Below are 55,665 nucleotides of genomic sequence, written 5' to 3'. Positions count from 1 at the left end.
ACCGCGTCGGCGCCGGGGCCAAGCGCCTGGGCCACCCGGTCGCCCGCGAGATGGGCAAGGCAGGGCAGCATGTCGAGCCCGCGGTTGCGGGTCGGCGTCTCGGCCAGATAGGCGTCGACGAAGTCGTCCCGCGACCAGCCGCGCCCGGCTGCGGCCAGCCGGTCGACGAAGCTGCGCGGATAGGGATCGACAAAGGGCAGAAGCCGCCGCGACGGGTCGATCGGGTCGGCCTTGCGCAGCCAGTCCTCGATCAGCGCGAAGGCCCGGACGACGGGCACCAGATCGGCGGCTTCGGGGCTGGCGATCTCGGGGTTCAGATGCAGCCCGAACCCGAGAAACATCCCCTCGCGGCTGCCCTGCGCACCCGCCGCGCGCAGCGCCCCGCGCAGCCGGTCCGCCTCGGGCAGCTGCTCGGGCGACAGGGGCGGGGTCACCACCTCGACCGGGACCACGGCGCGGCCAAGCTGCAACCCCAGATCGGCCAGGGCGCTGCCGGCCTTGTCGCGGAAGGCGGTGTCGAGGCAGATCGAGACCGCGCCCCAGCCGGTGGTGTCGACCTCGAGGTCATGGGCGGCGATCTCGCGCACCTTGCCGCCCAGCGTGCGCGAAACGACCTCGGCGGCCTCGGCCTCGGTCAGCCCGCCGAACTCGATCTCGATCCCGGCCCGCCGCGCCTGCCCGACGCGGGTCTCGCGCGGGCAGAGCGGCAGGAACCTGTCGCGCGGCACAAGTTGGGTGATGCCGTCCATATCCGCCTTTCGGTGTCGTCCCGACCTGCCGGGCGCCTCAAGTCAAGTCCCGGCCTGCCGGGCGCCCCAAGTCAAGTCCCGGCCTGCCGGGCGCCCCAAGTCAAGTCCCGGCCTGCCGGGCGCCCCAAGTCAAGTCCCGGCCTGCCGGGCGCCTCAAGTCAAGTCCCAGCCTGCCGGGCGCGCCGGATCAGACCCCGACGCGCGGGACGGGTCAGATCGAGAACGAGGTGCCGCAGCCGCAGGAGCTGGTGGCGTTCGGATTGTCGATCACGAATTTGGCGCCGATCAGCTCGCGGGTAAAGTCGATGGTCGCGTTCTGCAGAAACGGCAGCGATACCGAATCGACCACGACCTTTTCGCCCGCGCCCTCCAGCACCAGATCGTCCTCGGCGGGCGCATCCAGCGTGATTGAATATTGGAAACCCGAACAGCCGCCCCCCTCGACGGCGATCCGGAGCGCCTTGCCCTGTCTGGCGGCGCCGATTTCGGACAGGCGCGCATAGGCGCGCTCGGTAACCGTGGGCGGAAGCGTCAGGTCCATCTTGCGCGAATTCCCTCATGTCAATTCCGGTCCCCAGTGAATATATGACCCCACCTGACGGGAACAAGCGACGGAGCAGAGATGCTGGCGCCTTTTGCATGCAGACCTTCCGAAAGCCGCGGCCGGCTTTCCCCCGAGGAGGAAAGCGCCTTCCGGTCCTGCTTTCAGCGCGACCGCGACCGGATCATCCACTGTTCCGCGTTCCGGCGGCTGATGCACAAGACCCAGGTCTTCGTGGTCCATGAGGGCGACAGCTTCCGCACCCGGCTGACCCATACGATCGAGGTCGGGCAGGTGGCGCGGACCATGGCGAACGCGCTGGGGCTGAACGTGGAACTGGCCGAGGCGGTGGCGCTGGCCCACGATCTGGGCCACACCCCCTTCGGCCATACCGGCGAGGACGCGCTGGCCGCGCTGATGGCGCCCTATGGCGGCTTCGATCACAATGCGCAGGCGATCCGCATCGTCACCCGGCTGGAACGGCATTACGCCGATTTCGACGGGCTGAACCTGACCTGGGAGACGCTGGAAGGCATCGCCAAGCATAACGGGCCGGTGCCGCGCCCGCTGCCCTATGCGCTGGCCGAATACGACGCGCGCCACGACCTGGAACTTCACACCCATGCCAGCGCCGAGGCCCAGGTCGCGGCCATTGCCGACGACGTGGCCTACAACAATCACGACCTGCATGACGGGTTGCGGGCGGGGCTGTTCACCGACGAGGAACTCGCGGGGCTGCCGATCCTTGCCGACTGCTTCGCCGAGGTCGACGCGGCCTATCCCTCGCTCGATCCCAAGCGGCGGCGGCACGAGGCGCTGCGGCGGTTCTTCGGGGTGCTGGTCAGCGACGTGATCGACGGCGCGCGAGCCACGCTGGCCGGGGCCGCGCCCGGTTCGGCCGCCGAGGTGCGCGCGCTGGGGCGTCCGGTGATCGGCTTCTCGCCCGCGCTTTTCGCCGCGCTGCGCGAGATCCGCACCTTCCTGTTCCACCGCATGTATCGCGCGCCCCCGGTGGTGAAGATGCGGGCCGAGGTCACGAAGATCGTGCAGGACCTCTTTCCGCTTTATCTGGGCGATCCGGCGCTCTTGCCTGCCAAGTGGCGCGAGGATGTGGCGGCCGCGCCCGACGAGACGACGCTGGCGCGGATCGTGGCCGATTACATCGCGGGCATGACCGACCGCTTCGCGATGGAAGAACATGCGCGGCTGATCGGCCCGACCGTCAAGTCCGGTCCGGTCCCGCCCGGGCACGAGCACGCGTGAGCGGCCGCGCCCGTTGACCCCGCGCGCGTCCGTGATAAACCGCTCGCCAGCCGGAAAGGGACCGACCATGAACCTCTTCAACGATCTGCGCGCGCTGGTGATCGACTGTCTGGACGCGATGGCCGCCGCGGGCGAGCTGCCTGCGGGGCTCGACACCTCCAACGTCGCGGTCGAACCGCCGCGCGATGCCGCCCATGGCGACATGGCCACCAATGCCGCGATGGTGCTGGCCAAGCCCGCCGGACAGAAGCCGCGCGACATCGCCGAGAAACTGGCCGCGCGGCTGGCCGCCGATCCGCGCATCGCCACCGCCGAGGTGGCGGGCCCGGGGTTCCTGAACCTGCGGCTTGCACCTGCGGTCTGGCAGGGGCTGGTCGCGACGGTGCTGGGGCAGGGGGCCGGTTTCGGCCGTTCGGACATCGGTCAGGGCCAGAAGGTCAATGTCGAATTCGTCTCGGCCAACCCCACCGGCCCGATGCATGTGGGCCATGTCCGGGGCGCCGTGGTGGGCGATGCGCTGGCGAGCCTGCTCGACTTTGCCGGCTGGGATGTCACCCGCGAATATTACATCAACGACGGCGGCGCGCAGGTCGATGTGCTGGCGCGCTCGGCCTATGAGCGGTACCGCGAGGCCAACGGGCTTGAACCCGAGATCCGCGAGGGGCTGTATCCGGGCGATTACCTGATCCCGGTCGGCGCGGCGCTGAAGGAAAAATACGGGGCGAGCCTTCTCGACAAGGGAGAAGAGGACTGGCTGGCCGAGATCCGCGAGTTTGCCACCGGCATGATGATGGACATGATCCGCGAGGATCTGGCCGCCCTCGGCGTCACGATGGACGTCTTCTCGTCGGAAAAGGCACTGTACGGCACCGGCAAGATCGAGGCGGCGCTGGACCGGCTGAAGGGCATGGGCCTGATCTACGAGGGCGTTCTGGAACCGCCGAAGGGCAAGACCCCCGAAGACTGGGAACCGCGCGAACAGACGCTGTTCCGTTCGACCGCCCATGGCGACGACGTGGACCGGCCGGTGATGAAGTCGGACGGGTCCTGGACCTATTTCGCCCCCGACATCGCCTATCACTTCGACAAGGTCGAGCGCGGCTTCGACCAGCTGATCGACATCTTCGGCGCCGATCATGGCGGCTATGTCAAGCGGATGAAAGCGGCCGTCGCGGCGCTGTCCGGGGGCCGGGTGCCGCTCGACATCAAGCTGATCCAGCTGGTCAAGCTCTGGAAGAACGGCGAACCCTTCAAGATGTCCAAGCGCGCGGGCACCTATGTCACGCTGCGCGATGTGGTCGAGCAGGTGGGCCGCGACGTGACCCGCTTCGTCATGCTGACCCGCAAGAACGACGCGCCGCTGGATTTCGATTTCGACAAGGTGCTGGAACAGTCCAAGGACAACCCGGTCTTCTACGTGCAATACGCCCATGCCCGGGTGTGTTCGGTGCTGCGCAAGGCCGCCGGGGCGGGCATTGCCACAGACGACGCGACGCTGGCTGCCGCCGATCTGACGAAGCTCGACCACGAGGCCGAGATCGCGGTGGCGAAGAAGCTCGCGGAATGGCCGCGCCTGATCGAGATCGCCGCGCGCACCAACGAACCGCACCGGGTCGCGTTCTACCTGTACGAACTGGCCTCGGATCTGCACGCGCTCTGGAACCGCGGTAACGAACTGCCCGAATTGCGCTTCCTGCAGGAGGGCGACGCGGCCACAAGTCAAGCCAAAATCGCATTGGCCCGATCCGTGGCCGTTGTCATTTCCGCCGGTCTTGGTATTCTTGGCGTTACTCCGGTCGAGGAAATGCGCTGAAAAACAAGGCGCAATCCGTCCGGAGCGGCACAGGCAAGAACCAGAACCGGGCAGCCAAGCGCGCCTGGAAACGAGGCGGCAATGGCGGAAATCGATTTCAACGCAATGCGCGGGTCGGGGGGGCATGATGCCCCGCCCTCTCCGAAAACGATCCTGAACTGGGCCGGCGGTCTTGTCTCGCTGACCCTGATGGCGGGGCTTGTGACCTGGGGCTACCAGGTCGTCATGCGCGATGTCAGCGGGGTGCCGGTGATCCGCGCCCTCGAAGGGCCGATGCGGATCGCGCCCGACGATCCGGGCGGGCGGCAGGCCGAACATCAGGGGCTTGCGGTCAACCGCGTGGCCGCCCTGGGCGAGGCCGGACCGCCGGCCGACATGCTGCAACTGGCCCCGGCGCCGGTCGATCTGGCGGGCGACGACCGCCCGGTGATCGCGCCGCCGCCCGCCGAGGCGGCCGCCTATGCTGCGGCCGACGAGGCCGCGCCGATCCTCGCCTCGGTCGGGGGGGGCGCGACGCCGGTGCCCGATGCCGATGGCGGCGCGCTCTTTGAGGGCGACGACCTGTCCGCCGCGGCCGGTCCGGCCGCCGAAACGCTGGCTGCGGACGATGTCGAGGGGGCGACCGAGGCCGCTCTGCCGCTGCCCGCGGGGGCGTTGCGCCAGTCTCCGCGCCCGAGGACCCGCCCGCAGGAGGACTTTGCCGCCCGCGCCGCCATTGCCGCCGCCCGGGCCGCGATGACCGCGCCTGTCGCGACCGAGATCGCCGCCGAGAGCGTCGCGGTGGGGACAGCTCTGGTCCAGCTGGGTGCTTTCGACAGCGGCGACGAGGCGCGCGCGGTCTGGGACAGCCTCGCGAGCCAGCGCCGGTTCTCGGGCTTCTTCACCGACAAGACCCGGGTGATCCAGACCGTCGACCGCGGCGGCAAGACCTTCTTCCGGCTGCGCGCCTCTGGCTTTGCCGACATGGCGGCAGCCCGGCGGTTCTGCGCGGCGGTCTCGGCCGAGGGCGCGGATTGCATCCCGGTGGTGGCCCGGTGAATCACGGGGTCGGGGCCTTCATCGCCGGCTGTTCCGGCCCTTCTCTGACCCCGACCGAACGGGCCTTCTTTGCCCGGACCCGGCCCTTCGGGTTCATCCTCTTCGCCCGCAATATCGACGAGCCCGAGCAGGTCCGCAGCCTGACCCGCGATCTGCGGCAGGCGGTGGGCCGCAAGGCGCCGATCCTGATCGACCAGGAAGGCGGCCGGGTGCAGCGGCTGCGCCCGCCCCACTGGCGTCCCTGGGCGCCCGCGCTCGACCAGATCACCGTTGCGGGCCCGGCCCATGCGGCGCGGTCGATGTATCTGCGCGCGCGGCTGATTGCCTTCGAGCTGTCGATGCTGGGCATTGACGTCGACTGTGCCCCGGTTGCCGATATCGCCCGGCCCGAAACCCATGACATCCTGAAGAACCGCTGTTACGGGACCGAGCCCAAATCGGTGATCGCCTGTGCCAGGGCGACGGCAGAGGGGCTGCTGGAGGGCGGCGTGCTGCCCGTGATCAAGCATATCCCCGGCCATGGCCGCGCCACCGCCGACAGCCATCTGCGCCTGCCGCGGGTGAAGGCCAACTGGACCGCGCTGGAAGTGACCGACTTCGCCGTCTTCCAGGCGCTCGCGGGGATGCCGATGGCGATGACCGCGCATGTGGTCTATGACGCCATCGACCCCGATCTGCCTGCCACGATCTCGCCCAGGGCCATCGCGATGATCCGGCGCGGCATCGGCTTCGGCGGCTTCCTGATGTCGGACGACGTGTCGATGAAGGCGCTGAGCGGCACCATCGCCGAACGCTCCCGCGCCTCGATCCAGGCGGGTTGCGATGCGGTGCTGCACTGCAATGGCGACATGGCCGAAATGGAAGAGGTGGCCGAAGCCAGCGGCACGCTGACGGGCGCCGCCGCCGACCGCGCGGCCCGTGCGCTGGCCCGCCGCCGCCCGCCCCAGCCGATCGACGTGACGGCCGTCGCGACCGAGCTTTACGGACTTCTGGAGAAGGCCGCCCATGGCTGAGGGCCATGATCCCGAAACCGCCGACACGCCCGACGCCATCGCCGCGCGGCAGGCCGCCGAGGCGCTGATCGTCGATGTCGACGGCTTCGAGGGGCCGCTTGACATGCTGCTGATGCTGGCCCGGACCCAGAAGGTCGACCTTCGCAGGATTTCGGTGCTGCATCTGGCCGAACAGTATCTGGCCTTTGTCGAGACCGCGAAAAGCCTGCGGATCGAGCTTGCCGCCGATTATCTGGTGATGGCGGCCTGGCTGGCCTTCCTGAAATCGCGGCTGCTGCTGCCGCCCGACCCGACCGAGGACGGCCCCTCGGCCGAGGATCTGGCCGCGCACCTCGCCTTCCAGCTGGAACGGCTCGAGGCGATGCGGGGCGTTGCCGCCCGGCTGATGGCGCGCGACCGGAAGGGGCGCGACTTCTTCGGGCGCGGCATCCCCGAAGGGGTGGAACGGGTGCGGCGGGTGCAATACACTGCGACGCTGCTGGATCTGATGCAGGCCTATGCCCGGATCCGCACCAAGGACGACTTCCGGCCCTATGTGCTGGACCGGGACGCGATCTACACCATGGAAGAGGCGCTGGAGCGGATGCGGGGGCTGATCGGCTATGCGGGCGACTGGGTGGACCTTGTCACCTGGCTGCCGGAAGGCTGGCACGCCGATCCGGCCCGCCGCCGGTCCGCGACCGCCGCGCATTTCGCGGCCTCGCTCGAACTGGTCAAGCAGGGCCAGCTGGAACTGCGCCAGTCGGGCACCTTCGAGCCGATCCAGATCCGTCGGAAACCGCACTGATGCCCCAGCCCGACGGCCCGGAAGACGACGAAGAGGGCAGCCTCTTCGAGGCGCCGCCGCTCGGCGAGCAGGAACGCATGGTCGAGGCGATCCTCTTTGCCTCGGCCGAGCCGGTGCGGGTGGCCGACATGAACGCCCGGATGCCCCATGGCTGCGATGCCGCCCGGGCGCTCGAGGCGCTGCGCCGCCGCTACGAGGGGCGGGGGGTGCATCTGGTGCGGGTGGGCGAGTCCTGGGCCTTCCGCACCGCGCCGGATCTGGGCTTCCTGATGCAGAAGGAAACCGTCGAGCTGCGCAAGCTGTCGCGCGCGGCCATCGAGACGCTGGCGATCATCGCCTATCACCAGCCCGTCACCCGTGCCGAGATCGAAGAGATCCGGGGCGTTTCGGTCAGCCGGGGCACGGTCGACCAGTTGCTGGAGCTGGAATGGATCCGCTTCGGCCGTCGCCGGATGTCGCCCGGCCGCCCGGTGACCTATGTGGTGACCGAAACCTTCCTCGATCATTTCGGGCTGGAAAGCGCCCGCGACCTGCCGGGGCTGCGCGATCTGCGCGCCGCGGGCCTTCTGGACAGCCGCCCGATGCCCGGCACCGAGGAGGACGACACCGACGACGCGCAGGGCGACATGTTCGAGGACGAAAGCTGAGCCGCAGGTCGGCGCCCTGCGCCGGGTCGGGCTCGGCCCCCAGACCTGCTTGCGCCAGAGACGTGCCGCGCCAGTTGCCCTAGCGGTCGTGATCCCGGTCGCGATCCCGGCCCCGTTCGAGGGCGCGGCGGAAATGGGTCAGCACATGCACGCGCAGCGCCGAGGCCAGCCCGACATCGAGCCCCCGGCTTTCGTCGATCTCGGCGGCGAGCGCGTTGATGGCGATCCCGCGTTCGGCCGCGATCTCGCGCAGCGCGCGCCAGAATTCATCCTCCAGCGACACCGAGGTCCGGTGCCCCTTCAGCGTCAGCGACCGCTTGACCGGCCGCCCGCTCATGCCTCGTCGTCCGGGGTCCGCTTGTGGCCGTCAAGGGCGGCGCGGCCGCGGGCGGCATCACGCTCTTCCCGCGCCTTCTGCCCCTTGGTCCGGCCGAACCGGGCGGCGTTCTCGTCGGCCTCTGCCTTCTTCGCCGCCCGCTCGCGGGCCTTGCGCGCCTGACGCAGGTTGACCACGCCGCCCGTCATCGGGTCAGTCCTTCGGACCGATCATGTCTTCGGGCCGGACGATCCGGTCGAAGGTCTCGCCATCGACGAAGCCCAGCGCGATGGCCTCTTCGCGCAGCGTCGTGCCGTTCTTGTGCGCGGTCTTGGCGACCTTGGTGGCGTTGTCATAGCCGATGGTCGGTGCCAGCGCCGTCACCAGCATCAGGCTTTCCTTCATCAGCTTCTCGATCCGCGCGGTATTGGCCTTGGTGCCCACCACCATGTTGTCGGTGAAGGACCCCGCCGCGTCGCCCAGAAGCTGCATCGACTGCAACACGTTGTAGGACATCATCGGGTTGTAGACGTTCAGCTCGAAATGGCCCTGGCTGCCGGCAAAGCCCACCGCCGCGTCATTGCCCATGACATGGGCGCAGACCATGGTCAGCGCCTCGGCCTGGGTCGGGTTGACCTTGCCCGGCATGATCGAGGACCCGGGCTCGTTTTCCGGCAGGATCAGCTCGCCCAGACCGGACCGGGGGCCAGAGCCCAGAAGCCGCATGTCGTTGGCGATCTTGAAGAGCGACGCCGCCACCGTCTTCAGCGCGCCCGAGAACATCACCATGGCGTCATGCGCCGCCAGCGCCTCGAACTTGTTCTCGGCGGTGACGAAGGGCAGGCCGGTGATCTCGGCGATCTCGGCCGCGACGCGGGTGTCCCAGCCCTTCTTCGTGTTCAGCCCGGTGCCGACGGCGGTGCCGCCCTGGGCAAGTTCGTAGATGTCGGGCAGGCAGGCCTTGATCCGGGCGATGCCCTTCTCGACCTGCCGGGCATAGCCCGAGAATTCCTGGCCCAGCGTCAGCGGCGTCGCGTCCTGGGTGTGGGTGCGGCCGATCTTGATGATCGAGGCGAATTCGTCCGACTTGGCGGTCAGCGCCTCATGCAGCTTTTCCAGCCCCGGCAGCAGCACGTCGCGGGCGGTCATGCCGATGGCCACATGCATCGCGGTCGGGAAGGTATCGTTCGAGGACTGCCCCATGTTGCAGTGATCGTTCGGGTGCACCGGGTCTTTCGAGCCCTTGACGCCGCCCAGCATCTCGATCGCGCGGTTCGAGATCACCTCGTTGGCGTTCATGTTCGACTGGGTGCCGGACCCGGTCTGCCACACGACCAGCGGGAAGTTGTCGTCGAACCGGCCGTCGATCACCTCCTGCGCGGCGGCAACGATAGCCTCGCCCAGCTTGGGGTCGAGCCCGCCCTGGGCCATGTTGACCCGCGCGCAGGCCTTCTTGATGACGCCGAGCGCGCGAATGATCGCGACCGGCTGGCGTTCCCAGCCGATCGGGAAATTCTGGATCGAACGCTGGGTCTGGGCGCCCCAGTACTTGTCGGCGGGCACGTCGAGGGGGCCGAAGCTGTCGGTCTCGGTGCGGGTTTCGGTCATCGCAATCCTCCGGTCGAATTCGGTCCAGCTAATAGGCCGGGCCGGGCTCCGGAGCAATGCCCCCGACCCGGCAGGATCATCCGGGCGGGCCTATTTGCGGAACTTGTCGAGGCTGACCACCTGCGCCTCGCCCGGACCGGCAGTGCCGTCATGGGGTGCGGGGCTCGGCTGTTCGGGGCCGTCGTCGTCCTCGTCCTCATCCTCGTCGCTGTCCTGGGTCTCGAACCTCAGTCCGAACTCGACCGAGGGATCGACGAAGGTGCGGATCGCATCGAAGGGAATGTAAAGCGGCTCGGGGCTGTCGCCGAAATTCAGCGTGACCGAGAACCCGTCCTCGTCGACCGACAGATGGTCGTACCAGTGCTGCAGCACGACGGTGATTTCCGTCGGATAGCGCTGGCGCAGCCAGTCGGCCATCTGCGCCTCGGGATGAGTCGTGTCGAAGGTGATGAAGAAATGGTGGTCTCCGGGCAGACCGTCGGCAGCGACATCCGACAGCACCGTGCGGATCAGACCCCGCATGGCGGCATGCATCAGATTGCCATACTCGATCCGGTCGGACATCGCGGTGATACCTCTGGGTTGTGTTGCGCCCAGCATAGGGGATTCGACGGGCAGGGGAAGGGGGCGGATGCAATTGCCCTGGAACCCGCGCCCCGGAGAGCCCCGAAGAGCCCCGGAGAGTCGCAGAGCGGCGCGGGTGCGGCCCTGTCAGGTGGCCGGGACGTCCGGGCAAGACTGTCCCGGCGCAGGCCGTGCGGTGACCGGCCGGGGCGGGCCTCAGGCCAGCCGCTGACCGGTCATGCCCAGTTCCAGCGCGTCCTTCGGCAAAAGCCCGAGCTGCAGGAAAAGCCCGAGGAAATCCAAAGAGTTGTAGGCCTCGGCCACCTTGTCGCCCTCAAAGCGCAGCATGACCTGGCCGATCAGCCGGATCGGCTGCCCGTCACTCGGGCGCCGGGCCTCGAGCTCGATCAGCGCGGACAGCCAGTCGCCCGATTCGATCACCTTGGCCAGACGGAAGGACGGCTCGTCGACCAGATGCATCATCGCCTGGGCGAAGACGCTGAGATCGCCCGGGGTGACGGCAAGGCCCGGGAGCAGGCCCTGTTCCTGAAGATCGGGGGTGAACAGCGTCCCGACGGCGTCGAGGTCGCCTTCGAGATAGACCCTGCGATACCATTGTTCCAGACGTGCAGCCCGGTCCATGACGCCTCCTTCTGATGGCTCTTCGGGCCGGTCGGGGTGGGGGAACAGCCCGGCCTCGTGCCCCCGATTTCTGCGCCTGAAACCTTATCATGCCGTTAAGAGCAGCGGGCGGCGCGGGCAAGGGTTTGAAAAAGAGCGGTTTTGCGGCGCGGGTCGGGCTCAGCGGGTGCGCCGCCGCCGCCAGGCCTGCACCAGCGACAGGGCCAGCAGCCCGACCGTCGCCAGCACGAAGCCCGCGGCGATGGGGCGGTCGAGAAAGATCATCGGATCGCCCCGCCCGATCAGCAGGGCGCGGCGCAGGTTGGTCTCGATCAGCGGGCCGAGAACGAAGCCCAGCAGCAGAAGCGCCGGGCTGAAGCGCGCCAGCGCCAGCAGGTAGCCCGCAAGCCCGATGGCCGCCACCGCGAGGATGTCGAACGAGAGGCCCCGCACCGAATAGACCCCGAGGCACAGGAAGATCAGGATCGCCGGGTAAAGCCAGCGGAACGGGATGCGCAGCATCGCCACCCAGATCCCGATCAGGGGCAGGTTCAGCACCAGAAGCAGCAGATTGCCGATGCCGAAGCTCGCGACCAGCCCCCAGAACATCTCGGGGCGGGCCTCCAGCATCATCGGGCCGGGCTGCACCCCGTGAATGACCAGCGCCCCCAGCATCAGCGCCATGATCGGATCGCCCGGAATGCCCAGCGTCAGCGTCGGCACGAAGGCCGAGATCGCGGCGGCGTTATTGGCCGATTCAGGCGCCGAGACGCCCTCGATGGCGCCCTCGCCAAACCGTTCGGGGGTGCGCGACACCCGGCGTTCCAGCGCATAGGCCAGAAAGGACGACAGCGTCGAACCGGTGCCGGGCAGGGCGCCGAAGAAGCTGCCAAGCGCGCTGCCGCGCAGCATCGGCCCCGGCAGCCGTTTCAGGTCGTCGCGCCGGGGCAGAAGCTGGCGGCCGCCGATCTTTCCGGTCACGCCCTGCCGGTCCGGGTCGCGCACATTCGCGATCACCTCGGCCACGCCGAAAAGACCCATCGCCAGCGCCACCAGATTGATGCCGTCCAGAAGCTCGGTCCGGCCGAAGGTGAACCGCTGCACCCCCGAATTGACATCGGTGCCGACGCAGCCCAGCAGCAGGCCCAGCACCACCATGGCAAAGCCCTTGGCCGGGCTGGACGACCCGATGGTCGAGGCGGCGACCAGCCCGAGGATCATCATCGCGGCATAGTCCGCCGCGCCGAAAGCCGTGGCCGCGTGCGACAGCCACCCCGCCAGCGTCACCAGCACCGCGATGCCGATCATCGACCCCGCAAAGGACGAGGCCATGGCCGTGAACAGCGCGATGCCCGCCCGGCCCTGCCGCGCCAGCGGATAGCCGTCAAGCGAGGTCACCGCCGATTGCGGCGTGCCCGGAAGCCGCATCAGGATCGAGGCGACCGACCCGCCATATTGCGCGCCGTAATAGACCCCCGCCAGCATGATCAGCGCCGCTTCGGGGGTGATGTAATAGGTGATCGGCAGCAGCAGCGAAATCGCCGCCATCGCCCCGATGCCGGGCAGCACGCCGACGAAGGTGCCCAGCACCACGCCGATCACGCAATAGATCAGCACCGCGGGCTGCAACGCGAACCCGATGCCGTAAAGCAGCCCCTCCCAGGTCGTCATGGCAGGCGCGGCCAGAGGGGCAGGCTCATCCGAAGCCCGAGCCCGAAGACCAGCACCGTCAGCAGCGCGATGGCCGCCGCCAGCGCCAGCCGCCAGCCCCAGCCCGGACGCGGCGCCGGAAGCGAGGCGACCAGCACCGCCGCCGCCGTCGCGGCCACAAGACCGATCCGGAAAAGCCCGAGCCCGAAGACGAGGATCGCGGCCAGCACGGCAAGGGCTGCCAGCGGCTCGATGCCGGGCGCGTCCGACCGGCGCCGCAGCGCGGGCAGGGCCACGACGAGGCCAAGCACGGTCAGAAGCCCGCCGAGGACGGCGGGAAAGAACCCAGGCCCCATCCGGCGCAGGGTGCCGATGTCATATTGCGCAAGCGCCCAGCCCGCCGCCGCCGCGCCAATCGCGGCGAGGGCGAGCCCGCCCAGGATATCGGGCCAGTCCCTGTGCATCGGGTCCCTGTGCATCGGCGCGCGCGTCTCAGGGCTTGGCCGCGACCCGGTCGATCACCGCGCCCCACATGGCGGTGTCGGCCGCGATCCGGTCGGCCAGATCCCCGGGCGTGCCGGGCGCGGCCTGCCAGCCGATGGCCAGCAGCTTCTGTTGCACCTCGGGGTCGGCAAGGATCGCGCCAATCTCGGTGTTCAGCCGCGCGATGATGGCCGGGTCGGTCCCGGCGGGCGCGATGAAGGCGTTCCAGAGCTCGGCCCGGAAATCGTCGGACAGTCCGGCCCGGCCGGCCAGAACCGGCACGTCGGGGGCCTGCGGGAAGGGCTTGGCCGAGGTGATGCCCAGCATCCGCATCCGTCCCGCCTCGACCTGCGGCAGCGCGGCCGAGGGCGCCATGAAGCCCGCATCGATCTCGCCGCCGACGATCGAGGTGGTCACTTCGGCATAGCTGGTGAAGGGAATGTGAAGCAGGCTGACGCCCGCGGCATCGGCGAACAGCTCGGCCGTCAGATGCGCACCCGACCCCTGGCCAACCGACCCGTAGCTGAGAAACTCGGGCTCGGTCCCGGCCGCCGCGACGAAGCTTTCCACATCGGTGAAGTCCGACCCGGCCGAGACCGCCAGCACCAGCGGCGAGGTCGCGATCAGCGTGACCGGGGCGATGTCGGTGGCGACGTCATAACCCGTCGATTTCATCAGCCGCGCGGCCGTGGTCAGCGGGCCGTTGATGGTGGTGGCAAAGCTGAGGCCGTCGCCGGCATTGGCCAGCATCTGCTGGATGCCGATGACCCCGCCCGCGCCGGGCTTGTTCTCGACCACGACGGGCTGTCCCAGCCGCTGGGCCAGGGGCTCGGTGACGATCCGGGTCAGCGTGTCGGGCGAGGACCCGGCGGGGAAGCCCACATAGACATGAAGCGGCGCGGCGGGCCAGGCGTCCTCGGCGGCGGCAGCGGTGGGAAGGGCGGTCAGAGCCACGGCGCAGGCAAGCGCGGAACGGCGCGTCATCCGAAGGGTCACGGGGTCTCTCCTTTAGGGTCGGCGCCAAAGGACACGATCCGGCGGCGCATTTCAACCGCGTTCCTGCCGCGTTCTTCGGGGGCGGAGCGAGGGCCGCAACCGGCAGGGTGACGATGCGGCGGGGCCTGCGCCCGACCGGGGGCCAGGGCCGTTTGTCCGGGGCGGGGCGGGCAGGGCGGAACGGATCGTCCTGTGGCCCCGGGGCGGGCGGAATGGTCTTGGCCCGGGCAACGGCGCGTCGGGAGGCGGTTCTTATTCGGCCATTCGGGGCCGCTTTCTCGCGCGCCCGGGGCTCTGTGGGGTTGCGTCCGCTGCGGCTTTGGGGCACCCGACAGCCCGGACAGTGACAGCGGAACGGGACGGCATGACCGGGGCGACGATCAGCTTTGAAGGCGTGGGCAAATCCTATGCCGGTGGAGGGAAGGGGCAGGTCACGGCCCTGAGCGATGTCACGCTCAGCGTGGCGCCGGGCGAGATCTGCGGCATCATCGGCCGGTCGGGCGCGGGCAAGTCGACGCTTCTGCGCATGGTCAACGGGCTCGAACGCCCCAGCACGGGGACCGTCACCGTGGGCGGGCGCGATGTCGGCCGGGCGCGCGGCGCGGCCCTGCGGGCAATCCGCCGCGACGTGGGCATGATCTTCCAGCATTTCAACCTGCTGTCCTCGCGCACGGTGCATGGCAATATTGCCCTGCCGCTGGAAATCGCGGGCGTGCCCTCGGCCGAGATCGGCCCCCGGGTCCGCGACCTGATCGCCCGGGTCGGGCTCGAGGCGCAGGCCGACCGCTATCCGGCCGAGCTGTCGGGCGGGCAGAAACAGCGTGTGGGCATCGCCCGGGCGCTGGCCACGCAACCCAAGGTGCTGCTGTCGGACGAGGCGACCTCGGCGCTCGACCCCGAAACCACGCGGACGGTGCTGGAGCTTCTGCGCGACATCAACCGCGATCTGGGGCTGACGATCCTGCTGATCACCCATGAGATGGCCGTCGTCCGCGACATCGCGACCCATATGGCGGTGATCGACCAGGGCCGGATCGTCGAGGCGGGCGCGACCTATGACATCTTCGTCACGCCGCAGCATCCGACGACGCGGTCCTTCCTGTCGGGCGTGACCGGGATCACCCTGCCGGGCTTCATCGCGGGCCGCTTGACCGAGGCCCGGCCCCACGGCCCGGCCGAAGAGATCGTCCGCATCACCTTTGCCGGGGCGCATGCGACCGATCCGATGCTGGCGCGGATGACGGCCGAGCGGGGCATCGCCGTCAACATCCTGGCCGGTGCCATCGAAGAGATCGGCCCCCGGCCCTTCGGCAACCTGCTGGTCGCCATCGACGCCGGGCGGGCGGCCGAGGCGCGCGACTATCTCAACCGCCACGGGCTTTCGACGGAGGTGCTGGGCTATGTCGGCTAACCTGATCGGGCTGTTGGTCGAGGCCACGCTGCAGACGCTTTACATGGTGTCGGTGTCGGCGCTGCTGGGCACGGTTTTCGGCCTGCCGCTGGGCGTGTTCCTGGCCACCTCGCAACGCGGCGAGCTGCTGTCGGCACCGCTCGTCAACAAGGCGCTGGGGCTTGTCGTCAATGCCGCGCGCTCGGTGCCCTTCATCATCCTCGTCGTGGCCATCATCCCCTTCACCCGGGCGCTGGTCGGCACCTCGATCGGCACCGATGCCGCCATCGTGCCCCTGACCATCGCGGCGACGCCCTTCATCGCCCGGCTGGTCGAGAACGCGATCCGCGAGGTCGATGCGGGCCTGATCGAGGCCGCGCGTGCGATGGGCGCGACGCCCTTGCAGATCATCCGCAAGGTGCTCCTGCGCGAGGCGCTGCCGGGCATCGCGCTTGGGCTCACGCTCGCCGTGGTCAGCCTGATCGGCTATTCGGCCATGGTCGGCGCGGTCGGCGGCGAGGGGCTGGGCGATCTCGGCATCCGCTACGGCTATCAGCGATTCATGCCCGACGTGATGCTGGCCGTCGTCGTCATCCTGATCGTGCTGGTGCAGATCGTGCAATCGGCCGGCGAATGGATCGCCGCCCGGGTCGACCGCCGCGCGCCGCGCAACCGCGGCCACTGAATGTTCGCAGACAAGAAAGGAACCGTTCCATGCTGCGTCTGATCCCTCTCGTTTCCGCCCTGGCCCTGTCGGCCGCCGCGGCGATGGCCGATGATATCCGTGTCGGGGTCTCGCCCGGCGAACATGCCGAGATCATGGAAGAGGTGGCCAAGGTCGCCGCCGGTGCCGGGCTGACTATCGACGTGGTCGAGTTCTCCGACTATGTCGTGCCGAACCAGGCGCTGGCCGATGGCGATCTCGACGCCAACAGCTTCCAGCACCGCCCCTATCTGGAAAACCAGATCAAGGATCGCGGCTTCGATCTGGTCGAGATCGCGACCACCATCACCACGCCCATGGGGGTCTATTCCGACAAGATCGAGGATCTGGCCGCGCTGCCCGAAAAGGCCAAGGTCGCGATCCCGAACGATCCGACCAATGGCGGCCGGGCGCTGCTGCTGCTGCAGGATCTGGGGCTGATCAGCCTGGCCGAGGGGACCGGGCTGGTGCCCAGCCCGCTGGACGTTCAGGACAACCCCAAAGGGTTGAAATTCCTCGAACTGGACGCGGCCCAGCTGCCGCGCGCGCTGGCCGATGCCGATATCGCGGTGATCAACACCAACTACGCCATCGCCGCGGGTCTCAGCCCCAAGGACGATTCCATCGCGATGGAGAAGGCCGAAAGCCCCTATGTGAACATCATCGTCGTGCGCGACGGCGATCAGGACCAGCCCTGGGTCAAGACCCTGGTCGAGGCCTATCACAGCCCCGAAGTGAAAAGCTTCATCGACGAAAAATATCACGGCGCGGTGCTGACCAGCTGGTGATCCGCCCCGGCGGACCCGCCGCGCGGGTGCCGTGACGGCCGCCAGAGGACAGGACGGCGGCTCCCGGATCGCGGGGGCCGCCGTTGCTGTCTTCGGTCAGGGCGCTGTCGGGCAGATCGGCTTTGGCGCGCGGCACAGGCCGGTCGGGCTGGCGGCGGACCGCGTCCCTCATGCCGGGATTTCGGCGCTCTCCTGGATGTCCTCCGACGCGAGACTGACGCGGTCCGTTCAGGACGTCGCCGCTGGCCCGAGGCGAAAACCGCGCCGTTTTGCAAGTGCAGGGCCTGCGAAGGGTTTTCCCGCAGCGCGGCGCAATGCGATTGCGGCTGACGCTTGCCGGGCCGGGCGGCGATGAGGGGACCCTCGAAACCGGTCTCGGGCCGACAGGGCGCGGCGCAACGAAAAGGCCGCCCGTGCGGGGGCGGCCTTCGATCCTGTTCCATGTTCCGGGGCATCGGACCCGACGCGTTCGGGACGATCTGCGGAGATCAAGACCCCACCCGCCCGTTTGTCCGGTCGGTGCGGGGTCTTGTGGCCTCCCCCCCGGAGCTCGTGGTTCGTCTCAGGCCTTGGGCGCGCCCTCGCCGGGCTTGCCGGGGGCAGTCCCCTGCGGGCGGGCCTGCGGTTGCGCGGCTTGCCCGGCCGGGGCGGATTGCACCCGCTTGCCGGTGTTCAGCGGATCGTCCTGGCGCTGCACCGAGCCTTCGAAATGCGCGCCGCTCTCGATCGCGATGGTCTTGTGGATGATGTCGCCCTCGACCCGGGCGGTCGAGGTCAGGCGGACCTTCAGCCCGCGCACCCGGCCGATCACCCGGCCGTTGATGACGACGTCATCGGCGACGACCTCGCCGCGCACGGTGGCGTTCTCGCCGACGGTCAGCAGATGGGCCGAGATGTCGCCGTCGATGGTACCTTCGATCTGGATATCGCCGGTGGTCTTGAGATTGCCGGTGACGACAAGATCGGAAGACAGCATCGAGGCGGGCGGCTTGGCGCGCGGCGGCGTGGGGAGGGGGCTGTCGCCGGGGCGGGGAGCGGCGGGCGCCTCGAACGCCTTTGCCTTCTCGGCCTCGCCGGCCTTGGGCCCGGGCTCGTTGATCCTGCTCTTAGAAAACATTTCTGGCTGCCTTGATATAGGTCATCGGGTTCACGGGTTTCCCGTCGACGCGCACCTCATAGTGAACATGGGTGCCGGTCGACCGTCCGGAACTTCCCATATCACCGATCCGGTCCCCGCGCGAGACCCTTTGGCCGGCCTCGACGCGGATCTTCGACATGTGAGCGTAGCGGGTGACGATCCCGAATTCGTGACGGATCTCGACCATCCGGCCATAGCCCGACATCCATTGCGCCCGGACCACCACCCCGTCGGCGGTGGCATGGATCGGCGTGCCATAGGCCGAGGCCATGTCGACGCCTTCATGCATCCGCCGGCCGCCCAGCGTCGGATGCTCGCGCACGCCGAACGGGCTGGTCAGCCGGTAGCCCGCCTTGACGGGCTGGGCAAAGGGCAGCTTTTCGGCCGCGATACGGTACATGTTGATTTCGTCGAGCCGCCCCATGATCGCCCGGGCGCGGATCTCGTCGGGGGTCAGGTCGGCCGCGGCGCCCTTGGTCGAGACCGACAGCGGCGTCAGCGGGCCGCCGATGCCGGAATAGCCCTGGCGGACGCGGTTGATGATGGACTTGGTGTTCAGCCCGGCCGCCTTGAACATCTTGTCGAGCGGCGCCATCGAGACCGTCAGCGCCTCTTCGAGCGAGGTGAAGATCTGGTCGTTGCGTTCGGCGTCGAGCTCGCGCTCGTAGGACATGGTGCGGACCATGTCATAGGCCGAGGCCGCGTCGGCGGCGATCCGGTCGCGTTCCTCGGCGGTCTGGTCGAGCGCGCCGGTCAGGAAGGCCAGCGTCTGCTGGACATCGGCCGGGCGCGGCCCTTCGGCGGGCGCCGTCTCGCCGGCCAGTTGCGCGGCCAGCTCCTGGCTGCGGCCTTGGGCGGCGTCGCGTTCGGCAAGCGTGCGGCGCAGCGTCTTCTGGATCACGGCCATCCCGGTTTCCAGCTCGCGGCGCCGTTCCTCCGAGGCCAGAAGCGTCGATTGCATCTTCGAGACCTCGTCGAGCGCGAGGTTGAACCGGTCCTGGGCCTCGCGCACATCCTGGGCGCGGCGGTCGCGCTCGGCGGCGATGGCATTCAGGCGGGTGTCGTAAAGCGCCTGTTCGCGGCGGGCCTGATCGCGCAGATTGCCCGAACCGACCTGGTCGATCAGCAGGATCGAGCTAGCTACCATGGTCCAGGCGACAAGCGCCGTCGTGCCCGAGAGGGCCGCCGCCTGGGTCAGAGGCGACAACCGGACGAAACGCGTACTGTCGTCGGACCGGAGGAACAGTCGTTTTTCGGGAAGGTAGCGCCCGAGCGCCACATCGATGCGGTGAAGGAATCGCGCCGTCAATGTCTGCCTCATCTGCCCGTTTCAGGTCCGGTTCAGACGCTCCGCAGCCGGGACGCCTTTGTCCCGTGACTACTGAGAGCCCTGTGCCGTCGCAAGGTTCTTAAGCCCTTTTCAGGCATTTGGGTGAAACTTAGGCGGAAGGTGGCGAAATTCTGCCGATAGACACGCAAGAGTTGCATTGCTCCCGCAGGTTCGATCCGGATAATCCGGACCTGTCGCCGCGGTGCCACAGGGGCTGACAAGCTCAGGCCAGCGGGCCGAAAGCGAGGGTCGGCGGTCCGGCCGGCCGGACGGGGCGCCCACCGCCCCGCCGTGGGTTCCGGGCGGCGGCGACCGACCGCGGTCAGGGCGCGGTCAGAGCGCGCGAACCGCCTCCAGCACCTCTTCGGCATGGCCCGGCACCTTCACCTTGCGCCAGATCCGGGCGATGCGGCCCGCGCCGTCGATCAGGAAGGTCGCGCGCTCGATGCCCATATAGGTCTTGCCGTACATCGACTTCTCGACCCAGACGCCGTAGCGCTCGCAGACATCGCCAGCCTCGTCCGACAGAAGCGGCACGCTCAGATCGTGCTTGCCGCGGAACTTGCCATGTTTGACGACGCTGTCCTTCGAGATGCCGAAGACGCGCGCGCCCGCCGCCTCGAATTCGGTCAGCAGGCCGGAAAAGGCGACGGCTTCCTTCGTGCATCCCGACGTGTCATCCTTCGGGTAGAAATACAGAACCACCGGCGCCGGGCGCTGCGCCGACAGGGTCACGGGGTCGCCCGCATCCTGGGGCAGGGTGAAATCGGGGGCGGTCTGGCCGGTCTCGGTCATGGTCGACTCTTTCCTCGGGGCCCGGATAGGACGGGCGGGACGGGTTGGCAGATGGGCGCCATCGGTGTAGCGCGACGGTCTGGCGCGACGGGGCAAAGAATAGCCGCCGCGGGCGGGCGGGCAAGACAGGAGCGGGCGGGCCGCGCTGCGGCGGGGCGCCCGGAGGCATGAGCGACACAGACACCCCCTCGGACCCTTCCGGGCTGCATCCGCATCAGCGCTTCGGGCTCTGGGTGCTGATCAGCCTTGGCATGCTGGCCGGCGCACTGGGGCTGTTGGCGCTGGTGCTGAGCGAACGCACGGTGACGCTGCCCGACTGGGCGACCGCGCGGATCGAGGCGCAGGTCAATGCCGGTCTGTCGCCCCTGGTGCTGCGGCTCGACCGGGTGGGGGTCAGCCTGTCGCGCCGCGAGTCCCCGCAGGTGCATCTGGGCGGGGTGACGCTGACCGATGCCGCCGGGCGCGAGGTGCTGCGCCTGCCCCGGGCCGATGCGCGGCTCGCCGGGGGCGCGCTGCTGCAACGGCGGCTCGAGGTCTCCAACCTGGCCCTGACCGGCGCCGATCTCACCCTGCGCCGCGGCGCCGACGGCGTCATCGACCTAGCACTTGGCGGCACCGGGGCGCCGTTCAGCCTTGGCGGCAGCGTGGCCGAGGTGCTTGACGAGATCGACCGCGCCTTCGACACGCCCGCGCTCGCGCCGTTGCGCGCGGTCAGCGTCGAGGGGCTGGCGCTGACCTATGTCGATGCCCGGGCGGGCCGCACCTGGCGGGTCGAGAACGGGCTGATGACGCTGGACCAGACCGCCGAGACGGTTGCGGTGCAGGCCTTCTTCTCGCTGCGGGGCTCGGCCCCCGTCGCGTCGGAATTCGCCTTCGGCTTCACCTCGTCGAAGGGCAGCCCGGCGGCCCGGTTCTCGGCCAGCTTCTCGGACGTGCCTTCCGCCGACATCGCCACCCAGTCGCCCGCGCTGGTGCCGCTCAAGCTGATCGAGGCGCCGATCTCGGGGGCGATCCGCAGCCAGATCGACGCCGCCGGGAAGATCGGCGATCTCAGCGCCTCGCTGGAAATCGGGCGGGGCGCGCTGACCCCGCCGGGCGGCGCGGTGCCGATCCGGTTCGACTCGGCCCAAAGCTATTTCACCTACAACGCGCAAAGCGGCCGGATCGAGCTTGGGCGGCTGTCGCTCGACACCTCGGCCCTGCGGCTCGCGGGCGAAGGCCATGCCGATCTGGTCGCGCCCGAAGGCGGCTGGCCCGAGGCGGTGGTGGCGCAGGTCCGCTTCAGCGAGGTCGGGCTCGACCCCGATGGCGTCTTCGAACGCCCGGCGGCGTTTTCCGGCGGCGCGCTCGACATCAAGTTCGAACTCGATCCGTTCGAGGCGCGGATCGGGCAGCTGGTGCTGACCGATGGCGAGGCCGCCTATCGCGCCGCGGGGCGCGTACGGGCGTTGCCCGAGGGCTGGGATGTGGCGATGAGCGCGGATATCGACCGGGTCGATTACCAGCGTCTGCTGGCGCTCTGGCCGGTGACGGTCGCCAAGGGCGCGCGGCGCTGGCTGGGCCGCGCGCTGTCGGCGGGCGAGCTTTACGACGCCCATCTGGGGCTGCGGCGGCCGCCCGACGGAACGCTGCGGGCCGCGCTCGGGGCGCGCATCCGCGACGCCGAGGTGAAATTCCTGCCCGAGATGCCTCCCTTGCAGGGCGGGCGCGGCTATCTGGCGATCGACGACCGGACGCTGACCGTCGCGGTCGAGGGCGGCACGGTCGAGGCGCCCGAGGGCGGGACGGTGGATGTGGCGGGCTCGACCCTGCAGGTGCCGGACGTCACCGAAGATCCGGCCCGAGCCGTGTTCCGGCTGAGAACCGACGGCACGATTCCGGCGGCGCTGGCGCTGACCGGGTTGCCGCCGGTGCGGCTGGGCAGCCGCGTCACCCTGCCCGCGAACCCGGCCGAGGGCCACGCGCGCCTCTCGACCGAGCTGAGGCTGCCCCTGATCCGCGATCTTCCGCTCACCGAGATCGGCTACCGGGTCGACGGGGTGCTGAGCGATGCGGTCTCCGAGACGCTGGTCCCGGGCCGCCGCCTTGAGGCCGCCGCGCTCGAGTTTCGGGCCGATGAGGACGCGGTGTCGATCTCGGGCGAGGCGGCGCTTGACGGTGTGCCGCTCCGCGCGGTCTGGACCCAGCCGACCGGCGCCGGGGCTGACGGCACGTCGCAGGTGACCGGCACGGTCGAGCTTTCGCAACGCGCCAACGCGGGCTTCGGTCTTGGCCTGCCCGAAGACAGCCTGAGCGGCGCCGCGCGCGGGGCTTTCGCGCTGACGCTGGCCCCGGACACGCCGCCCGCGCTGACGCTGACCTCGGATCTGGCCGGGCTGGGGCTGCGGCTCGACGCGCTTCGTTGGTCGAAGGCGGCGGACCGGACCGGGCGGCTGGAGCTTACGGCAGCGCTTGGCGACACCCCCGCCGTCGAGAGCCTCAGCTTCGAGGCGCCGGGTCTGGCCGCCGAGGGCACGGTCGCGATCAAGCCCGGCGGCGGGCTCGATGCGGCGCGGTTCTCGCGGGTGCGGCTGGGCGGCTGGCTCGACGCGGCGGTGACGCTGACCGGGCAGGGGGCGGGCAAGCCTCCGGCGGTGGCGATCACCGGAGGCACCGCCGATCTGGCCGGGGCGCCGATCGGCGGGGGTGCGGGGGCGGGGGCAGGCGCGATCGCCGTGGCGCTCGACCGGGTGCGGGTCGGCGACGGGATCGAGCTGACCCGGGTGCGGGGCCGGCTGAACGGAACCGCGGGCCAGATCACCGGACTGGTCGCCGGGGCCGCACCCGTCGAGGTCACGCTGGTTCCGGCGCGCGCAGGCATGGCGGTGCGGGTGCGCGCCTCCGATGCCGGTGCGGTGCTGGGGGCGGCCGGGATCTACCGGCGCGCCAGTGGCGGTACGCTCGATCTGGTGCTGAACCCGACCGGCACGCCCGGCCATTACGACGGCACCGCCCATGTCGAGAATCTCAGGGTCGGCGGCACGCCGGTGATGGTCGAACTTCTCAGCGCGATTTCGGTGGTGGGCCTGCTGGAACTGCTGGATGGCGAGGGGCTGGCCTTCACCAATGTCGAGGCGCGGTTCCGTCTGGTGCCGGGCGCCGTCGAGATCCGCGAGGGCAGCGCCATCGGACCCTCGCTGGGGGTGTCGCTGCAGGGGGTCTACCTGACCGGCTCGAAGCGGATGGATTTCCGGGGCGTGCTGTCGCCGGTCTACATGTTCAACGGCATCGGGTCGGTCCTGACCCGGAAGGGCGAGGGGCTTCTGGGCTTCAACTTCTCGCTGAAGGGCAATCCCGCCGATCCCGAGGTCGGGGTCAACCCGCTGTCGATCCTGACGCCCGGCATGTTCCGCGAGCTCTTCCGTCGCCCGGCGCCGACCCTTAAAGAGACGCCATGAAACTTTCCGATTTCGATTTCGACCTGCCCGAGGCGCTGATCGCCACGCGCCCGGCCCGGCCCCGTTCGTCGGCCCGGCTGCTGGTGGCCGAGGGCGATACGATCCGCGATCTGCATATGCGCGATCTGTCCGATCTGCTGGGGCCGGGCGACCGTCTGGTCCTGAACGACACGCGGGTGATCCCGGCGCGGCTGTCGGGCCAGCGGCTGCGCCAGACGGGTCAGGGCCCGGCCGAGGCGCGGGTCGAGGTCACGCTGATGGAACCGGCGGCGGGCGGGCAGTGGCGGGCGATGGCCAGGCCGCTGAAAAAGCTGAAACCCGGCGATTGCATCCGGTTTTCCGACGCGCTCTCGGCCGAGGTCGCGGCGCGCGGGGACGAGGACGTGACGCTGGCCTTCGACTGCACGGGGGCTGCCTTCGACGCGGCGCTGGCCGAGGCCGGCGCGATGCCGCTGCCGCCCTATATCGCCGCCCGCCGCCCGGCCGATGCGCAGGACCGCGAGGACTACCAGACGGTCTGGGCCGCGCGGCCGGGCGCGGTCGCGGCGCCCACGGCGTCGCTGCATTTCGACGAGCCGCTGCTGGCGGCGCTGGCCGCGAAGGGCGTGGCCTTCAGCCATGTGACGCTGCATGTGGGGGCGGGGACCTTCCTGCCGGTCAAGGTCGACGATGTGTCCGACCACCGGATGCATGCCGAATGGGGCGAGGTGTCCGAGACCGCCGCGGCCGAGATCAACGCCACCCGTGCGGCGGGCGGGCGGATCATTCCGGTCGGCACCACGGCGCTGCGGCTGATCGAGACCGCCGCCGACGAGACCGGCCGGATCGCGCCCTGGCGGGGCGAGACCGACATCTTCATCCGGCCCGGGTACCGGTTCCGGCTGACCGATGCGCTGATCACCAATTTCCATCTGCCGCGCTCGACGCTCCTGATGCTGGTTTCCGCGCTGATGGGGGTCGGATCTATCCGGAAAATTTACCTTCATGCGGTTGAACATGGATATCGTTTCTTCTCCTATGGCGACGCGTCGCTTCTGATTCCGCCGGGTCGGGACCGGCCGGACAGCGGTCGCCCGGGGCATCCCCCCTCCGCCCCGACCGCGTAAGACCGCAAGACCGCAAGATCTCGAAAGGACGTTTCCGTGTTGAAGGTGTTGGCCAGCTCCTGGGCCCTGCTGCTGGGCATTCTTCTGCTCATGGTGGGCAACGGCATCCAGGGCACGCTGCTGGGGATCCGCGGCGGGATCGAGGGCTTCTCGACCTTCGAGATGTCGATCGTGATGTCGGCCTACTTCCTGGGCTTCCTCGGGGGCTCGCGGCTGGCGCCGGAAATGATCCGCCGGGTCGGGCATATCCGGGTCTTCGCGGCGCTCGGCTCGTTCATATCGGCCGTCCTGATCCTCTACCCGGCCTGGACCGATCCCGTCGCCTGGACCATCGGGCGCGTCCTGATCGGGTTCTGTTTCTCGGGCGTCTATGTCACCGCCGAAAGCTGGCTGAACAACTCCGCCACGAACGAGACGCGGGGGCAGGCGCTGTCGCTTTACATGATCACCCAGATGGCGGGCATCGTCGCGGCGCAGGGGCTGTTGCTGACCGCCGATCCGGGCGGGTTCATCCTGTTCATCATCCCCTCGGTGCTGGTGTCGATCTCGTTTGCGCCGATCCTGCTGTCGGTCAGCCCGACGCCGCCCTTCGAAACCGCGAAACCCATGAAGCTGCGCGACCTGATCCGCACCTCGCCCACCGGGACGGTCGGGGTGTTCCTGATGGGGGGCGTGTTCTCGGCGCTGTTCGGGATGGCCTCGGTCTTCGGGTCCGAGGCGGGGCTGTCGGTGGCCGAGATCTCGGCCTTCGTCGCCGCGATCTATCTGGGCGGGCTGCTCTTTCAGTACCCGATCGGCTGGCTGTCGGACCGGATCGACCGGCGCACCCTGATCCTTGCGGCCGCCGCCACCGGCGCCGCCGCCGCGGGCGCCGCGATGCTGGTCGGCGGCAGCTACAGCGCCCTGCTGGCCGCGGCCTTCGTCATCGGCGGCATGTCGAACCCGCTCTATTCGCTGCTGATCGCCTATACCAACGACTACCTTCAACCCGAGGACATGGCCGCCGCCTCGGGCGGGATGCTGTTTCTCAACGGCGTCGGGGCGATCGTCGGGCCGCTGGTCACCGGCTGGGCGATGGGCGCCATCGGCCCTTTGGGCTTTTTCCTCTTCATCGCGGTGCTGATGGCCTCGCTGGCGGTCTTCACCGCCTTCCGGATGACCCAGCGCGCGCCGGTGCCGGTGGACGAGACCGGCAGCTACGCGCCGGTCCTGCCCTCGGCCACGCCGGTCGCGGTCGAGCTGGCGCAGGAAATCGCCATCGAGGCCGCGCAGGACGACCAGCCAACACCACCGCCCGGCGGCCCCGCACAAACGCCGGGCTGACCGGTTCGACGGCTTGAACCGCCCGGCCAAATCTGAAACGATCCGGGCCAGCACGAACAGGCAGCCTACGGCCGAGGAGGATCAGATGCCGCGCCGCGAACAGATCATCAGGTTCTGGATGGAAGACGTCGGCCCCGAGGGCTGGTACAAGGCCGATCCCGAGGTCGATGCCGCCATCACCGAACGCTTCAAGGGCGACTGGGAAGCGGCCCATTCCGGCGAGTTGCACGAATGGGTGACCAACCCGGCGGGCGCCTTCGCCTTCCTGATCCTGACCGACCAGTTTCCGCGCAACATGTTCCGCGGCGACTGGCGCGCCTTCGCCACCGACGCGCTGGCCCGGGCCGCCGCCAAGCAGGCGATCGAACATAATTTCGACATGCGCTACCCCGAGCCCGAGCGGCAGTTCTTCTACATGCCGCTGATGCATTCGGAATGCCTGATGGACCAGGACCGCTGCGTCCGCCTGATGCTGACCCGCATGCCCGAGACCGGTGCCGACAACCTCCTGCATGCCAAGGCCCATCGCGAACTGATCCGCCGCTTCGGCCGCTTCCCGTTCCGCAATGCCGCACTGCATCGCGGCTCGTCCGAGGAAGAGGTCGCCTTCCTCGAGCGGGGTGGCTACGGCGCCTGTCTGGACGAGTTGCGCGCCTCGGCCTGAGGCGACCGTCGCAGGTTGTTACACCGTCGCCCCGCCCGCGGGTGCGGCGGTCCTGCGCGTCGGTTCGGGAAAGCCGCACGCGCGCAAGAGAAAACGGGAACCGGAACAGGGGGGCGCCATGGCCGCGCGTAACTTCGACATGATCGTGATCGGCGCGGGGCCGGGGGGCTATGTGGCGGCGATCCGCGGCGCCCAGCTGGGGCTCAGCGTCGCCGTGGTCGAACGCGAACATCTGGGGGGCATCTGCCTCAACTGGGGCTGCATCCCCACCAAGGCGCTGTTGCGCTCGGCCGAGGTGTTCCACCTGATGCACCGCGCCAGGGAATTCGGCCTGAAGGCCGAGGGCATCGGCTATGACCTGCCCGCCGTGGTCAAGCGCTCGCGCGGGGTGGCCAAGCAGTTGGCCTCGGGCGTCGGGCATCTGCTGAAGAAGAACAAGGTCACCGTGGTGATGGGCGAGGCCACGCTGCCCGAGAAGGGCCGCGTTTCGGTCAAGACCGACAAGGGCACCGAAGAGCTGACCGCCAGGGCCATCGTTCTGGCGACCGGTGCCCGGGCGCGGAACCTGCCGGGGCTCGAGGCCGACGGCAAGCGGGTCTGGTCCTACAAGCACGCCCTGCAGCCGCCGCACGAACCGAAGAAGCTGCTGGTCATCGGCTCGGGCGCCATCGGGATCGAGTTCGCCAGCTTCTTCAACACGCTTGGCGCCGAAACCACGGTTGTCGAGGTGATGGACCGGATTCTGCCCGTGGAGGATGCCGAGATCTCGGCCTTCGCGAAGAAACAGTTCGAAAAGCAGGGCATGAAGATCCGCGAAAAGGCAACGGTCAAACAACTGGATCGCGGTGCCGACACGGTCGGCGCTCATGTCGAACAGAACGGCAAGACCGAGAAGATCGAGGTCGATACCGTGATTTCCGCCGTCGGCATCGTCGGCAATGTCGAGGGGCTGGGGCTTGAGGATCTGGGGGTCACGATCGACCGCACCCATGTCGTCACCGACGATTATTGCCGGACCGGGGTCGAGGGGCTTTATGCCATCGGAGACGTGGCGGGCGCGCCCTGGCTCGCGCACAAGGCCAGCCACGAGGGGGTGATGGTGGCCGAGCTGATCGCCGGCGGCAAGCCGCACCCGATCAGGCCGGGGTCCATCGCGGGCTGTACCTACTGCCACCCGCAGGTCGCAAGCGTCGGGCTGACCGAGGCCCGGGCCAAAGAGAAGGGCTATGAGGTCAAGGTCGGCCGCTTCCCCTTCATCGGCAACGGCAAGGCCATCGCCCTTGGCGAGCCCGAGGGTATGGTCAAGACCGTCTTCGACGCGAAGACCGGCGAGCTGCTGGGCGCACATATGGTCGGCGCCGAGGTGACCGAGCTGATCCAGGGCTATGTCGTGGCGCGCGGGCTGGAAACCACCGAGGCCGACCTGATGCAGACGGTCTTCCCGCACCCGACGCTGAGCGAGATGATGCACGAATCCGTGCTGGATGCCTGGGACCGGGCGATCCATTTCTAGGCCCGGCCGCGGCAGGCCCTCCGTCCTGCGGGGGGCGCCACCGCTCTGTCGGATGGGCCTATTTCTCGACCGGCAGCTTGGCGTTCAGCCATTCGCGGAACGTGCCCATGTTGTAGACGTCGTCATAGCCCATCTTCTTCATCATCCGCGCCGCCAGCAGCGACCGGCTGCCATTCTCGCAATAAAGCGCAAAGCTCTTGGCCGGGTCGAGCGCCGGGTCGAAATGCGGGCTCTTGGCATCGGCCTTGTGCCGGATCATCTGCAGCGGGATATGCAGCGCGCCCTTGGCCTTGCCGAACCGTGCCACCTCGTGGATCTCGCGCACGTCGATCAGCACCAGTTCGCCCTTCTCGGCATGGACACTGGCATCCTTGGCGCGAATCTCCTCGATATAGGGATAGACCTTTGCCATGAGGTCGAACCATTTGAGCATCGCGCCCTCCTGTCCTGAAAGATTCGGCCGCACTATAGGGGGACCGGCCCGAATGTTAAGCGCGCACGGGGCCGCAGCGCACCCGATGGCGCATGTTCCTGACCTGTTCTCATTTTCCGGTTGGAGATCGCCCCAAGGTCACCTATTTCTTACCCACCATTCCCGGGGGCGACGATGGCCGAGTTGAAACGGATCGAGGTGCGCGGCGCGCGCGAGCACAATCTCAAGAATGTCGATGTCGACATTCCGCGCGACGCGCTGGTGGTGATCACCGGGCTGTCGGGCTCGGGCAAGTCGAGCCTGGCCTTCGACACCATCTATGCCGAGGGCCAGCGGCGCTATGTCGAGAGCCTCTCGGCCTATGCGCGGCAATTCCTCGACATGATGGAAAAGCCCGATGTCGACCATATCAGCGGGCTGAGCCCGGCGATTTCCATCGAACAGAAGACGACCTCGAAGAACCCGCGTTCGACCGTCGGCACGGTGACCGAGATCTACGACTACATGCGGCTCCTGTTCGCGCGGGCGGGCACGCCTTACAGCCCCGCGACCGGCCTGCCGATCGAGGCCCAGCAGGTGCAGGACATGGTCGACCGGGTGCTGGCGATGGAACCCGGCACCCGGGCCCATCTTCTGGCCCCGGTCATCCGCGACCGGAAGGGCGAATACCGCAAGGAATTCATCGAACTGCGCAAGCAGGGGTTCCAGCGGGTCAAGGTCGACGGCCAGTTCTACGAGCTGGACGAACCGCCCGCGCTGGACAAGAAATTCCGGCATGACATCGACGTGGTGGTCGACCGGATCGTGGTGAAAGAGGGCATCGGGACCCGGCTCGCCGACAGCTTCCGCACCGCGCTGGACCTGGCCGACGGGATCGCGGTGCTGGAAACCGCGCCCGCCGAGGGCGATCCCGAACGGATCGTCTTTTCCGAGAATTTCGCCTGTCCGGTCAGCGGCTTCACCATCCCCGAGATCGAGCCTCGGCTGTTTTCCTTCAACGCGCCGTTCGGCGCCTGCCCCGATTGCGACGGGCTGGGGGTCGAGCTGTTCTTCGACGAACGCCTTGTCGTGCCCGATGCGGCGCTGACCGTTTATGACGGCGCCATCGCGCCCTGGCGCAAGGGCAAGTCGCCCTATTTCCGCCAGACCATCGAGGCCATCGCCCGCCATTACGGGTTCGAGCGCGACACGCCCTGGAAGGATCTGCCCGCGAAGGTGCAGCAGGTCTTCCTGCGCGGCTCGGGCGACGAGGAAATCCCGTTCCGCTATGACGAGGGCGGGCGGGTCTATCAGGTGACGCGCCCCTTCGAGGGGGTGATCCCCAACATGGAACGCCGCTACCGCGAAACCGACAGCGCCTGGGTCCGCGAGGAATTCGAGAATTACCAGAACAACCGCCCCTGCCAGAGCTGCGGCGGCCACCGTCTGCGCCCCGAGGCGCTGGCGGTCAAGATCGCCGGGCTGCATGTGGGCCAGGTGGTGCAGATGTCGATCCGCGAGGCCCATGCCTGGGTGCAGACGGTGCCCGAGCATCTGACCAACCAGAAGAACGAGATCGCCCGCGCGATCCTCAAGGAGATCCGCGAGCGGCTGGGGTTCCTGAACAATGTGGGCCTCGACTACCTGACGCTGGCGCGGAATTCGGGCACGCTGTCGGGCGGCGAAAGCCAGCGGATCCGGCTGGCCAGCCAGATCGGGTCGGGGCTGACGGGCGTGCTGTACGTTCTCGACGAACCCTCGATCGGGCTGCATCAGCGCGATAACGGGCGGCTTCTGACCACGCTGAAGAACCTGCGCGACCAGGGCAATTCGGTGCTGGTGGTCGAGCATGACGAAGAGGCGATCCGCGAGGCCGATTACGTGCTGGACCTCGGGCCCGGCGCGGGGGTGCATGGCGGGCAGATCGTGGCCCGCGGCACGCCCGAGGAAATCGCGGCCGACCCGGCCTCGGTCACCGGGCAGTACCTGTCGGGCACGCGCGAGATTGCGGTGCCGACCGAACGGCGCCCCGGCAACGGCAAGGCGGTGACCGTGGTCAAGGCCACGGGCAACAACCTGCATGAGGTGACGGCCCGCTTTCCGCTGGGCAAGTTCGTCTGCGTCACCGGCGTTTCCGGCGGCGGCAAGTCGACCCTGACCATCGAGACGCTGTTCAAGACGGCCTCGATGCGGCTGAACGGGGCGCGCCAGACGCCCGCGCCCTGCGAAACGATCAAGGGGCTCGAGCATCTGGACAAGGTGATCGACATCGACCAGCGGCCCATCGGCCGCACCCCGCGGTCAAACCCCGCGACTTACACCGGCGCCTTCACGCCAATCCGCGACTGGTTCGCCGGGCTTCCCGAGGCCAAGGCGCGCGGCTATAAACCAGGGCGCTTCAGCTTCAACGTCAAGGGCGGGCGCTGCGAGGCCTGCCAGGGCGACGGGGTCATCAAGATCGAGATGCACTTCCTGCCCGATGTCTATGTGACTTGCGAAACGTGCCATGGGGCACGGTATAACCGCGAAACCCTTGAGATCCGGTTCAAGGGCAAAAGTATCGCCGACGTTCTCGACATGACGGTCGAGGATGCGCAGGACTTCTTCAAGGCGGTGCCTTCGATCCGCGAGAAGATGGATGCGCTGATGCATGTGGGCCTGGGCTATATCAAGGTCGGCCAGCAGGCGACGACGCTGTCGGGCGGCGAGGCGCAGCGCGTGAAGCTGTCTAAGGAACTGTCGAAACGCGCCACGGGGCGGACGCTGTATATCCTCGACGAACCGACCACGGGGTTGCATTTCGAGGATGTGCGGAAACTGCTCGAAGTGCTGCACGAGCTGGTCGATCAGGGCAATACGGTCGTGGTGATCGAGCATAATCTCGACGTCATCAAGACCGCCGACTGGATCATCGATATCGGCCCCGAAGGCGGCGATGGCGGCGGCCGGATCGTGGCCGAGGGCACGCCCGAAGAGGTCGCGGCCTGCGAGGCCAGCCATACCGGGCGCTATCTCAAGGACATGCTGAAGCCGCGCCAGGTCGCGGCCGAATGACCGTTTGCCCCGCGCCATGCCCCGCGCGCCACCGGACGGGCGCGCGGGGCATGGGTCAGTTCGACATCGCGGCGATCATGCCGACGACGCCCAGCACCGCCAGCGTGTCGGGGTTCACCTTCAGCACGATCCCGTCATTGCGGGTATAGTAGCGCGCGTTCGGGTCGAGCCCGTGGCGTTCGGGATGCGGCATCGGCCGGAAGTCCTTCGGCACATGACGGCCGACCGCCACGCCCTGCGGCATCGGCGCCGGACGGATCTCGCCGCCCTGCGGCGCTTGTCCGGGGTCCCCGGCGCCCTGGGCCGGGCGCGGGCCGGGTTGGCCCATGGCGGGCGATCCGCCGATCTGCATCTTGCCTTGCGGTGCCGGCTGGCCCTGCTGGGGCTTGGCGTTCGGTTTGCCCGGACCGGGCGGCTGGCCGCCGGGACCCGTCTGTTGCTGTGCCCCGGCCTGCGGTTCGCCCTTTCCGGGCGGCTGCTGGCCCCGCGGTTGGCCCCGCGGTTGGTCCTGGGCGCACTGACCGGTCTTCATCGCTTGCCCGGGCGGGCAGCCCTGCGGCTGGGCCTGTGCCAGGCTCAGCCCGGCGGTCAGGGCAATCGTCGCCGCGAGCCCGGTCGTCAGAAGTCGCATCTTGTCCTCCATGATCGGCGTTCCGGGGACGGTACGGCGCCCGGTTCCGGCTCCGTCGGCGGGTCTTGGGCGATGCGCCGGTTTCCGCCGACAGGTCGGACGGCAGGGGTCAGTTGACCAGAGCGTCGGTGGCGCCGATCAGGTTCAGCGCCTTGCGGGTCTCGGGATCGACGCGCGCGACCCAGCCGTCGTCGCGCACGCAATAGCTGCCCTGCGGGTCGAGCCGGTAGCGGCGCGGATCGGCGAGATAGCGATAGCGACCGTCGACCGGAGAACCCGCAACGATGCCATGGCCAGGCTCGGCGCCCTTGCGGGCCTGACCATGGGGAACGCAGGTCGGGCTTTTCTTGGCGAGGCCCGGCGTGCAATGCCCCGGCAAGGCGGTGGCGACGGCACGGGCCAGGGCGAAGGCGGCCGGGGCCGCCAGCAGGATCGGACGCCTGCGGGGTCTCCGGTTATGTCTCGGGACAAAACACCCGCGCGGGCAGACGGGTCAAAGCGGTGCCCAAAACTCCGGCCGCTTCGGCGCCGAACCGCTACCGGACTGGCAAAGGGCAGGGCGCTCCGGCGCCCTGCCGCTGTCGTCTTTGCGGGCCTGTCAGTCTTTCTTGCAGGTGTTCAGCCCGATCAGCGAATAGAGCGGACAGGTCGACATCAGCCCCGTGGCAAGCGGCACGATACCGATCAGCAGCCAGTTGCTGTAGCCCAGCAGCGCGGCGATCACCATCAGCGCGCCGATGACGATGCGCAGGATGCGGTCGATGCCGCCGACATTCTTCGAAAGCAGGGATTGCGTGGTCATGGATGGGTCCTCCGATGGGTGGGTCCGACTCGTCCGGCAGCCCCGGACAGGATGGCCCCAGTTTGCACCGGCCCGCCCGGCCCGTCTGTGACTGTGTCACCCAGCCGCCAGACGTCTGACGGATCACCGGGCCCCGTCGGCGGCGGCAAGCCGGGCCAGACCCGCAGCGTCCTCGATGGTGACGCAGCCACGGTCAAGCCGCACCATCCCCGCCCGGGCCAGCGCGTCGAGCCGGCGCGAGACGACCTCGCGCGCGGTGCCGATCCGGGTTGCGATCTCCTGGTGGGTGGCGTGGACCGCGCCATCGGCCGCGCGGTCCAGCAGATCGGCGGCAAGCCGGCTTTCGACCTTCTGGAAGGCCACCCGTTCCAGCAGCGCCATCACCGATTGCAGCCGCTGCGCGAAGGCGCCGAAGACGAAGCGGCGAAAGACCGGGCTGTCGTCCATCAGCGCAAGGAAGATGTCCTTCGGCACCAGCACCGCCTCGCAGCCGGTGGCCGCGACCGCCTCGCCGGTATAGTCCTCGCCGCCCAGAAGCCCCAGCGTCGACTGCACGCAGGATTGCCCCGGCTCGATGGCGTAAAGCAGGATCTCGCGGCCCGTGGGACCGATCAGAAAGACCTCGACCCGGCCGGTCAGAAGGATGGTGAAGCCGCGCGCCGCCTCGCCGGGGCAGAACAGCACCTTGCCCTTCGGCAGCGGGCTGACCGGCAGCGTCCCGAGCCGGGCGGCGATGCTCGGCTCGATGCCCGCGAGGCCCTCGGCGCGCGCAAGCCAGCTCATCCGCGGCCGCGTTTCTCGAAGCGGGGCAGCATCGCCGAAAAATCGCGCCCGGCGCCGTCCTCGGCCTCGACGAAGGCTGCGTAAAGCTCGGTCGCGCGGGCGCCCATCGGCGTGTCGGCATCGGCGGCTTCGGCCGCCTGCTGCGACAGGCGCAGGTCCTTCAGCATCAGATCGGCGGCAAAGCCGGGCTTGTAGCCGTTATCGGCGGGGCTTGCCGGGCCGATCCCGGGGGCGGGGCAATAGGCGTTCATGGACCAGCTGTAGCCCGACGAGGTCGAGACCACATCGAACATCTTGTCGCGCGCCAGCCCCAGCTTGTCGGCCAGCGCGAACGCCTCGCAGGTCGCGATCATGGTGACGCCGAGGATCATGTTGTTGCAGATCTTGGCGGCCTGCCCGTTGCCCGAGGGGCCGCAATGGACCGCCTTCTGGCCCATGATGTCGAACAGCGGCCGCACCGTCGCGAAGGCCGCGTCGCTGCCGCCCGCCATGAAGGTCAGCGTGCCCGCCGTCGCGCCGCCGACGCCCCCCGAGACAGGCGCATCGACGGCCATCAGCCCCGCCGCCCCGGCCTCGGCCGCCACGGCACGCGCGCTGTCGACATCGACGGTCGAACAGTCCAGCAGCACCGCGCCCGACGCCATCGCGGGCAGGATCTCGGCCGCGACGGCGCGCAGGATCTGCCCGTTCGGCAGCATGGTGATGACGACCTCGCGGCCGGTCGCGGCGGCGGCGGCGCTTTCGGCCATGGCGACGCCCTCGGGGGCGGGGGCTGTCAGGTCGAAGCCCGTCACCTCATGGCCCGCCTGAACGAGGTTCGCCGCCATCGGCGCCCCCATGTTGCCGAGCCCGATGAACCCGATCTTCATTGCAGTTCCTCCTCCAGTTTCAGCCCGTGTTCGCCCAGCGGCATCAGCATCCGCGCCACATCGGCGCCGGGCACAGCCTCCAGCCCCGCATGTTTCCAGCGCGGCTTGCGGTCCTTGTCGATGATGGCCGCACGGATGCCTTCAAGGAAATCCGAATGCTCCGGCGCGCGATAGGTAAAGCGGTATTCCAGCGCCAGCGCCCGGCGGATGTCGTCCGACCCCTTCAGCCGGTGCTGCATCTCGATGGCGCAGGCCATGGCCAGCGGGCTGTTGCGTTCCATCACCTTCAGCGCCGACAGCGCAAAGTCGGACCCGTCGGCCGTCAGCGCATTGACAATGTCCAGCAGCCGCTCGCCCGCGAAAAGCGCGTCGATCCGGGGTTGCAGCGCGGCCAGCTCGCCGGGCGGCGGGGTTCGGGCCGCGCGGTCGACGGCCTCCCAGTCGCCGGTTTCGACCAGCGCCCCGGTCAGCGCGGGCCAGTCGGCCTCGGGGATGAAGTAATCGGCAAAGCCCGCGAAGATCGCATCGGCCGGGCCCATCCGGCGGCCGGTCACGCCCAGATATTCGCCGATCCGCCCCGGCGCGCGGGCCAGGATCAGCGAGCCGCCGACATCGGGGACGAGGCCGATGCCGCATTCGGGCATGGCGACCTGCGAGCTTTCGCCCACCACGCGGTGCGAGCCGTGACAGCCGACGCCGACGCCGCCCCCCATCACGAAGCCCTGCATCAGGCTGACCACGGGCTTGGGAAACTCGAAGAGCTTGGCGTTCATCCGGTATTCGTCGCGCCAGAACGTCTGGCCATAGGCGTAATCGCCCTTGGTGCCGGTCTCGTACATCACCGCGATGTCGCCGCCCGCGCAGAAGGCCTTGTCGCCCTCGGCGTCGATCAGGATCATCCGGACCTCGGGATCGGGCGCCCAGGCATCGAGCGCGGCCTCGATCGCCAGGCACATGTCGTAGCCAAGCGCGTTCAGCGCCTTCGGCCGGGTCAGGGTGATGCGGCCGATCCGGCCCTCTTTCCGGATCTCGATCTCGCTCATCCGCGCGCCTCCAGCAGCTGGCGCGCCACGATCAGGCGCATGATCTCGTTGGTGCCCTCGAGGATCTGGTGCACGCGCAGGTCGCGCACGATCTTCTCGATGCCGTAATCGGCCAGATAGCCGTAGCCGCCATGCAGTTGCAGGCAGGCATCGGCGACCTTCGATCCGGTCTCGGTCACGAAGGCCTTGGCCATGGCGCAGAACTTGGTGGCATCCGGCGCGCCCTGGTCGAGCTTCCAGGCCGCCTGACGCAGGAAGGTGCGCGCGGCCTGCAGCTCGATCTCCATGTCGGCCAGGCGGAACTGCAGGGCCTGGAACCGGTCGAGACTTTGCCCGAAGGCCTGCCGGTCGCCCATATAGGCCAGCGTCGCATCAAGCGCCGCCTGCGCCGCGCCCAGCGAACAGGCCGCGATGTTCAGCCGCCCGCCGTCGAGCCCGGCCATGGCATAGCGAAACCCCTTGCCCTCCTCGCCCAGCAGGTTGGCCGCGGGAATGGTGCAATTGTCGAACTGCACCTGCCGGGTCGGCTGGGCGCGCCAGCCCATCTTGTCCTCGAGCCCGCCGAAAGACAGCCCCGGCCGCCCGTCCTCGACCAGAAAGGCCGAGATGCCCTTCGGCCCGGCCTCGCCGGTGCGGGCCATGACGACATAGGCGTCGGAATAGCCGCCGCCCGAAATGAAGGCCTTGGTGCCGGTCAGCGCCCAGCCGTCGGTGCTGCGCACCGCGCGGGTCTTCAGCGCCGCGGCGTCCGAGCCCGAGCCCGGTTCGGTCAGGCAGTAAGACAGCACCGTTTGCATCGACAGCGCCTCGGGCAGCACCCGCGCGCGCATCTCGTCCGACCCGAAGGCGTCGATCATCTTGGCGCACATGTTGTGGATCGACAGGAAGGCCGCGACCGCCGGACAGGCCGTGCTGAGCGCCTCGAAGACCAGCGTTGCGTCCAGCCGGGAAAGCCCCGCGCCGCCAGAGCTTTCGCGGACATAGAGCCCGCCGAAGCCCAGCGCGCCCAGCTCGGGCCAGAGCGTCTTCGGGATCGTGCCCTCGGCCTCCCACTTCCGGGCATGGGGCGCGACATGGTCCGCGCCGAAATCGCAGGCCATGTCAAAGATCGCCGTCTGTTCCTCGCTCAGCGCAAAATCCATGATCGCCGCTCCCCCGTCGCGAAAGAAATGAACACCCGTTTAGTTAGCGACCGGGGAGGGGGTCATGCAAGCGTCTGCGCCAGAGATTTCCTTTGTGTCAAGTTCGCAGCCGCCAGAGTCAGGTCTCACACCCGATAGATGACGGTCGCGGCCAGAGCGCAGGCCGAGAGGAACAGGATCGGCCAGCAGTCGCAGCGGGTGGCGATGCGCCGCCAGTCCTGCAGGCGAGCGAACATGGTCTCGATCCCGTGGCGCAGGCGGCAGAGGTTCGCGGCGTGCGGGATCGGAACCTTGCGACCGATGCGGGAGGCGATACACGGCAAAATGCCCATGTCGATCAGGGCGTTGCGGACCCAGTCGGCATCTTAGCCCCGGTCACCGCGCAGCGTCCCGGCCTGCGGGATGAAAGACGGCAGCGCCCGCGCCCGATGGCGTCCGAGGTCCGGCCCGCCAAGTGGAACAGGATCGGGCGACCCTTCGCATCGGCCAGGACGTGCAGTGTGGAGTTCAGCCCGCCCGTTCTCGGGAAAACGATCCCCCGGATCGTTTTCTGATCTTCGACCTCCGCCCGATCAGGCGGGCACACACCCCTTTTTCGCGGCCATGCTGGTCGCTGTGCGGTGCGCCTTCAGACAGGTCGCATCGATCATTACGGTCTTCTGCGCGCCGTATTCCCAGGCGGGCGCCGTCCGGGGTGCCCGTCTTGCGTTTCACGGCATGCGCTCAGAGATCGGCGCCGAATTCCTCGATCAGCCCCTGGACAACGGCGCGCATCGCGCCCTCGCGGTCGAGGCCCGCGGCCAGCGCCGCCTTGTGGGTCGCGCGCTGGCGTTCGGCGCTGGTGCCATGGGCGATGACATCGCGCGCGGCATTCACCTCGTCGAGACAGCCCAGCACCGCCGCATCGGCCTCGACCAGCTGGATCAGCTCTTCCAGCAGGTCGGCAAAGGGCACCAGTTCCTTGCGGCCGAAATCGACCAGCCCCTCGGACACGCCATAGCGCTGCGCCCGCCAGCGGTTCTCGCCCACCAGAAAGCGCTCATAGACCCGCCAGCGCAGGTTCTCGCCCGCAAGCCGCCACAGCATCCTCAGCGTGCACTGGATCAGCGCGGCCAGCGACAGCGTGTGATCGAGCCGGGGGCACATGTCGCAGATCCGGGTTTCCAGCGTCGGAAACCGGGCCGAGGGGCGCAGGTCCCACCAGATCTTGGTGGCGTCCTCGATCAGCCCCAGCCGGGTCAGCGCCCCGACCGAGCGGTCGTAATCGGACCAGCTTTCGAAGCGCGGCGGCAGCCCGGTGCGGGGCAGGTTGTCGAACACCGTCAGCCGGTAGGAGGCAAGCCCGGTATCGACCCCCTTCCAGAACGGCGACGAGGTCGACATCGCCAGCAGATGCGGCAGGAAATAGGAAAACTGCGCCATCAGGTCGATGCGCTGGTCGGGATCGGGGATGCCCACATGCACATGCATGCCGCAGATCAGCATCCGCCGCGCCACCGCCGCCAGCGCCCGGTCCAGATCGTTATAGCGGTCCTTGTCGGTATGATGCTGGTCCAGCCAGTCGGCCGAGGGATGGCAGGAGGCCGCGATCGGGGCCAGCCCGTAGCTTGCGGCGTGATGCGCCACCGTCGCGCGCAGCCGCCTGAGGTCCTCGCGGGCCTCGGCCACGGTGCGGCAGACCCGGGTGCCGACCTCGATCTGGCATTGCAGGAATTCCGGGGTGACCTGATCGCCCAGATCGGCGGCGCAGGCCTCCATCAGCCCCTTCGGCGCCTGCGCCAGCGCGCAGGTCTCGCGGTCGACCAGCAGGTATTCCTCCTCGATGCCGATGGTGAAATCGGGTGCCGTGATGCCCATGGGTCCCCCTCCCGCCCGGTCCTCGGCACGAGTGTCAGCCGGAAAGGCAGGCTCCCGCAAGCGGCTGTTCGCCTCGGGGCCGATGATCCGGCGTCGCAGCGCCTAAAGCGTGAAGTCGGCCGCCTCGGCGCCGGTCAGCCCGGGCAGGACATGGGGGTCGAGCGGGAAGACATGACGGGGCGTTCCGGCGGCGGCCCAGACCGTTTCGAAATCAAGAAGCCGCGGGTCGAGGAAGGCGCGGATCGGGGTCAGATGGCCGACCGGGGCGACGCCGCCGATGGCAAAGCCGGTCTGGGCGCGGATCAGCGCGGCATCGGCCTTGCCCAGCGGCTCGCCCGCCAGCGCCGAGGCCTTGGCGTCCGACACCCGGTTTCCGCCCGCGGTCAGGAACAGGATCGCGCGGCCGCTGTCCTCGCCGCGAAAGATGATCGACTTGGCGATCTGGTCAAGCGCGCAGCCGACAGCCGCCGCGGCCTCTTCGGCGGTGCGGGTCTGGCCCAGCTCGCGGATGTCCGCGGGCAGCCCCGCCGCCTCCAGCGCCGCGCGCACCCGGTTCAGGCTTTTCGACATCGCGTCCTCCTTCGGTCGGCGCGGACTATCGGCACCGCCGCGGCCCGGTGCAACCCCCGTTGACCGGGCCGCCCGCGCGCGGCATCACTCGGCCATGAGCTTCGCATCCCGACTGACCCGCGCGCCCCTTGCCTACGAGCCCGACCGCGCCGCCGAGGCGGCCGACCGCTTCGCCGCCCAGCCGCCCGAGATCCGCGCCCTGCTGGAGGGCACGGCCGGGTGCAGCCCCTATCTCTGGGGGCTGATGACGCGCGAGGCCGACTGGCTGGAGGACCTGCTGGCGGGCACGCCCGAACCGGTCTTCGCGGCGCTTCTGGACGAGGTCCGGGGCCTCACGCTCGACGCGCTCAAGCCCGGGCTGCGCCAGGCCAAGCGCCGCGCGGCGCTGTTGATCGCGCTGTCCGATCTGGGCGGGCTCTGGCCGCTCGAGGCGGTGACGGGCGCGCTGACCGATTTCGCCGATCTTTGCGTCGATGTGACGATAAGGCGGCTGGTCGCGGCCGAGATCGCGCGCGGCAAGCTGCCGGGTCTGACCGAGGCCGATGCCGGGACGGCGGGCGGCATGGTGGCGCTGGCCATGGGCAAGCAGGGCGCGCATGAGCTGAACTATTCGTCAGACATCGACCTGATCTGCCTGTTCGATCAGGACCGGTTCGAAGAGGCCGATTTCCACGAGGTGCGCAGCGCCTTCGTCAAGATCACCCGGCGGATGACCGCGATCCTGTCCGAGGCCACCGGCGACGGCTATGTCTTCCGCACCGATCTGCGGCTGAGGCCCGATGCCTCGGTCACGCCGGTCTGTCTGTCGATGGAGGCGGCCGAACGCTATTACGAGGCGCTCGGGCGCACCTGGGAACGCGCGGCCCATATCAAGGCACGGCCCTGCGCGGGCGATATTCAGGCAGGCTGGGCCTATCTGGACCGGCTGAGGCCCTTCGTCTGGCGCAAGCATCTCGATTTCGCGGCGATCCAGGACGCCCATGACATGCGGCTGAGGATCCGCAGCCACAAGGGCCTGCATGGCGCGCTGTGCCTTGAGGGCCATGACATGAAGCTGGGGCAGGGCGGCATCCGCGAGATCGAGTTCTTCACCCAGACCCGGCAGATCATCGCGGGCGGGCGCGACCCGGACCTGCGCGTCCGGGGCACGGTCGAGGGGCTGGCGCGGCTGGCCGACAAGGGCTGGGTCCCGCACGAGATCGCCGGGACGCTGACCGAGGACTATCGCGCGCATCGCGAGGTCGAACACCGGCTGCAGATGGTCAACGACGCCCAGACCCATCTGCTGCCGAATTCGCCCGAAGGGATCGAGCGGATCGCACGGTTCTGCGGCGCGGCCGAGACCGGGCCCTGGCGCGACGCGCTGGCCGCGCGGCTGCGCCGGGTCGCGGGCCTGACCGAAGGCTTCTTCGCCCCCGGAAAGCCCGCCGAGGATCTGCCCGAGATCCCGAAGACCGCGGCCGGGATCGTCGAACGCTGGCCGGGCTATCCCTGCCTGCGCACCGCGCGCGCGCGCGAGATCTTCCACCGGCTGAAACCCGATCTCTTCTCGCGCCTGACCAAGGCGCCGCGCCCCGACGAGGCCTTTGCCGCTTTCGACGGGTTTCTCGCGGGGCTGCCCGCGGGGGTACAGCTTTTCTCGCTGTTCGAGGCCAATCCGCATCTCATCGACCTGCTGATCGACATCACCAGCGTCTCGCCGGAACTGGCGCAGTACCTGTCGCGCAACGCCCGGGTGCTGGACGCCGTCATCGGCGGCAGTTTCTTCGAGGCCTGGCCGGGGCGGGCGGCGCTGACCGGGACGCTGGCCGACCGGCTCGGCACGCTGGGCGACTACGAGGCCCAGCTTGACGCCGCGCGGGCCTGGGCCAAGGAATGGCATTTCCGGATCGGGGTCCATTTCCTGCGCGGCCTGATCGACGCCGAAACCGCGGGCGCCGAATATGCCGATCTGGCCGAGGCGGTGCTGGCCGCGCTCTGGCCGAAGGTCGTCGCGCAGTTCGCCGCCAAGCATGGCGCGCCGCCCGGCAAGGGGGCCACGGTGCTGGGCATGGGGTCGCTGGGGGCAGGGGCGCTGACCTCGCGGTCCGATCTCGACCTGATCGTGATCTACGATGCCGACGGGGTCGAGGCGTCTGACGGCCGCCGCCCGCTGGCCTCGCGCGCCTATTACGCCAAGCTGACCCAGGCGCTGGTGACGGCGCTGACCGCGCCGATGGCCGAGGGCAGGCTTTACGAGGTCGACATGCGGCTCAGGCCCTCGGGCAATCAGGGGCCGGTCGCGACCTCGCTGCAAAGCTTCCGCAGCTATCAGCGCGACGAGGCCTGGACCTGGGAACATCTGGCGCTGACCCGCGCGCGGCCGGTGGCGGGCGACACCGCGCTTGGCGCTGAGGTCGAGGCATTCCGCCGCGCGCTGCTGCACGAAAAGGCCGACGTGGCGCGCACGGCGGCGGGCGTTGTCGACATGCGGCGGCGGCTGGCCGAGGCCAAGCCCGCGAAATCGGCCTGGGACGGCAAGCAGGGGCCGGGCCGGGGCCAGGATATCGAACTGATCGCCTCGGCCGCCGCGCTGATCGCGGCCCATCCCGCGACCTCGGTGCCCGACCAGATCGATGCCGGGGTCGATGCGGGCTGGCTGGAGGCGCCCGAGGCGCAGACGCTGATTGCCTCTTACCGGCTGCAGCGCCAGGTGCAGGGCGCGGCCAAGCTGATCGCGGACCTGCCGCTCGACCCTTGCAGCCTTGGCGAAAGCGGACGGGCCTTCCTGTTGCGGGGCACGGGTCTGGCCGATGCCGCGGCGCTTGCGGCCCTGCTGGACGACCGGCGCGCTGCGGCGGCCAGGGTGATCGAGGCGGTGATCGGGCGCAGCCCGCAGGAGGACGGGGATGCGGATTGAACTGGCCGACCCGCGCGGGCTGATCCGGGAAGCCTACCGGATCGAGGGCATCGGCCCTTCGGAATGCCGCTCGATCTTTCTCGACTGGGCGCTGGGGCTGCCCGAGACGGTCGACACAAGCCGCGCGCTGCGCAGGCTTCTGGCCGAATACGGCCCCGATGCGCCCGACCATCCGATGACGGCCGTGCTGCGCGCAGGCCTTGCCGAGGAACCCTCCGCCCGCCGTCGGGGCGGTCCGCGCGGCCGACGCAGCTAGGCCGGTACAGGCGCCTCACGCCAGCGGGAGCACGCCGGGGCAAGGCGGCGCCGGGGCCGCTGCGGCGTCCTGCGACAGTCCCACGCCATCCGATGCGTGGCATCGCGGCAGGTCGGAAAGCGCTGGGGTGAGGGGACAGACCGGTGCAGCCGCAGGCATGGGATCCGATCCGCCGACGGCGATCGTCCGGTCCCCCGATCTCGCGGTCGGCGTCTTTCCGAAAGGCGCTCCGACCGCGCCCGGGGCGATCCTCGCCCGGATCTCGCCGACCGGTTGCCGCCCGTTCACGGAGGGGCCGAAACACGCGATCGCGGATCACATCGTCACCGAAGCCGCGATGCGCGTCGGGCTTGAAAACGGTCAGGTCTGCACGGCGGGCCCCGGCGATGTGATGTCTCTGCCCACCAACGCCCGGCGCAGTCTTTCCAGCGGGCCCGGGCCCGATCCGGTCCCCGGGCGGGAACCTGATCCTTCCGCCGGACCGGGGCCGACTGGCGCGGCGCGGCTTTGGCCGCGGGGGCGCCGTCACGCGGCATCCCCGCGGGTCCATCGCCGCGAAGGCCGGACCCGCTCCCCCGCTGGATGCGTCGCCGCCGCCGCTGGCGATCCGCATCGAGCAGGGTCCTGCCCCCGGGCGCGCGTTCTCGATCTGGTCGCAGGAAATGGCAAGGCGACCCTCGCCCTCGCCCGCCGCCGGCATCGCGTGGCGCGGGCGACGGAACGAGGTCGGTCCCGGGCGCCTGTGTCGAATGGGTGATCCGCAAGGCCTGACGCGAATGCCAGATCCCCGGCAGCGGCGTTCCAGGCGCTGGTGCCGAGGCGGATGGCTGGGCAGAGCGGTCGCCGGGAACCCGCGTCCGCAAGACGGTCCGGGATGGGCTGCAGGGCGTTCCGCTGGAGGCTGCCGTTGATGGCCCGGGCGGCTTCGGTCGCCACCGGTGCGGCATGGCGCAGGAAGGCCTCGGGCGTCCATCCCGACAGCGACCCCGCGACGTGGATCGCGCCGAGAGGCGCTCCGTCGCGGTCCGCAACCGCGACGCCTATGGCAGGCGGCGGGCGCGGCCTTCTTTCTCAGGCAGTGGGGTGAATGGGAAGCGGCACCCGATCGAGAGCGAGACGCCCCAGACTTTCGCGTCGACTAAAGCAAAACGATGTGGACCGTGGCAAATCGCGGTGGCTCGACCTGGCAGGAGACCCTGGCAGGAGGCTTTGCGGTTTTCATGGTGATAGGGTCCATGTCATGCGCCGCGTCGGCAAGCGTACCGCGGGCAGAATGCTCGACGGCAGGACGCGGGACGGGATGCCGGGGCGAAGCGATGACTGAGCGCACCCAGCGACCGATCCACGTCCGAGCGAGGGATGCAGGGGGCGATGTTCGGCGTGAGCCGACCGACCCTCCATCGCTGGCTGAAAGAGGCCGGGGCCGCCATCACGTCCTTCAAGCGCGGGAACATCAGGCTGATCCCGGAGGCCCTGAAAGACCGGCTTGAGGCCCGGAGCCAATGAGAACAGGCTGCTATGCCAGGTGGTTGCTGGCGGGGCGTATCGCCAAATTCCGAAATGTAACAAATGGCGTCTGGCGCACCTCGACGAGGAAACTTCAAACGCGCTGTTTGACACGCTCCACGACTGGAACACCCATCTAAAGCAAAGCGGATATGAGGCTCATGGGCGCAAGCCATGAGCCGGATACCCAATAGTCCGAACCGGCGTCCTGCGCCGTTTTCGCTGCGCCTGACCTTCGAGGAACGGGCGAAGCTGGAACGGCAGGCGGGCGGCATGCCGCTGGCGTCGTATATCAAATCGCTGGTGTTTGCCGCCGACGCCCCGAAATACCGTAAACGCCGTCAGGCGGCTGAGGCCGACGAGAAGCTGCTGGCCGAGGTGCTGGCCGCGCTCGGGGCGAGCCGGATCGGCAATAATCTCAACCAGCTCGCCAAGGCCGCCAATTCCGGCACGCTCTATTTCGACGACGAGACGAAGGCCGATATCAAGCGCGCCTGCGAGGACGTGCGGGCGATGCGCGTGCTGTTGATACGCGCGCTCGGCCTTCAGGACAGCGACAAGCCGCGTCCGCCCGAATCCACATCGCAGAGCTTCGCCCGTGCAGCGAACACCAAAGCAACGCCCCCGCCCAAATCGAGGTTCACGCTATGATCCTCAAGGGCTCTCAGCGCGCGGGCGCAACGCAACTCGCGGCGCATCTGCTCAATGACCGCGACAACGACCATGTCGAACTGCTGGAACTGCGGGGCTTCGTTGCCGAAGACTTGACCGGCGCGCTTCGGGAAGCACACGCGATCTCGAAGGCGACGCAGTGCAAGCAGCACATGTTTTCGCTGAGCCTCAACCCGCCAAAGGAGGCGGTGGCGAGCGAAGCGGACTTCCTGGACGCCGCTGATCGGGCGGAAAAGGCGCTCGGCCTCGACGGCCAGCCCCGCGCGATTGTCATTCATGAGAAGGAAGGGCGGCGGCACGCCCATGTCGTCTGGTCTCGGATCGATGCCGAGACCATGACGGCGATCAACCTGCCGCATTTCAAGAACAGGCTGACGGCGCTCTCGAAAGAGCTCTATCTCGATTATGGCTGGCGCCTGCCTGAGGGGCTGAAGACTCTCGGCGGCAAGAGCCCCCTCAATTTCACGCTCGATGAATGGCAACAGGCACGCCGCCTGAAGCTCGACCCCCGCGAAATCAAGGATGCGTTCCGCGATGCCTGGGCGCAGTCGGATTCGCTGGCGGCGATGGGCAATGCCCTCGCCGAACGGGGATATTTCATCGCCAGGGGCGACCGGCGCGGGTTCGTCGCTCTCAATATCGAAGGCGAGGTTTTCGCCCTCCCGAAATGGATCGGGGTGAAGACCAAGGACGTGCGCGCCCGGTTCGGCGCGGCGGATGGCCTGCCCTCGGTATCTGAGGCCAGGGCGGCCATCCGGTCCCGCCTCACCACCAAGCTGAAGGCCTTCATTCAGGAGGTGAACGCCAGACATGAGCGCGATCTTGCCCCGCACATGCAGGTGAAAGCCGAAATGGTCAAAGCGCACCGCAAGGAGCGTCAGACCCTCAAAGACCGGCAGCAAGACCGATGGCAGGCGGAAGCGCAGGAACGGTCTGAGCGCTATCGCAAGGGTCTGAAAGGCCTGCTCGACAAGGTCACCGGCAAGGCGCGGGTTATCCGTCAGGAGAACGAGGCGCATGCGCTCGCTTGCGCAAAGCGCGACCGCGAGCAACGCGACCGCCTTGCCTTTGCCCAGATGAAAGACCGGCAAGAGCTGCAAAAGCAGATCGACGCCCTGCGGCGGAAGCATGTCGCCAACCGCCGACTGCTTGCCCGCGACATCACCCGATATCTGCGCACCTCCGAGCGCAGCCCCGAGACGGAAGCTGACTGGTCACCGCGTGGCCGGCAGCACGAGGCGACGCCTCACCGTACGCGCCGCCGTGATCGCGGCCCGCGATTTGAGCTCTAGCAACAGGAGAACAACGGACATGAAACGGTTCAAACTCAAACGGCGCATCACGCTCGCCGTGTTGGCGGGGACGACTGTCCTCGCCGCCGGGGAAGCGGTCGCGCAATCGCTCTTCGGCAATAGCAGCTATGGCTATGGATATGGCGGCCGCGATTTGACCCTCCATTTGATGATGGTGCGGATTGCGACGATGGGCACGGCGGTCGCCCTGGGCTTCGGGATTGGCTGGTTTCTGAGCCCGAAAGCCCGCCAGTTCCGCAAGGTCGCCGCCCTGGTCGCGCTTGCGGTGGGCGGTGCCATCGCCGTGTTCAACCACGGCACGCTCGGATGGAGTCTGACGACGCTGCTCTCGGCCATCGGGTTTTTCGCAGCCCTCGGCTATTGGCTCGGCACGGCGGTCAAAGCGCTCGGCGAAGTCCCGTCCACCTTCGGCTCTGCAAAATGGGCGGATGCCGAAGAACTCACCGAACGCGGCCTGTTCGGTAAGGACGGCCTGCGGCTCGGCACATTCTTTAACGGCGAAGAAGACGAGGTCATTGCCTATAAGGGTGACCGTCATCTGCTGACGGTTGCCCCGACGCGCTCGGGCAAAGGTGTAACGCAAATTGTCCCCAATTTGCTGAAATATGAGGGTTCGGCGCTCGTCATCGACCCGAAAGGCGAAAACGCGAAGGTCACGGCCAAAGCCCGCCGCGCGATGGGGCAAAAGGTTCTGACCGTCGATCCCTGGAACATCGTCGGTGATCCTGAGTTCGAGGCTGCGCGCATCAATCCGCTGGATATGCTGCAAGCGAGCGATGTGGACATCACCGAAAACGCCATGCTGCTGGCCGATGCGCTGATCATGCAGGGCAGCCACGGCGACCGGTTCTGGGCGGAAGAAGCCAAGGGGCTGTTGCAGGGCGTCATCCTCTATGTCGCGACGGACGAACGGGAAGCCGGTCAACGGCATCTTCCGCGCGTTCGCGATCTGCTGCTGCTCGATGGCGATAACCTGAAAATGCTCTTCGAGCGGATGCTGGACAGCCCGCACCATGTCGTGGCCAGCACGGGCGCACGCTTCCTGCAACGGGATGAAAAGCTGCTTTCCAACGTCATGGCCTCGGCTCAGGCGGAAACGCATTTCCTCGATAGCGCCCGCCTGCGCGAAAACCTCTCGGCATCCGACTTCAGCTTCGAGGAGCTGAAAACGGGCAAGGTCACGATCTATCTGTGCCTGCCTGCCGACCGGTTACACGCCTTCGGGCGCTGGCTGCGCCTGCTGGTGCAGCAAGCCATCACCGTCAACGCCCGCAACATCGAGGTGCAGCCCGACAAGCCGATCCTGTTCCTGCTCGACGAACTGCCTGCGCTCGGCCATCTGACCATGGTCGAACAGGCCTATGGGCTGATGGCAGGTTTCGGGATGCAGCTCTGGGGGATTGTTCAAGACCTCAGCCAACTCAAGCGTGTCTACGGCGACGGCTGGGAGACCTTCATCGGCAATTCGGGGGTGGTGCAGTATTTCGGGAGTACGGATCGCACGACGGCGGAGTATTTCTCGGCGCTCTGCGGCGAAACCACCGTCTGGAATTTCAGCTCGGCGATTGCGCGGACGGTCGGCACAAGCTCGGGCGGCAGCGGTCTGAGCAGTTCGGATTCGACCACCGAGACGGACACGCGGGCAGCGGCCAAGCGCAAGCTGGCCTATCCCGACGAGCTGATGCGGCTGCATGAACGTAAGCAACTGCTCTTCATCGAAAACGCCAACCCGATCATCGCCCGCCGCGTGCCATGGTTCGAAGACCCGGAGCTCAAGGCCAAGGGTGTCGATCTCCGTGCCAAGGCTGCAACGACATCGCTCAGCACGCCCTGGAAGCCCACCGTCATGCCGCAATTCGAAACGGAGGATTTGCCGTGGAACACCACGTTTGCAACCGGCTTCTCGGCGCGGAAGTGACCTTGTTGCTTTCGCCCGAGGATTTCATGAAGGCGGCGAAGCTGGCGGGCATGCCGCTGACGGACGCCAATGTCGAGTCGATCTGGTGCTGGATTACCGAAAGCCCCGACCTCTACGCCGACTATGCCGTGGCGGTCGCGGGCATCCTCCAGACCTTGCTAGACGAATTCGCCTTTGAGGCGCTCTTCATGAATCCGCCGCCGGATTTCGACAATCCCGATGGCGAAATCCCGTTCTAGGCCATCAGAGGAGGGGAGTTCCCCATGCTCGAGAAAAACCCGAAGAATCCGTTTAACCTGGAGGCAGGATCATCCCTGCCTCCCCACAAGAACACTCCGCTCAGGGACAAGGACAATGCGAAAACGCAGCTCAAGCCGAACTATCCCGGCCTCAGACCGGCGGGTAACGTCGCGCCGCCCGGTGCGAAAGGGATTCAGCAAGGTCTGACGCCCCGTGCGTCGCCAAGTACCAGGCCACGCTTTACGCTCGGCGAAGGAGGCAAGCTCAAGGGGCTGTTCAAGCCGATAGCCGCCAAGGCACCCGACAAGGGGCATGGTCATGATCTCTAGGACTATCTTCCTGAAGCGCCTTGCGGCGGGAGATCCCCCGACCGACCGGGATGACTTGATCGAGCGGGCAGCGCCGGTCGCCACGGCGCGTAAGATCGCCGTGCTGATGCTGACGCTCTGGAAGGACGAAACCGAGTACCAATGGACAAAGGAGGCCACCGCCTGATCTGAATTCCCTTCCCAGAGGCGGGGAGCGAAGTCCCGACGGGACGGAGGTAGATCGATCTCGCAAAAACGGTTGGGACGCAGGCCTACCTGCTCACCCCGCAAACGACATTGGAGACGATCCATCACCGAGCACCATCATGAGACGTAAGTCCTGCGACCTCGGAGAGAACCATGACCCCGTAAGGACACGTCGCTCACGCGCTTGACATAGCTGCAATCAGAGAACCGTTTTGAGGGTTGTTAGTCAGTTCCCCAAAACACGAACGGCAAGTGTCCCGGATTGACCGCGAGTAAGATTGAAATTACCCCTCCGTGAACCAGCCACGTCGCCACTGACCCGAAGACCTCCCGTGTTCGGCGGCGATGTTCCTTCGTTGAGAGCCGTAATTGTAACATTAACCAGCCCACGCCTGGCTGACAGCCTGCTTGTCGAACCGCCGAAAGTCAGTGTGATGTTTCGGGACAGGATAACACCTCGCGAATCCCTTACAGTCAGACGAACCTGGTCACCGTCTTGGAGATTGCCTGAGTCGAAGGCCAGAACGTTAAGCACACCGGCAATATTCAGGCCCTCTTCTCCCGTGAAGCCCCCCGTTGAAATACCGCTAGGGCTTTCAACGGTTGTGGTAAATGGAGAGCGTGGGTCGGTTGCGAGCACGCGATCAAGTTCCGGGTCTGGCGAGCGAACAGCACGCGCATCACCAATCGACGATGCTAAACCAGTAGTATAATCTCCGAATGCCGCATGCATCTCGTTTTCATAACGACCCATAAATTCGTTAGGCCGAGGCGGGCCGTAAACAGTCTCTCTGTACTGACGCACTTGTTCGTCGAAATCTCTTTGCCGCTGCTCCTCAGCGACTTGAGCCCTATTTTGCTCTATCCTTTCAATTAGGCCAGGCAAATCTCGTTCCAATAACTCTCGTTGCCGCGTTGTGATTTGTTCTCGGGATCGCCCCTCCCACCAATCTCCCAGCCAATCAGCCGCAGCGCTTACAGCTTTATCGCGCCCCACAATGGGCACTTCCCTCTCACCTCCACCAGGAAAAATCTCCACTCCCGGAAGCGGCGCTATTGTCTCAAGAGCAGAAAGAAATAAATTCGCCAGTTCAGCAACTTGCCTACCCTGCGCTTCTGCTCTAGCATTTATTTCCGGCTCCATTGCTTTCATCGAGTTACTTAGCAGCGCCTCACGTTCCGCCACTGTAACGCTGAAGTCGTCTTGAGCCATCACGGGAGATGCAAAAGCGCAAAATGCGAGCGTGAGCCGTCCATTGCGCCTAAAGATATCCTTACCATTCATCTTGATAGGTCCTCATGATGGAGTGTGCAACAGTGCTGCATATGCGCTTACGATCATTTATTTATGTATGATTTTGCGCCTAACGACGAGTCCTACTGAGGACGCGAGTATTCCCAAAGTCTATCAAGCGTATATGTCGCTACATTTTGAGAAATTGACTGGGCAAAGATCTTTGCATCTCCTTGCTTGTCACCATTCACCAGATGAAACCCCTGGATGACATATCCCTCAAGTTCGTCTCGCTTTCTTCCACAAAGTGTGACGTAGTGATCGTTTTCAAATATTGGGAGGTTACCCCTCTCCATTCTTTCGCGAGCTTCCGTGTAGAATACAGTGCTGATACAGTTTGAGTAATCCATGCTTAAATCAGATATTTTGCTTTCATATTGATCGCGAGAGACCGCGGCATCTTGAAGGTTTTTTGCCGGAGTGTTGTTCTCGATGAAGCTATCATCACACCCCGACGCCAAGACACACAATACGACAAACGAAACTACCCTAAAACGCATAGCTTACCCCCAAGGAAACTTGCGCTCCCTCAAATCTTGGACCATCGAAGTCAAGAATATCGCCTTCCTCCACATCGAAATAGGCAACCGATGCATTGAGCGTCACGCCATCTCGAAGCAGGCGGTCGTATGACACTTTGATTTCACGACGCGTCAAGCTTGGCGCGAAGGAAAAGCTTTCCTCATCAAAGTCATTCTCAGCCTGGCGTCGGTAGCTCACGTCAAGCCCAATGCGATCACGGGACGTGAGGTTCCGGCTTACACCGAGTGATAGATAGTAGGTATCACCGTTATCATCTTCATCGGCTTCTTCAAGCTTACCGGTCGTGACATCGAAAAGCTCGTCGGAACCTCGCGTTGCGTAAAGTGCTGAACCACGTACGGTCCATAGATCGTTGACGCGGTAACTGCCGTATAGAAAAAACTCATGCGATGTTGCACGATCGTAGATCGCGTCGCCGTTCACCTCCGTCTCCTCCTCCTCAATAATTCTATAGCCGGCATTGACTTGATACATCGCAGCGGTGTGAAGGAGCTGGATCGAGCCAACGATCTGGTCGCCAGGATCAAGCTTCTGGTCAGGCGCATCGCCATCAGGATTATAGTCGCCACGTGAAATATAGCTGGCACCAAACCCAAGCAGCGTTTGTTCACTCAAAGTAATGGTCGAACTGAAACCGATACCGACATTCAAACCCTCACCAAAGCGATCCTGGTCGACAATAAAACTGTCAAAAACGGCATTCTTTTCATCGCCCGCCAGTTGCGACTGTCCAGTCGGCAGATTGATATCTGCATTAATGGCCAAGGTTGCCCGCCGCCCTTGCAACCAGGTCGGATTGCCAGCGTAGGCGCGATATGTTCCGGACACTGCTGTGTCGGTCAGGCTGGTTACTCGACCTGACCCGCCTGAAAAATCGCTTTCTCGCTCACTATCGATGAAAGCGGTTTTCAGGCCCAAATCCCATCGCTGTGTTGAGTATGTAAACTGTAGCGGTGCAAAAATTTGCCGCCCACTCTCGCCGCCATCTTCATCAAAGGTCGCAACAGTCGTGCCGAAGCTAAGCGTCCTTTGAACCTGCGATGAGTCTTGGGCGATGGCGGTGTACGGCAATGCTACAAGTGCGCCGACCGCGTAAAATGCCTTTTTTTCAATCATCTCAAATCGATACCCCATTTTTGATAGGGTATCATATGCAAGATTTCACCCGCAACATGTTTTACGAGTAATGGTGGCGAGACTAGTTGTCACATCCCGCATGGTTGTATGGCCGCCAAAAAGAGGGCCGCGGTCGCCTGATCGGTCGTACCAAGGGCGGCATGAACAAGAAGCTGCACGCTATTGTTTGCGACAGCAAAGGTCGACCGATTGATCTGTTCTTCACCGCCGGGCAGGTGAGCGCTTATATCGGTGCGCGGGCATTGCTCAGCGACCTGTCAAACGTCAAAGGACTGCTCGGGGATCGTGGCTATGACGCTGACTGGTTCAGAGAAGCGTTGCAGGACAAGGGGGCTCGCTCACCCCAATCTACGAACGAAGGCGACTCCTGGCGAAGAAAACCCAAGACCAGACACCCTTGCTGGCGTGCTAAATATTATCGAAGTATTCACCGAGACATTTGGGCTTCGCCTGTACGCACACGGCTGAACGGCAATGATGACGCCCTAGAAGAGCGTCATCTGGCGCGAGGCCTCTTGGTAGTGCTGCCATTCCGTCTTGGCGGCTTCTTCGTCCAGCCATGCGGTGACCTGCGCTTCGAGCGTGTCGGGCGTCACGACCCCGGCAGGCAGAAAGTGCGAGCGATAGCCGGTTTCGGTAACGGGCAGCGGCACGCGGTTGTCGGATGTGATTTCGACATGGTCACACGGGCCGTTCCAGCGGCGGGCGTGATAATCCACCCGGATGGCGATGCCGCGCCAGACGATCCGGATGGTGAAGGGGGCGCTCACGCCCCCTCCTGGTCTGTTGCGGGCTCTCTCGGGTCTTCGATGGGCTGGCGCAGGACGATGCGGCCATTGATGGGGACGACTTCGAGCTGGATGGTGTAGCCCGCGCTATCCTTGTGCGCCCAGGCCGCACCGACCTTGTTCCAGTAGGATTTGTCGCCCTTTTGCGTGACGTGCCAGGCGAGGAAGTCGGGCGCGCGGGGCGAGGTTTTCTGTTGTTTGTTGAGGGTGTAAGCCATTTTGCTTCTCCTTTGGTTTGGGGTTGGCTCGTTCATGCCATTCCGCAAGACCGGACGGAGAAGGGCGGCTGTCATGTCCAACACGGCGCGTCGTAGCGCAGCGAAGACGGGGTGGTGCGGGCAGGATATTGACGGGCGACCGCGTTCGGTCAGGAATTCAGGCGATGTACGGGCAAAGCCCAAACCAAAGGCGATGGCAAGCTCTGGCTCCCGCAGCGCATGGCGGAAACCGCTGACCCTGCGCTCACTGCCCTGTTCTTTTGGCTGATGCCGATCACGCATTCAGGGGGCTTCTGAGACTTTCAGGTCTGGCACATGCGGCCTGAGGGTTCGGGACAAGGGCAGGCCTGCTTCACATATGTTACGCCCGAAGGTGTCCCCATCACGCCGATGATGCCGGTCGTCCTGTTCAACGAAGCCCCGAATGGTTCGGGCTCGACAATGCCAAGAACAGGAGGATCACGATGATCGCATTTTTCACCATATACGAGCTGGAGCAGCTTACCGACGACCAACTGGATGAGCTCTTTGCCGCGCTTGAACGCTTGCTGATGGCCACGGCCACCGGCACACCCGAGCGCCGCAACATCCTGGCGTCCCTCGAAAACATTACCCGCGTGCGCAATCGCCGCTGCGCCGTTCCCGCCCCGTCGCTCTGACGGGGTATGCTCCACGGCGGCGTTTGCCGTCCCTGAAGCACAGCTTCCGAAAAGCTCTATGCTATGACTTTCATTACGGGACTCCTAAAATAGTGCTCATTGAGAGTGTCTCGCAACGAAGGATTTCTTGCACTCTGTGCATATGCCTTCAGTCCGGTACCATCTCTGAGCCCAAGAGAATAACCGTCGAATGCAGATTTCTGTCTCTTGAACCAATCCTTTGCAGAGTCAGTAAAGTATCCGTTTGTCCAAAGCTCAAAGTGATATGCACCCAAATCCCCATCTCGACCGGTCGTTAGCATAGAATAAATAAGTGGAACGCGGTCTTCATACCACCTCTTTACGTCACTCTCACTCACCCGTGCACCGGGTTTTTTTGCCTTGCATTCAATTACGAGGACACCTTTGTCTTCCCCTCGGTCTAGACGGACATCAATCTCTGCCTTACGGCCTGTGTGTAAATCAGTTCGGCGCTCGCCAGTTACCAAATAGCCCCCCTCAACATCCTTCACAAGACTTCCAACCACTAGCTCAAAAAGCGCACCTCGAAGATTTTCCGCGCCACCCTCAATTTTCGTAAGTGTATTCATCACCTTACGAATATGGTCTGGATTTGCTGCGGCGCGCGCGCCAAGGTCGGTCAACAAAACAACAAGCTCCCTTAATGCGTCCGACAGTTCTTCTCTGAAGAGATTCTGCAGGGTAACGGCAAGAATACCTTTTGACCTCAAAATACTTAATGCCTCCGCAGAAAAAACATGCGCCACCAACATTGGCATGATTGGCGCTACTTTCTTGGGCGCCGCAGCAAGATCACATTTCCTAACAAAAGCAAGTGCTTCCTCTTCTCCGATCACGTCGTGAAGGTTGATATCACACACAAAGAATCCTGGCTTAGCAGCTCCACCATCGATAGATACCAACGGCCTCATATAGCTCGGTGCAGTCATGCTCCATTGAATTCCTGATACTATTGATGGTGCGTCGTCCCCTCGCACCACGAATTTCCCATAGCTACCAAATCCAATGCGCCGAGCCCAATCCTTTATGCCTTGCAATGCTATATTCTCTGCGATCTCCTCAGCTCGAACCATTGCCAAACTCTGACGAGGGTAGGAAAGAGGACGAAACCGCACATACGAGCGCCCATCGTCTTCAAAGGTTTCCAAGACATTAATTGCGCGAAGTCGCTCAAAAATTCGGTCGGGAGATAGTTGCCTCTGGCGAGCTTGGGGCGTTCCGGCAACGATAGGAAAAAAGTCTTGCGCGATAACTCCTCCACGAGCTTTCAGCAGCGCGATGGTTGACCAGTAGGACTTGCCCGCACGACGACATGCGTCATCAAATCGTTGCCAGAACTTCGAAGTACCATATTGGTCCACCAGATACATGAAACGGGCGTTTTTTTCGAAGCGCAAGCCCGCAAGCCTTTGCACATCGAAGCTCTCTTGCTCTCTTTGGACCCGTTTGCGCGCGGCCGACTCACTCGCGCCAGCTTTCACCATTTCCGCAATAAGGTCAGATGTTAAGCTCGGCCCGATGGACTTAAGGAGTGTGTGAACATCTTGTGCCATGTTACATAATTAGCACATTTTACATGAAGTCACACTGCTCTATTTATAAAAACTTCTCTATAGCGCGGCGAGTCTTTTTCATAGGAAGCGGCGCGAAAGATTTTGCTATACAAAACAATGCTCTACGCCGCCGCAAGCAGCGTTTATCCGCCGCCCATGTCCAGTCAATGTGTCTAATGAGCGAATGACCTCCCTGGTTTCTATTATCCGAAGGGAGGTGCGTCCGCCGGAGGCGGACGCAAATTTTCCTGACCAGGGAAAAGGCTGCCGCTCACGCGGCAACCCCTTGCTTGCTGACGTCCTCGTCGATGACGGGTTGCAGCCCATGCAGATAATCGGCGGCACGCTGGGCATGGGCGGCGGCGGAGAAGATCGCCCGTTTGTCGTCCTTCAAGACCTTCAGCCAGCTTTGAATATAGGCGGCATGGTCTTCGCCCGGCTCGGGGGTCAGGGCGAGGTCAGCACAGAGGAACGCCGCGCCCAGCTCGGCGACCAGTTCCTCGCGGGCATAGCCTTCGTCGCCCCAGCGGTTCCGGCCAAAGTCACGGGCAAGGCGGGACTCATGCTTCGTCCAGTGGGTGAGTTCATGCGCCAAGGTCGCATAATAGGCCTCGGGGCTAGGCTCCAGACTCATTGATCGTCAAAGCCAGAAGATGACGGTTGCGGCGAGGGCTATGGCGGAGAGGAAGGTCTT

Annotated in this window: 54 protein-coding genes and 2 pseudogenes (1 of these 56 only partly in view); 26 read left to right on the top strand and 30 right to left on the bottom strand. The window is 66.8% G+C overall.

The genetic code is table 11. The annotated features are described in order from the left end of the window. Window positions 1–749, bottom strand: partial view of an amidoligase family protein gene (locus tag DSD19_RS12405; RefSeq protein WP_113669808.1) — the 5' portion only. It extends 271 nt beyond the left edge of the window; the window shows 749 of its 1,020 coding nt (coding positions 1–749); the start codon lies at window positions 747–749; its stop codon lies beyond the left edge, outside the window. Window positions 750–960: 211 nt separating this feature from the next. Then, window positions 961–1,284: an iron-sulfur cluster assembly accessory protein gene (locus tag DSD19_RS12400; protein ID WP_165828127.1), complete on the bottom strand. Its 324-nt coding sequence runs from the start codon at window positions 1,282–1,284 to the stop codon at window positions 961–963. A gap of 87 nt (window positions 1,285–1,371) precedes the next feature. On the opposite strand from DSD19_RS12400, the gene DSD19_RS12395 reads away from it, so the two are divergent. The 6 genes from DSD19_RS12395 (at window position 1,372) to scpB (ending at window position 7,851) form a co-directional block, all read left to right on the top strand. Next, window positions 1,372–2,553, top strand: a complete 1,182-nt coding sequence (locus DSD19_RS12395) for a deoxyguanosinetriphosphate triphosphohydrolase (RefSeq protein ID WP_113669806.1) — start codon at window positions 1,372–1,374, stop codon at window positions 2,551–2,553. Between the two features lie 67 nt (window positions 2,554–2,620). Continuing rightward, window positions 2,621–4,366, top strand: a complete 1,746-nt coding sequence (argS, locus tag DSD19_RS12390; RefSeq protein ID WP_113669805.1) for an arginine--tRNA ligase — start codon at window positions 2,621–2,623, stop codon at window positions 4,364–4,366. A gap of 81 nt (window positions 4,367–4,447) precedes the next feature. Further along, entirely contained in the window at window positions 4,448–5,404 is a 957-nt protein-coding gene (locus DSD19_RS12385; protein ID WP_113669804.1) for an SPOR domain-containing protein, read from the top strand. After that, complete coding sequence (gene nagZ / locus DSD19_RS12380) at window positions 5,401–6,417, top strand: beta-N-acetylhexosaminidase (protein WP_243627940.1); 1,017 nt, start codon at window positions 5,401–5,403, stop codon at window positions 6,415–6,417. The genes DSD19_RS12385 and nagZ overlap by 4 nt, the downstream gene beginning before the upstream one ends. After that, complete coding sequence (locus DSD19_RS12375; protein ID WP_113669802.1) at window positions 6,410–7,204, top strand: ScpA family protein; 795 nt, start codon at window positions 6,410–6,412, stop codon at window positions 7,202–7,204. Before nagZ ends, DSD19_RS12375 begins: the two co-directional genes overlap by 8 nt. Continuing rightward, a complete protein-coding gene (scpB, locus tag DSD19_RS12370) occupies window positions 7,204–7,851 on the top strand; it encodes an SMC-Scp complex subunit ScpB (protein ID WP_075786304.1) in 648 nt (215 codons plus the stop codon). Before DSD19_RS12375 ends, scpB begins: the two co-directional genes overlap by 1 nt. A 79-nt stretch (window positions 7,852–7,930) precedes the next feature. On the opposite strand, the gene DSD19_RS12365 is transcribed toward scpB, so the two are convergent. From DSD19_RS12365 to DSD19_RS12330, 8 genes are all read right to left on the bottom strand, one after another. Next, entirely contained in the window at window positions 7,931–8,188 is a 258-nt protein-coding gene (locus tag DSD19_RS12365; RefSeq protein ID WP_113669801.1) for a ribbon-helix-helix domain-containing protein, read from the bottom strand. Further along, on the bottom strand, window positions 8,185–8,376 hold the full coding sequence (locus DSD19_RS12360) for a DUF4169 family protein (RefSeq protein WP_113669800.1): 192 nt from the start codon (window positions 8,374–8,376) through the stop codon (window positions 8,185–8,187). Before DSD19_RS12360 ends, DSD19_RS12365 begins: the two co-directional genes overlap by 4 nt. Before the next feature lie 4 nt (window positions 8,377–8,380). Then, window positions 8,381–9,775 (bottom strand): class II fumarate hydratase, encoded by a 1,395-nt coding sequence (gene fumC / locus DSD19_RS12355; RefSeq protein WP_113669799.1) that lies wholly within the window; start codon window positions 9,773–9,775, stop codon window positions 8,381–8,383. Between the two features lie 90 nt (window positions 9,776–9,865). After that, window positions 9,866–10,339 (bottom strand): SspB family protein, encoded by a 474-nt coding sequence (locus DSD19_RS12350; RefSeq protein ID WP_075786308.1) that lies wholly within the window; start codon window positions 10,337–10,339, stop codon window positions 9,866–9,868. 216 nt (window positions 10,340–10,555) lie between these two features. Then, window positions 10,556–10,981, bottom strand: coding sequence for a nuclear transport factor 2 family protein (locus DSD19_RS12345; protein WP_075786309.1), 426 nt, complete (start codon window positions 10,979–10,981; stop codon window positions 10,556–10,558). 159 nt (window positions 10,982–11,140) lie between these two features. Further along, complete coding sequence (locus tag DSD19_RS12340; protein ID WP_113669798.1) at window positions 11,141–12,631, bottom strand: tripartite tricarboxylate transporter permease; 1,491 nt, start codon at window positions 12,629–12,631, stop codon at window positions 11,141–11,143. After that, window positions 12,628–13,074: a tripartite tricarboxylate transporter TctB family protein gene (locus tag DSD19_RS12335; RefSeq protein WP_165828122.1), complete on the bottom strand. Its 447-nt coding sequence runs from the start codon at window positions 13,072–13,074 to the stop codon at window positions 12,628–12,630. The genes DSD19_RS12340 and DSD19_RS12335 overlap by 4 nt, the downstream gene beginning before the upstream one ends. 28 nt (window positions 13,075–13,102) lie before the next feature. Then, window positions 13,103–14,089: a tripartite tricarboxylate transporter substrate binding protein gene (locus DSD19_RS12330; RefSeq protein ID WP_133260428.1), complete on the bottom strand. Its 987-nt coding sequence runs from the start codon at window positions 14,087–14,089 to the stop codon at window positions 13,103–13,105. 364 nt (window positions 14,090–14,453) lie between these two features. Between DSD19_RS12330 and DSD19_RS12325 the strand changes: the two genes are divergently transcribed. From DSD19_RS12325 to DSD19_RS12315, 3 genes are read left to right on the top strand one after another with little or no spacing between them, the layout of a single operon-like run. Beyond that, window positions 14,454–15,500 (top strand): methionine ABC transporter ATP-binding protein, encoded by a 1,047-nt coding sequence (locus DSD19_RS12325; protein ID WP_113669795.1) that lies wholly within the window; start codon window positions 14,454–14,456, stop codon window positions 15,498–15,500. Continuing rightward, window positions 15,490–16,164, top strand: coding sequence for a methionine ABC transporter permease (locus DSD19_RS12320; RefSeq protein ID WP_075786314.1), 675 nt, complete (start codon window positions 15,490–15,492; stop codon window positions 16,162–16,164). Before DSD19_RS12325 ends, DSD19_RS12320 begins: the two co-directional genes overlap by 11 nt. Before the next feature lie 29 nt (window positions 16,165–16,193). After that, window positions 16,194–16,970 carry a MetQ/NlpA family ABC transporter substrate-binding protein gene (locus DSD19_RS12315; RefSeq protein ID WP_113669794.1) on the top strand — a complete coding sequence of 259 codons (777 nt, stop codon included), beginning with the start codon at window positions 16,194–16,196 and terminating at the stop codon, window positions 16,968–16,970. Between the two features lie 562 nt (window positions 16,971–17,532). Here DSD19_RS12315 and DSD19_RS12310 read toward each other — a convergent pair. From DSD19_RS12310 to DSD19_RS12300, 3 genes are all read right to left on the bottom strand, one after another. Further along, window positions 17,533–18,087 carry a polymer-forming cytoskeletal protein gene (locus DSD19_RS12310; protein ID WP_075786316.1) on the bottom strand — a complete coding sequence of 185 codons (555 nt, stop codon included), beginning with the start codon at window positions 18,085–18,087 and terminating at the stop codon, window positions 17,533–17,535. Then, window positions 18,077–19,417, bottom strand: coding sequence for a DUF5930 domain-containing protein (locus DSD19_RS12305; protein ID WP_371412596.1), 1,341 nt, complete (start codon window positions 19,415–19,417; stop codon window positions 18,077–18,079). The genes DSD19_RS12310 and DSD19_RS12305 overlap by 11 nt, the downstream gene beginning before the upstream one ends. Before the next feature lie 354 nt (window positions 19,418–19,771). Beyond that, window positions 19,772–20,233 (bottom strand): peroxiredoxin, encoded by a 462-nt coding sequence (locus DSD19_RS12300; RefSeq protein ID WP_113669792.1) that lies wholly within the window; start codon window positions 20,231–20,233, stop codon window positions 19,772–19,774. A 167-nt stretch (window positions 20,234–20,400) separates the two neighbouring features. Between DSD19_RS12300 and DSD19_RS12295 the strand changes: the two genes are divergently transcribed. From DSD19_RS12295 to lpdA, 5 genes are all read left to right on the top strand, one after another. Continuing rightward, window positions 20,401–23,670, top strand: a complete 3,270-nt coding sequence (locus DSD19_RS12295; protein ID WP_113669791.1) for a DUF3971 domain-containing protein — start codon at window positions 20,401–20,403, stop codon at window positions 23,668–23,670. After that, a complete protein-coding gene (gene queA, locus DSD19_RS12290) occupies window positions 23,667–24,776 on the top strand; it encodes a tRNA preQ1(34) S-adenosylmethionine ribosyltransferase-isomerase QueA (protein WP_113669790.1) in 1,110 nt (369 codons plus the stop codon). The genes DSD19_RS12295 and queA overlap by 4 nt, the downstream gene beginning before the upstream one ends. A 36-nt stretch (window positions 24,777–24,812) precedes the next feature. After that, window positions 24,813–26,099 (top strand): MFS transporter, encoded by a 1,287-nt coding sequence (locus tag DSD19_RS12285; RefSeq protein WP_113669789.1) that lies wholly within the window; start codon window positions 24,813–24,815, stop codon window positions 26,097–26,099. Window positions 26,100–26,184: 85 nt separating this feature from the next. Next, a complete protein-coding gene (locus DSD19_RS12280; RefSeq protein WP_075786322.1) occupies window positions 26,185–26,763 on the top strand; it encodes a DUF924 family protein in 579 nt (192 codons plus the stop codon). A 118-nt stretch (window positions 26,764–26,881) separates the two neighbouring features. Continuing rightward, entirely contained in the window at window positions 26,882–28,276 is a 1,395-nt protein-coding gene (gene lpdA / locus DSD19_RS12275; protein ID WP_113669788.1) for a dihydrolipoyl dehydrogenase, read from the top strand. 58 nt (window positions 28,277–28,334) lie between these two features. Here the strand turns inward: lpdA and DSD19_RS12270 are convergent, their stop codons facing one another. Beyond that, window positions 28,335–28,709: a rhodanese-like domain-containing protein gene (locus tag DSD19_RS12270; RefSeq protein WP_113669787.1), complete on the bottom strand. Its 375-nt coding sequence runs from the start codon at window positions 28,707–28,709 to the stop codon at window positions 28,335–28,337. Window positions 28,710–28,883: 174 nt separating this feature from the next. On the opposite strand from DSD19_RS12270, the gene uvrA reads away from it, so the two are divergent. After that, the gene (uvrA, locus tag DSD19_RS12265) at window positions 28,884–31,742 is read left to right on the top strand and encodes an excinuclease ABC subunit UvrA (RefSeq protein ID WP_113669786.1); all 2,859 of its coding nucleotides are present in this window, start codon (window positions 28,884–28,886) and stop codon (window positions 31,740–31,742) included. Window positions 31,743–31,797: 55 nt separating this feature from the next. Here the strand turns inward: uvrA and DSD19_RS12260 are convergent, their stop codons facing one another. The 10 genes from DSD19_RS12260 to DSD19_RS12215 form a co-directional block, all read right to left on the bottom strand. After that, window positions 31,798–32,373, bottom strand: coding sequence for a hypothetical protein (locus DSD19_RS12260; protein WP_133260427.1), 576 nt, complete (start codon window positions 32,371–32,373; stop codon window positions 31,798–31,800). Between the two features lie 109 nt (window positions 32,374–32,482). Continuing rightward, window positions 32,483–32,752: an excinuclease ABC subunit A gene (locus DSD19_RS12255; protein ID WP_113669784.1), complete on the bottom strand. Its 270-nt coding sequence runs from the start codon at window positions 32,750–32,752 to the stop codon at window positions 32,483–32,485. 219 nt (window positions 32,753–32,971) lie between these two features. Then, window positions 32,972–33,160 carry a DUF2892 domain-containing protein gene (locus DSD19_RS12250; protein WP_165828126.1) on the bottom strand — a complete coding sequence of 63 codons (189 nt, stop codon included), beginning with the start codon at window positions 33,158–33,160 and terminating at the stop codon, window positions 32,972–32,974. A 138-nt stretch (window positions 33,161–33,298) separates the two neighbouring features. Next, entirely contained in the window at window positions 33,299–33,958 is a 660-nt protein-coding gene (locus DSD19_RS12245; RefSeq protein WP_113669782.1) for a Crp/Fnr family transcriptional regulator, read from the bottom strand. Beyond that, window positions 33,955–34,827 carry a 3-hydroxyisobutyrate dehydrogenase gene (mmsB, locus tag DSD19_RS12240; RefSeq protein WP_113669781.1) on the bottom strand — a complete coding sequence of 291 codons (873 nt, stop codon included), beginning with the start codon at window positions 34,825–34,827 and terminating at the stop codon, window positions 33,955–33,957. Before mmsB ends, DSD19_RS12245 begins: the two co-directional genes overlap by 4 nt. Beyond that, entirely contained in the window at window positions 34,824–35,870 is a 1,047-nt protein-coding gene (locus tag DSD19_RS12235) for an enoyl-CoA hydratase/isomerase family protein (protein ID WP_113669780.1), read from the bottom strand. The genes mmsB and DSD19_RS12235 overlap by 4 nt, the downstream gene beginning before the upstream one ends. Continuing rightward, window positions 35,867–37,012, bottom strand: coding sequence for an acyl-CoA dehydrogenase family protein (locus DSD19_RS12230; protein ID WP_075786331.1), 1,146 nt, complete (start codon window positions 37,010–37,012; stop codon window positions 35,867–35,869). Before DSD19_RS12230 ends, DSD19_RS12235 begins: the two co-directional genes overlap by 4 nt. A gap of 125 nt (window positions 37,013–37,137) precedes the next feature. Next, complete coding sequence (locus tag DSD19_RS12225; protein WP_113669779.1) at window positions 37,138–37,344, bottom strand: hypothetical protein; 207 nt, start codon at window positions 37,342–37,344, stop codon at window positions 37,138–37,140. 391 nt (window positions 37,345–37,735) lie between these two features. Next, window positions 37,736–38,863, bottom strand: a complete 1,128-nt coding sequence (locus tag DSD19_RS12220; protein WP_113669910.1) for a carboxylate-amine ligase — start codon at window positions 38,861–38,863, stop codon at window positions 37,736–37,738. Between the two features lie 108 nt (window positions 38,864–38,971). Then, window positions 38,972–39,439 (bottom strand): YbaK/EbsC family protein, encoded by a 468-nt coding sequence (locus DSD19_RS12215; protein ID WP_113669778.1) that lies wholly within the window; start codon window positions 39,437–39,439, stop codon window positions 38,972–38,974. A gap of 94 nt (window positions 39,440–39,533) precedes the next feature. Between DSD19_RS12215 and DSD19_RS12210 the strand changes: the two genes are divergently transcribed. The 9 genes from DSD19_RS12210 (at window position 39,534) to DSD19_RS21805 (ending at window position 48,738) form a co-directional block, all read left to right on the top strand. Next, window positions 39,534–42,338, top strand: coding sequence for a glutamine-synthetase adenylyltransferase (locus DSD19_RS12210; protein WP_113669777.1), 2,805 nt, complete (start codon window positions 39,534–39,536; stop codon window positions 42,336–42,338). After that, on the top strand, window positions 42,328–42,594 hold the full coding sequence (locus DSD19_RS12205) for a hypothetical protein (RefSeq protein ID WP_075786335.1): 267 nt from the start codon (window positions 42,328–42,330) through the stop codon (window positions 42,592–42,594). The genes DSD19_RS12210 and DSD19_RS12205 overlap by 11 nt, the downstream gene beginning before the upstream one ends. Before the next feature lie 1,380 nt (window positions 42,595–43,974). Beyond that, window positions 43,975–44,100 carry a hypothetical protein gene (locus DSD19_RS22585; protein WP_256359771.1) on the top strand — a complete coding sequence of 42 codons (126 nt, stop codon included), beginning with the start codon at window positions 43,975–43,977 and terminating at the stop codon, window positions 44,098–44,100. A 174-nt stretch (window positions 44,101–44,274) separates the two neighbouring features. Continuing rightward, window positions 44,275–44,751: a MobC family plasmid mobilization relaxosome protein gene (locus tag DSD19_RS12195; protein ID WP_113669776.1), complete on the top strand. Its 477-nt coding sequence runs from the start codon at window positions 44,275–44,277 to the stop codon at window positions 44,749–44,751. After that, window positions 44,748–46,064, top strand: coding sequence for a relaxase/mobilization nuclease domain-containing protein (locus DSD19_RS12190; RefSeq protein WP_113669775.1), 1,317 nt, complete (start codon window positions 44,748–44,750; stop codon window positions 46,062–46,064). Before DSD19_RS12195 ends, DSD19_RS12190 begins: the two co-directional genes overlap by 4 nt. Before the next feature lie 19 nt (window positions 46,065–46,083). Beyond that, window positions 46,084–48,003, top strand: coding sequence for a type IV secretory system conjugative DNA transfer family protein (locus DSD19_RS12185; RefSeq protein ID WP_113669774.1), 1,920 nt, complete (start codon window positions 46,084–46,086; stop codon window positions 48,001–48,003). Continuing rightward, window positions 47,961–48,242, top strand: a complete 282-nt coding sequence (locus DSD19_RS12180) for a hypothetical protein (protein ID WP_133260426.1) — start codon at window positions 47,961–47,963, stop codon at window positions 48,240–48,242. Before DSD19_RS12185 ends, DSD19_RS12180 begins: the two co-directional genes overlap by 43 nt. Window positions 48,243–48,266: 24 nt before the next feature. Next, window positions 48,267–48,572, top strand: coding sequence for a hypothetical protein (locus DSD19_RS21470; protein ID WP_133260425.1), 306 nt, complete (start codon window positions 48,267–48,269; stop codon window positions 48,570–48,572). Beyond that, window positions 48,562–48,738, top strand: coding sequence for a hypothetical protein (locus DSD19_RS21805; RefSeq protein ID WP_165828121.1), 177 nt, complete (start codon window positions 48,562–48,564; stop codon window positions 48,736–48,738). The genes DSD19_RS21470 and DSD19_RS21805 overlap by 11 nt, the downstream gene beginning before the upstream one ends. A 246-nt stretch (window positions 48,739–48,984) precedes the next feature. On the opposite strand, the gene DSD19_RS21465 is transcribed toward DSD19_RS21805, so the two are convergent. Further along, window positions 48,985–50,043 carry a hypothetical protein gene (locus tag DSD19_RS21465; protein WP_133260424.1) on the bottom strand — a complete coding sequence of 353 codons (1,059 nt, stop codon included), beginning with the start codon at window positions 50,041–50,043 and terminating at the stop codon, window positions 48,985–48,987. Window positions 50,044–50,541: 498 nt separating this feature from the next. After that, the gene (locus DSD19_RS21460) at window positions 50,542–51,711 is read right to left on the bottom strand and encodes a hypothetical protein (protein ID WP_133260423.1); all 1,170 of its coding nucleotides are present in this window, start codon (window positions 51,709–51,711) and stop codon (window positions 50,542–50,544) included. A gap of 116 nt (window positions 51,712–51,827) precedes the next feature. Between DSD19_RS21460 and DSD19_RS12165 the strand changes: the two are divergent. Continuing rightward, window positions 51,828–52,160, top strand: a pseudogene (locus DSD19_RS12165) (transposase); the annotation flags it as partial. 57 nt (window positions 52,161–52,217) lie between these two features. On the opposite strand, the gene DSD19_RS12160 reads toward DSD19_RS12165, so the two are convergent. Continuing rightward, window positions 52,218–52,502: a hypothetical protein gene (locus DSD19_RS12160; protein ID WP_113669770.1), complete on the bottom strand. Its 285-nt coding sequence runs from the start codon at window positions 52,500–52,502 to the stop codon at window positions 52,218–52,220. Next, window positions 52,499–53,020 (bottom strand): hypothetical protein, encoded by a 522-nt coding sequence (locus tag DSD19_RS22350; protein ID WP_243627938.1) that lies wholly within the window; start codon window positions 53,018–53,020, stop codon window positions 52,499–52,501. Before DSD19_RS22350 ends, DSD19_RS12160 begins: the two co-directional genes overlap by 4 nt. Before the next feature lie 182 nt (window positions 53,021–53,202). On the opposite strand from DSD19_RS22350, the gene DSD19_RS12150 reads away from it, so the two are divergent. Continuing rightward, window positions 53,203–53,397 carry a hypothetical protein gene (locus DSD19_RS12150; protein ID WP_113669768.1) on the top strand — a complete coding sequence of 65 codons (195 nt, stop codon included), beginning with the start codon at window positions 53,203–53,205 and terminating at the stop codon, window positions 53,395–53,397. Between the two features lie 56 nt (window positions 53,398–53,453). Here the strand turns inward: DSD19_RS12150 and DSD19_RS12145 are convergent, their stop codons facing one another. Together DSD19_RS12145 and DSD19_RS12140 are read right to left on the bottom strand one after the other, a co-directional pair. Beyond that, a complete protein-coding gene (locus DSD19_RS12145) occupies window positions 53,454–54,971 on the bottom strand; it encodes a hypothetical protein (protein ID WP_113669767.1) in 1,518 nt (505 codons plus the stop codon). A 271-nt stretch (window positions 54,972–55,242) separates the two neighbouring features. Next, window positions 55,243–55,590, bottom strand: a pseudogene (locus DSD19_RS12140) (zincin-like metallopeptidase domain-containing protein); the annotation flags it as partial. Window positions 55,591–55,665 lie beyond the last annotated feature (75 nt).

Source organism: Rhodovulum sp. BSW8, from assembly GCF_003314725.1.
GTDB lineage: Bacteria > Pseudomonadota > Alphaproteobacteria > Rhodobacterales > Rhodobacteraceae > Rhodovulum > Rhodovulum visakhapatnamense.
The sequence above is the reverse complement of the archived record's forward strand: the minus strand, read 5'-3'. Positions and strand labels throughout refer to the sequence as shown.

Excerpts from the sequence above, each read along its gene's own strand:
- DSD19_RS12395 (WP_113669806.1), top strand. The coding sequence starts at position 1,372 with ATGCTGGCGCCTTTTGCATGCAGACCTTCCGAAAGCCGCGGCCGGCTT.
- argS (WP_113669805.1), top strand. The coding sequence starts at position 2,621 with ATGAACCTCTTCAACGATCTGCGCGCGCTGGTGATCGACTGTCTGGAC.
- DSD19_RS12385 (WP_113669804.1), top strand. The coding sequence starts at position 4,448 with ATGGCGGAAATCGATTTCAACGCAATGCGCGGGTCGGGGGGGCATGAT.
- DSD19_RS12375 (WP_113669802.1), top strand. The coding sequence starts at position 6,410 with ATGGCTGAGGGCCATGATCCCGAAACCGCCGACACGCCCGACGCCATC.
- scpB (WP_075786304.1), top strand. The coding sequence starts at position 7,204 with ATGCCCCAGCCCGACGGCCCGGAAGACGACGAAGAGGGCAGCCTCTTC.
- DSD19_RS12365 (WP_113669801.1), bottom strand. The coding sequence starts at position 8,188 with ATGAGCGGGCGGCCGGTCAAGCGGTCGCTGACGCTGAAGGGGCACCGG.
- DSD19_RS12360 (WP_113669800.1), bottom strand. The coding sequence starts at position 8,376 with ATGACGGGCGGCGTGGTCAACCTGCGTCAGGCGCGCAAGGCCCGCGAG.
- fumC (WP_113669799.1), bottom strand. The coding sequence starts at position 9,775 with ATGACCGAAACCCGCACCGAGACCGACAGCTTCGGCCCCCTCGACGTG.
- DSD19_RS12350 (WP_075786308.1), bottom strand. The coding sequence starts at position 10,339 with ATGTCCGACCGGATCGAGTATGGCAATCTGATGCATGCCGCCATGCGG.
- DSD19_RS12345 (WP_075786309.1), bottom strand. The coding sequence starts at position 10,981 with ATGGACCGGGCTGCACGTCTGGAACAATGGTATCGCAGGGTCTATCTC.
- DSD19_RS12340 (WP_113669798.1), bottom strand. The coding sequence starts at position 12,631 with ATGACGACCTGGGAGGGGCTGCTTTACGGCATCGGGTTCGCGTTGCAG.
- DSD19_RS12335 (WP_165828122.1), bottom strand. The coding sequence starts at position 13,074 with ATGCACAGGGACTGGCCCGATATCCTGGGCGGGCTCGCCCTCGCCGCG.
- DSD19_RS12325 (WP_113669795.1), top strand. The coding sequence starts at position 14,454 with ATGACCGGGGCGACGATCAGCTTTGAAGGCGTGGGCAAATCCTATGCC.
- DSD19_RS12320 (WP_075786314.1), top strand. The coding sequence starts at position 15,490 with ATGTCGGCTAACCTGATCGGGCTGTTGGTCGAGGCCACGCTGCAGACG.
- DSD19_RS12315 (WP_113669794.1), top strand. The coding sequence starts at position 16,194 with ATGCTGCGTCTGATCCCTCTCGTTTCCGCCCTGGCCCTGTCGGCCGCC.
- DSD19_RS12310 (WP_075786316.1), bottom strand. The coding sequence starts at position 18,087 with ATGTTTTCTAAGAGCAGGATCAACGAGCCCGGGCCCAAGGCCGGCGAG.
- DSD19_RS12300 (WP_113669792.1), bottom strand. The coding sequence starts at position 20,233 with ATGACCGAGACCGGCCAGACCGCCCCCGATTTCACCCTGCCCCAGGAT.
- DSD19_RS12295 (WP_113669791.1), top strand. The coding sequence starts at position 20,401 with ATGAGCGACACAGACACCCCCTCGGACCCTTCCGGGCTGCATCCGCAT.
- queA (WP_113669790.1), top strand. The coding sequence starts at position 23,667 with ATGAAACTTTCCGATTTCGATTTCGACCTGCCCGAGGCGCTGATCGCC.
- DSD19_RS12280 (WP_075786322.1), top strand. The coding sequence starts at position 26,185 with ATGCCGCGCCGCGAACAGATCATCAGGTTCTGGATGGAAGACGTCGGC.
- lpdA (WP_113669788.1), top strand. The coding sequence starts at position 26,882 with ATGGCCGCGCGTAACTTCGACATGATCGTGATCGGCGCGGGGCCGGGG.
- DSD19_RS12270 (WP_113669787.1), bottom strand. The coding sequence starts at position 28,709 with ATGCTCAAATGGTTCGACCTCATGGCAAAGGTCTATCCCTATATCGAG.
- uvrA (WP_113669786.1), top strand. The coding sequence starts at position 28,884 with ATGGCCGAGTTGAAACGGATCGAGGTGCGCGGCGCGCGCGAGCACAAT.
- DSD19_RS12260 (WP_133260427.1), bottom strand. The coding sequence starts at position 32,373 with ATGCGACTTCTGACGACCGGGCTCGCGGCGACGATTGCCCTGACCGCC.
- DSD19_RS12245 (WP_113669782.1), bottom strand. The coding sequence starts at position 33,958 with ATGAGCTGGCTTGCGCGCGCCGAGGGCCTCGCGGGCATCGAGCCGAGC.
- mmsB (WP_113669781.1), bottom strand. The coding sequence starts at position 34,827 with ATGAAGATCGGGTTCATCGGGCTCGGCAACATGGGGGCGCCGATGGCG.
- DSD19_RS12235 (WP_113669780.1), bottom strand. The coding sequence starts at position 35,870 with ATGAGCGAGATCGAGATCCGGAAAGAGGGCCGGATCGGCCGCATCACC.
- DSD19_RS12230 (WP_075786331.1), bottom strand. The coding sequence starts at position 37,012 with ATGGATTTTGCGCTGAGCGAGGAACAGACGGCGATCTTTGACATGGCC.
- DSD19_RS12225 (WP_113669779.1), bottom strand. The coding sequence starts at position 37,344 with ATGGGCATTTTGCCGTGTATCGCCTCCCGCATCGGTCGCAAGGTTCCG.
- DSD19_RS12215 (WP_113669778.1), bottom strand. The coding sequence starts at position 39,439 with ATGTCGAAAAGCCTGAACCGGGTGCGCGCGGCGCTGGAGGCGGCGGGG.
- DSD19_RS12210 (WP_113669777.1), top strand. The coding sequence starts at position 39,534 with ATGAGCTTCGCATCCCGACTGACCCGCGCGCCCCTTGCCTACGAGCCC.
- DSD19_RS12205 (WP_075786335.1), top strand. The coding sequence starts at position 42,328 with ATGCGGATTGAACTGGCCGACCCGCGCGGGCTGATCCGGGAAGCCTAC.
- DSD19_RS12195 (WP_113669776.1), top strand. The coding sequence starts at position 44,275 with ATGAGCCGGATACCCAATAGTCCGAACCGGCGTCCTGCGCCGTTTTCG.
- DSD19_RS12190 (WP_113669775.1), top strand. The coding sequence starts at position 44,748 with ATGATCCTCAAGGGCTCTCAGCGCGCGGGCGCAACGCAACTCGCGGCG.
- DSD19_RS12185 (WP_113669774.1), top strand. The coding sequence starts at position 46,084 with ATGAAACGGTTCAAACTCAAACGGCGCATCACGCTCGCCGTGTTGGCG.
- DSD19_RS21470 (WP_133260425.1), top strand. The coding sequence starts at position 48,267 with ATGCTCGAGAAAAACCCGAAGAATCCGTTTAACCTGGAGGCAGGATCA.
- DSD19_RS21805 (WP_165828121.1), top strand. The coding sequence starts at position 48,562 with ATGATCTCTAGGACTATCTTCCTGAAGCGCCTTGCGGCGGGAGATCCC.
- DSD19_RS21465 (WP_133260424.1), bottom strand. The coding sequence starts at position 50,043 with ATGAATGGTAAGGATATCTTTAGGCGCAATGGACGGCTCACGCTCGCA.
- DSD19_RS21460 (WP_133260423.1), bottom strand. The coding sequence starts at position 51,711 with ATGATTGAAAAAAAGGCATTTTACGCGGTCGGCGCACTTGTAGCATTG.
- DSD19_RS22350 (WP_243627938.1), bottom strand. The coding sequence starts at position 53,020 with ATGCGTGATCGGCATCAGCCAAAAGAACAGGGCAGTGAGCGCAGGGTC.
- DSD19_RS12150 (WP_113669768.1), top strand. The coding sequence starts at position 53,203 with ATGATCGCATTTTTCACCATATACGAGCTGGAGCAGCTTACCGACGAC.
- DSD19_RS12145 (WP_113669767.1), bottom strand. The coding sequence starts at position 54,971 with ATGGCACAAGATGTTCACACACTCCTTAAGTCCATCGGGCCGAGCTTA.